The following is a 56,137-nucleotide window of genomic DNA, read 5'->3' as shown; positions in this document are numbered from 1 at the left end:
CACCAGCTGGCCGAAGGAGGCCGCCGAGAGGCTGCCCAGCAGGAAGAACATCACGGAGAAGACCTGGTGGGCGTCGCCGGTCAGGGTCAGGAAGCTGGTGACCGCACTGAGCAGCGAGCCCAGCGCCACCCCGGCGAGGATGAGCCGGGTTGGGACCACCACGCCGTCCTGCCGGGCGCAGAGGAACACGGCGCCGGTGGCCGCCAGAGCACCCACGAAGGCGGCCAGGGAGATCGACAGCCCGCCCAGAGCCGCCGAGCCGAAGGAGATGACGGCGACCGCACCCAGGCCCGCCCCGGAGGAGACTCCGAGCAGGTAGGGCTCGGCCAGCGGATTGCGCACCACCGCCTGCATGAGGGCACCTGCCAGCGCGAGGCCGGCGCCGCCGATCAGGGCCAGCAGGACTCGGGGGAGCCGGAAGTGCCAGACCGCCTGATCCTCCAAGCCGGTGTAGGTGCCGTCACTCATCCACGGCATGCCGGGGATCAGATGCCCGAGGATCAGGCGCCCGGCATCACTCATGCTCAGGCTGATGGGCCCGGTGGAGACCGAGAGCAGCACGATGGCGACGATGCCGCCCAGCAGCAGGGCCACGACCAGGCGCTGGAAGCGCAGCACCCAGCGGCGAGTGGCGGCCACCCGCCGGCCGGTGCTGCTGAGTGCGTGGTTCTCCACGTACTCCCCCGTGGCGGCCGCCGGGGCGACGGCGGAGGCGGCCTCGACGGAGGGAGCCTCGGCGGAGGGGGCGGGGCCGGCGTCGGCGGAGGGCACGGGGCCCCGGCGCAGATCGGCGGAGAGCATGGGAGGACGCTGGGTCACTCCGCCATAGTACGCTGTTGCGAATTATTCTCAACACTGCCGAGCCGGGCGCGGGCATCGAGCGAGACGCAGAACCTCAGTTCAGGAACGGGATGAGCACCGAGACCGTCAGCAGCACCAGGGCCCCGCCGATCCGCGAGCTCACCTGCAGGAAGGGCATGAGCTCGAGCCGGTTGGCCGCGGAGACGACGGCGACGTCCCCGGTGCCTCCCATGTCCGTCATGCCCATGCCGATCGCCACCGAGGTCTCGGCGAAGTACATCTTCACCAGCCAGCCGAGCGTGCCCGCTACGAGGATCGCGACGACGACGGCGAGCGCCACCAGCACCGGATAGCGCCAGTCGGAGAGCAGCGCGCCCAGCTCGTCGAACTCGAAGTAGGTGATGGAGATGCCCACCAGCAGCGCCGGGGTCAGCGTGGAGGAGACGAAGGCGAACCACGTGGAGACCGCATCCTCGAACGCCTCAGGCACCAGGCCGAAGATCTTGATCAGCGCCGCCAGCAGGATCGTCCAGGCATAGGCATGGATGCCCGGGACGAACTCGGCCACCAATGTGCCCAGCAGGAAGAGCGTGCAGGCCATGGTCAGGCCCACCAGGAGCACCGGGAAGGCCCCCATAGTCGCCTTCGGCTTGGTCGTGAACTGGTCCGTCCGGCCCTGCACGCGGACGATCTGCCCGTTGCCGTTGAAGCCGAGGAAGAACTGCTGGCCCTTATAGGTGATGCCGTTGAAGATGCCGGCGCAGAGGATGGTCAGCACGTTGGCGATGATCACCGCTGGGATCAGCTGTGCCACGTAGGAGCCGGCGTCGCCGCCCATCTGGTCCGCATAGATCCCGGACATCGGGACCACTCCGGCCCCGACGCCTCCGCCGATGATCGGCGCGGCGATGAACAGCACGGACTCCCGCAGGCCGAAGCCCAGGGCCGTGCCGACCAGCCCGATCACGGTGAACACCGCGATGATCGTACCCAGCAGCGGCACCGCGATGCGCGCACCGGCCTTGAGCAGCAGCGCCCGCGGCATCCCCAGGATCGAGCCGGCGATGAGGCTGGCGATGTAGAGATCGATGAACCCGATCTGACCGCCGTCGGTGAAGACCTCCATGGTCTCGGCGAAGGAGGTCGGGAACAGGCCCAGATGCAGCAGCACCGCCGGGGTCAGGATGCACAGCACCGTGGGCAGCCCGTAGTTGCGCAGCACCGGCACGCGGCCGCCGATCCAGTTCAGCAGCGCCCCGATGAGGATGACCACCGCGAAGCCGCCGAGCATCGTCGGCGGCAGCGCCCCCAGAGCGGCACAGGCGGCCACGACAGCGAAGAGCACGGCGAACCACCCGATGGGCAGCCCCATGATGCGAGTCCAGCTCTCCGGACGGGCGAACTCGGCGGCGAGCCGGTCCGCGGCGGTGCTCGCGGCCGCACCGGCGTCCCCACTCGCGGCGGTCTCGGCCGACTCGCGGCGCTGGTCGTCGGCACCTCCGACCTGAGCTTCATCGGAGGTCAGCGGTGTCGACTGCGGCGTCGACGGCCGTGTCGACTGCGGCGTCTGGTCCATGGATGTCTCCCCATCGTCATGCGCGCTCTCGCAGCCCGGCCCCACGGATGGATGGGCGTGCTCGCGCGCTCCTGTCATGCATCTCACACACTGTGACGGCCATGACACTAGTCTGCACTTTATAAAATATCAACACAGTGCGCGGAATCACCCTCAGAACGGGCATCCGGAGGCTCGATGCGCATCCAGGAGTCACTTTCCCCTGCACCTCATGGGCTGACGCGCGTCACCTGGAGGGAGATGTGCCGGAAAGTGACTCCTCAATGAGAGGACGTCACGTGAGGAGGAACAGGAGGGACCCACGGGAGAGCGCCACGGGAAGGAGCCCATGACACCGGCCGCCCCCGACCCCGGCGCTCAGTCCGCGTCGAGGTTCTTCAGGGCGGCCGCGCGGCCGTGATCGATGTGCAGGCGCATCGTCTCCGCGGCGTCGTCGAGCCGTCCCTCCGCCATCGCCTCCACGATGCGGTGATGCTCCTGGGAGGACTGGCTCACCCGGGACTGGGAGCCGTAGAGCCCCAACGAGGGGTAGGGCATGCCGGCCCAGAGCTGATCGATGAACCCCAGCAGCAGGGAGTCTCCGCTGAGCCGGTAGATGGCCAGGTGCAGATCCTCGTTGTTCTCCACCACCTCCAGCGGGGTGGTGGCCTCGTCGCAGGCGAGGACGAGCTCCCGCAGCCGGTCGATGTCGGCAGGCGTCGCCCGCTCTCCGGCCAGACGGACGGCCATCGGCTCCAGGACGCCGCGCAGCCGGTACACCTGCTCGATGCGTGCCGGCGTCAGTTCGGCGATGGAGGTCCCTCGGTGGGGGTCGTGGACCACGAACCCCTCGGACTCGAGCCGGCTCAGCGCTTCCCGCACCGGCGTCAGGCTCATCCCCAGATGCTCGGAGAGCCGCTTGAGGGTGACCCTCTCCCCAGGCTCCAGGTCGCCGACCCGGATGCTCTTGCGCAACGAGGCATAGGCCGCGGCCGCCTTGCTGACCGGTCGCACCGAGCCTGATCCGACTCCCAGGCCGGACCCGGAGCCGGGCGACCGCGTCTCCGACGACGCCACAGCTCACCTCACCCGGTCGACAGCAGAATGCGCATCACGCCGCAGCCGGCAGCCTCCCGGAGGGACCCGTGGTGCGGCGTGATCCGCCTGCCAGTCTACGGGCTCGCAGCCCCCGGCTCAGCGCGTCACTGATAGACGTGCGGGGCCAGGATGCCCACGCAGTCCAGGTTGCGATACTTCTCTGCGAAGTCCAGGCCGTAGCCGACGACGAACTTGTTGGGAATGTCCATGCCCACGTACTTGACGTCGATGTCCACCTTCACGGCCTCCGGCTTGCGCAGCAGGGTGCAGATCTCCACCGAGGCCGGCCCGCGGGACTCCAGGTTGGACTTCAGCCAGGACAGGGTGAGTCCGGAGTCGATGATGTCCTCGGCGATGAGCACATGACGTCCCATCAGGTCGGCATCGAGGTCCTTGAGGATGCGGACGACACCGGAGGACTTGGTGCCGGACCCGTAGGAGGACACCGCCATCCAGTCCATGGTGACGTGGCTGGTCAGGGCGCGCGACAGGTCGGCCATGACCATGCACGCCCCCTTCAGCACACCCACGAGCAAGATGTCCTTGCCCTCGTAGTCCCGATCGATCTGCGCGGCGAGCTCCTTGACGCGCGCGTCGATCTCTTCCTTGGTGTAGAGGACCTCGGTCAGGTCTGCAGTGACGTCCTGGGCGTCCATGAGTGCTGATGCGCTCCTCAGTCTGGGCAGGTGCCGGGCGATGCGCCCGGACGGCAGTAAGCTTCTCCGGCGCAGTGCCGGGCCCTCAGGACTCCGGCGCGGCGGCACCCCGAGGAACGAGGACCAGTTTTCCATAGTCGGGCGAATCATGCGTGCCCCGGTGGGCCGCGACGTGCCCCTCCAGCTGGATGGGCCCCGCCGACCCCTGCCGGGCCAGCAGCGACTCCACCGCCCTCAGCCTCTCGAAGGACGGCGCCGCCCCGCCGGCGGCCACCACGGCCAGCGCGATCACTCGCCGCCGCAGCGCCGCAGGGGCTTCCGCCAGCCGGTCCAGCGGCAGGCGCAGCCGGCCCACGTCGTCGGGGTCCTCCATCAGCTGGGAGAAGAGATCCTGGGCCTGGGCGTCCAGCAGGTCGGCGTCCTCGGCCGCGATCTGCGCCGTGCGTGCCAGGGCCTGGCGCACCCCGGGCGTCAGCCGTTCCTCCAGCAGCGGGAGGATCTCGGTGCGCACCCGGGAGCGCAGCAGCTGGGGGTCGCTGTTCGCGGGGTCCTGCCACGGGGTCAGCGAGGCCCACCGGCAGATCTCCTCGGTGTCCTCCCGGCCGAGCCCCAGCAACGGACGCCGAAAGGGGCCGCGCACCGCGGGCATGCCAGCCAACGAGCGGGTGCCCGAGCCGCGAGCCAGCCCCAGCAGCACCTGCTCGGCCTGGTCGTCACGGGTGTGCGCCAGCAACACCCGTGACGCGCCGGTCTGGGCCATCGACCGGGAGAAGGCCTCGTAGCGGGCCCGCCGGGCGGCGGCCTCCGGGCCCTGCGGAGAGTCCGGGTCGACGTCGACGGTCAGGCTCAGCACGGGCTCCAGGCCCAGCCCGCGCAGCTGGTCCACTGCGGCGGCGGTGACCGCCGCGCTGTCCGGGTGCAGCCGGTGGTCCACGACGACGGCGCCCACGGTCGCGTCCCCGCGACGGTGGGGGTGCGCCGCGGCCACGGCGAGCGCCAACGAGTCGGCCCCGCCGGAGCAGGCGACCAGGTTCGGCCGGTCGGGGTCCAGCATCTCTGCGACGGCGCGGCGGGCCGCACCGACCACCGGGGGCAGCGCGGCCATCTCAGCCCTCGGAGTCGGCGTCGAATCCCATGCGGGTGATCCAACGGTCGGGGTCGTGCAGCTCCTCCTCCGTGGGCAGGTGCTCGGCGCTGGTCCAGATCTGATTGAACCGGGCCATGCCGACAGCCTCCACCACGTGGCCGACGAAGCGCTGCCCGTCGGTGTACTGGCGGGCCTTCACGTCCAGCTGCAGCAGCCGACGCACCCAGCGCTCCAGGACGCTGCGGTGCTTGCCGCGCTCCTGGAACCGCCGACGGATGGTCTTCACCGAGGGCACGATGGAGGAGTCGACGGCGTCCATGACGTGGTTGGCGTGGCCTTCGAGCAGGCTCATCACGGCGGTGATCTGCGAGTACGCCTCGCGGGCCTCCTCGCTGCCGATGAGTTCGATGAGTCGGTTGCGCTGCGGTCCGGGGCCCTCGTCGTCGGAGTCCCCGTCAGCACCCGCACCGTCGTGTCCCGCACCGTCATCCTGCGTCCCGGCCGCGGCACGGCCGCGCCGCAGCTCCTCCTTCAGGTGGCGCAGCGCCTCGGCCAGCCGCTCGCCCATCGAGTCCGCCGCCCCCAGGGTGGAGCTGGAGAGCGTCCCGATCAGCCCGAGCAGATGCTCCGGCAGCCAGGGCGCGGCGGCGAACTGCACCCGGTGGGTCTGCTCGTGCAGGCACACCCACAGGCGGAAGTCCTCGGGCTCCAGGTTCAGCTCCTGCCGGATCATCACCACATTGGGGGCCACCAGCATGAGCCGGCCGCCGTCGGGGGCGAAGGGGTCGAACTGGCCCAGCACATTGGCGGAGAGGAAGCCCAGCACTGCCCCCAGCTCAGAGCCGGCCACACCGGAGCCGAGGACCTGGCTGGTGCTGCCGGGACGCAGCATCTCCGGCTTCGCCGCCACCGCCTCCTCCAGAGCGGGCGTGAGCAGTCGCCGGAACGAGGCGGCGTTGGCCTTGGCCCAGGTGGCGCGGTCCACGATGAACGTGTCCGAGTTGCCCGCTTCGGAGCCGGCGCCCAGGCCGGCCGCCGCCTCCAGCTCGGTGATCCGGTGGACGTGCTCCACGCTCTCCCATGCCGCTCGGCGCAGCGCGGCCACCTCGGCTGCCGCCTCACGGGCGCCCAGCCGCGGCCCAGGGGGCACCAGCCGTGCGGCGGACCGTTCGGCGACGTCCCAAGCGATGAGCAGGTCGGCGGGAGAGGACTCAGCGGCAGTGTGCTCCATGGATCCATCACACCACAGGTGGCTGGGCGTCGGCGGTGCCGCAGCTGCTCCCCCGCGCACGACGACGGCGCGCCGCCTGGGGCAGGCGACGCGCCGTCGTCGTGTGGACCGCCTCGGGAGGGCGGCGGATCAGCTCCGCTGAGCCGGGGTCAGTGCGCCGGGGTCACTTGCCGTAGCGCTCGATGGACCGCTGCAGCTCCGCCTCGGCGGCCTCGCGGCCCTCCCAGCCCTCGATCTTGACCCACTTGCCGGGCTCGAGGTCCTTGTAGCGGGTGAAGAAGTGCTCGATCTCCTCCTTGAGGAACTCGCCGAGGTCCTCCAGCTCCTGGATGTGGTCGAAGCGCTTGTCGTCGGGGACGCAGACCAGCTTGGCGTCGCCGCCGCCGTCGTCGGTCATGTTCAGCACCCCGATCGGGCGGGCCTCCACGACCACGCCGGGGATCAGGTCGACGCCGGGGATGTAGACCAGGGCGTCCAGCGGGTCGCCGTCCTCACCGAGGGTGTCGTCGAAGTAGCCGTAGTGGGTCGGGTACTGCATCGGAGTGAACAGCACGCGGTCGAGGCGGAGACGGTGGGTCTCGTGGTCGATCTCGTACTTCACCCGGGAGCCGGCGGGGATCTCGATGGTCACATCGCGGGTCAGCGACACAGGGGGCCTCCTTGGGAAAGACGTGGATTGCTCGAAGCCAGCGTACACAGATCACCGGGGCGGGGTGCGCGCACGACGACGCCGGCACCTGCAGCCCTCGCGCCGCCCGGCCGAAACGCACCCTCTCACCAGGATGGGGTCAGGAACTGATGATCAGGGAGACGGCGAGCACCACAGCCAGGATCACGCCGCCGAGCAGGATCGTCTTCGGGTCGGCGAACATGGGGCGTCCGCCATTGCCTCCCATGTCCGGCAGGCGGCGGTCTCTGTTTCGGTCGTCCATCACACGAGACTCCACTTTCCCCTCGACGTCGCTCAGGTCTCCTATGACCCTATCCCGTGAGACGCTCGGCTCACTCGGCGTGGACGGTCTCGAAGCTCTCTCCGCCGTCGGTGCTGTGCAGCACGGCCCCCTCGACGGCCACCCACAGCTCATCCGCGTCCACGCCATAGACCGCCTCCGGGTAGCCCTCCGGCAGCTCCGCGGACCCTGGAACCTCGTCCCAGGTGGCGCCGTCGTCGTCGCTGCGGTGCAGCCCCGCGACCGGGTCCAGGGCATAGAGGGTGCCGTCGGCGGCCCAGTCGGCGATCAGCAGCAGCGGAGCATCCTCCAGGGCCGTGACGCTCTGCCCGCCGTCGGTGCTGAGCATCGGCCCATCCGGGGTCGTGACCAGCAGGGTGTCCGGGTCGCGGGGGTCCACGGCGACGCCGGCCATCGCGGGAACGTCCGGGGACTCCCAAGTCTCGCCGCCGTCGTCGCTGACCATCAGCTGGCCGCCGCTGGTGGAGTCCACCCCGTAGACGCGCTCCCCCACGGCGTCGAGCCCATGGAAGTCCGCCTCCCCGCCGAGGGAGACCTCCTCCCAGGTGGCGCCGCCGTCGGTGGATTCGATGAGCCCCAGATTCGACGGCGCGTCCTGCCCCTGGCCCGGATGGCCGGAGGCCAGCAGCCGATCCTCGTCCACCACGGTGAAGCCCATAAAGTCCTGGACCTCGGAGACCCGCTCCGGGGCGGCGTCACCCATCCGGAAAAGGCCATAGTGGGTGGCGATCAGCAGCGCACCGTCTGACGGGTCGACCCCCAGGCCGTGGATGTGCTCCATCCGGGCCTCTGACGCCTCGTCGGCATCGGCCTCGTGCCCGGCCATGTCGCCGCCGGGAGCGGCGCCCTCGGGAGCGTCGTCTTCGGGTGCGTCATCGCCGCCACCCAGCACCGAGATCAGCGCGACGGCGAGGATCAGAGCGATCAGGATCCCCGCTCCAGCCCATCGCAGGGCGCGGGCGGAAGATCGTGCGGGCTGAGGCTGTGCGGGCATGGGTCCTCATTCGATGGGGTGCGACGACAACGGCATGGAATTTCTACGCAGTGTAGTAGATGTGATGCGCGCTACGCTGGAGTGGTGACACCCTCGGACCTGCCGACACTGCTGAGCACGCGACTGCGACTGCGCGCCGTGACGGAGGACGACGCCGCATTCGTCCAGGACCTGTACGCCCACCCGGAGGTGACCGAGTTCATCGGCACCACCGACTGGGTGGAGACCACCCAGGAGCAGGCCCTGGCCCGCATCCACCGGTACCGGGCCGCAGCCGGACGAGCGGCAGGGATCTGGCTGGTCGAGACGGTGGAAGGCCGACGGCCGCTCGGGTTCGCCCTGCTCAAGCCCATCCCCTGGTCCGTCCGCCTGGCCGACACCCGCGCCCAGGCAGGCCTCGCCCAGGACACCGAGATCGGCTGGCACCTGCACCCCGACGCCTGGGGCCACGGCTACGCCACCGAGGCGGCGCGCGCCCTGCTGGCCCACGCCCGGCGCCACGGGCTCACGGAGGTGGTCGCGGTGACCCATCCGCGAAATCTGGCCTCACAGCGGGTCGCCGCACGGATCGGGATGGTCCACCAGGGCACCACCGACCGCTACTACGACACCACCTGCGAGCTGTTCACGCTCACGCTCTGAGTCCTCACGCGCGGCGCCGTATGTGCCGCCGAATGGGTCCCAGACATCCACAACTCGGCTCGATCGACTCGAGTTTCCACAACGTCCGACCAACTCGGCCAGGGCGGAGAGCCCGGAGCCCCGTCCGGAGCCCCGCCTGAAGCCTCGGCCGCATCACCCACTAGGTATCACGAGTCCGGCATCACGAGTCAGGCATCACGAGTCAGGCATCACGAGTCCGGCATCACCAGCTCCGCGCCCAGCTGCCGAGCCAGCGTCTTCCCAGCGCCGCGGACCCGCGGCAGCAGGACCCGACGCGGCACGCCGGACTCCGGGAACGCCCCGTTGATGCGCAGCTCAGCGCCCACCCGCTGGATGTCCACCCGGCCGATCATCCTCCCGCCGGAGAGCACGCCCATCACATAGTGCCCGTACACCCGCTTCGCCCGCGGGACATAGGCCTCGAAGAGGTAGTCGAAGCCGAACACCCGGCGCGCCCGGCCACGGTCACGCAGCAGCGGGTCGAAGGGGCCTATGAGCCGCGCCTCCCGCGGTACGCCCCACTGCTGACGGGCCCCGCCCACGCCGTCGCCGACGTCGACGGCGGTGTGCGCGGCATGCGCGGCCGGTCCAGGCAGCACGCCCTGGGCCGTGGGGTCGGGCAGCTCACCGTCGAGAAGCTCCGGCAGGCAGTACGCCTCGTGCCGGGCATCCCACCCCTCGACCTCCAGGGGTACGAGCCCAGCGAGCGCGATGCCGGCCGCAGCGTCCTCGGCGGTGAGGTGGTAGTGGTGGGCGAAGTCCGCCCGGGTCATCACCGCCAGGTTGGCTGCGGTACGGCGGGCCAGAGCGGCACGCAGCTCGTCATCGGGCAGCTCCGCGGCCTCCCGCACCTGGGCGGGCAGAGCCCGCTCGGGGAGGTCGAACAGCCGGGTGGTGCCGTCCCGGGCGGTGATCACCAGCTCCCCGGTGCGGACCATCAGCTCGGCGACGACCTTGACCTGCGTCCAGTTCCAACCGGTGGTCCGCTCACCGTCGCCCACCTGCGACTCGATGGCGCCGATCTGCACGCCGCGCCCCGCCTCGGAGACGACCTGGCGGATCTGCTCCACCATCGCGACCGGCATCTCCCGACGATGCCCGGCGGCCTGACGCTCTCTCCGCAGCCGCAGCAACGGCCAGTCCTCGATCGGAAAGACGCAGGCCACCTTGGTGAAGGACTCGAAGGCAGCCACACGTCCCTGTGGCCACAGGGAGTCGTCGACGTCGTCGGCCCGGTGCGTGCGGGGCAGACGGGTCAGGCAGGTGAGCCGCTGGGCGGTGGAGACCCGCATCAGTGGGTCGAGTTGGATCAGGCCGATGTCCCGCAGCACGTCGGCGGCATCGGTGGCGAAGCCGCTGTCCCGCAGGCCGGCGTCGGCGCCGTCGGCAGGAGGGATCCGCTGCGCGGCCACGACGGCGCGACGCACCCAGTCCTGGGTGACGCTCACCGGGCGGCCCGACGTCGTGGGCCCCCTCGAGGGCCGCAGAGAGGGGGACGTCCGGACGGAAGAGCCAGTGGAAGTCTGCACATCCTCATCCTGCCGCATCCCTCTGCCACAGATCGTCTCCCGGTGAGAGATCGTCGCCCAATCCGGGGACGATCTCTCACCGAGAGACGATCGCCGGGGCGGTCCGGGTAGTCCAGGCGGTCGGGGGCGCCGGGTGTCTCGGTCGGACGTCAGCCGTCGAAGAACGCCCGCAGCCGGTCCGACCCCTGGACCTGGACCTTCCAGTCCGGGCGCACCAGATCGGCGGCCGGCAGCCGGTAGTCGTCATGCCACTGCGCCTGCTCCGCGTGGGCGTCCGGCACGCGGCTGCGTCCCACCACCTGGTAGCCGAGCCCGAGCGACACCCGCCGCGAGCGCTCGTTCCACTCATAGGCCCCGGAGGCCGCGTACTCGGCCCCGAAGTGGTCGAACGCCCAGAGCAGCATGCCGGCGCGCATCTCCCGGCCGTAGCCGTTCCCCTGCGCATCGGCGCGCAGCCAGCTGCCGGACGTGACGGTCCGCAGCACCGGCCAGTGCTCAGCGCCGCAGTCCTGCATGCCGATCAGCCGCTCCCCGTCACGCACGACGCCGGCGGCACCGTCAGCGGCAGGGGCGCCGTCAGCGCCGTCGTCAGCGGCGGCCTCGGGCTTGAGGAACACGCCCAGCATCAGCAGCCAGGACGTCGGCCCGATCTTCTCCCGACTGGACCACAGCCAGGGCAGCGACGCACGCACCAGCCCCTCGGGCGACTTCTCGTTCCAGGCATGCGCGAAGGGATTCCGTTCAGTCCGCGTCACACCGGAGGTCGCGGCGGCCACGTAGTCCGGGAAGTCGGTCTCCCGGATCACGCGCAGGGCGAGCCGCGGGGTGTCGATGCGGAGCCCGAACGGGGGCCAGATCTCCTCCAGGGACTGGGCGGAGTCATCGGAGCGGATGCTGAAGCGAGACATCCCCCCATCCTGCCTCACCGCTCAGCCTCACCGTCCAGCATCACCGCTCAGAGAGCCGGAACCTCAGTCGATAGGGGTCCAGCAGGGACGGCATCTCCTTCTCCCGCCCCAGGCTGTGCGAGAGCAGGTCCACTTCGCGGCTCTCCAGCACCCGGGCCAGCAGGCTGGAGGTCACCAGCAGCACCAGCTGCCGCCCCGGACAGATGCCCGTCCCCAGGCTGAACGGCATCAGCGGCCAGGCCTCCCCGTCGGCGTCCCGCTGCGGGTCTCCCTGCGCGTCCCGACGCAGCCCCTCCTCCCAGACCTCCGGGGCGAAGCGGTGGGCGAAGTCCAGATTCCGCTCGTCACGGTGGAAGTAGGGCGCGAAGATCAGCACCGAGACGCCGGCGGGCATGATCCCGTGCTCGAACTCCACCTCCATGGTGGTCTCGCGCAGGATCAGCGGGGTGGTGGGCCACAGGCGCAGAGCCTCCAGCACCGTGGCGCGGAGCAGCTCCAGTCGGGCCACTCCCCCGCCGGATTCGTCCTCGGCCTGCAGGCGCGCGCTGCGCAGCCGCGCCGGATGCGAGGCCAGCAGCGCCAGCGCCCGGAACGTGGCCATGCCGGCGGGGTCGAAGGCGAAGAGCCACTGCGGCACCTGGTGCTCCGGTCGGCCGCCGTCGGCATCCAGGGCCCCGTCCGCGTCCTGCTCCTGGGCCTGCGCCATGACGGCGGCCAGGCTGCCGGGCTCGGCACGGTCCAACGCGTCGCGGATCCGGTCCAGGAAGTCTTCCCGAGCCTCGTCGTCCACCGGGCGCAGGAAGGCGAGGTTCCCGCGCTCACGCAGCTCGTCCAGCAGCGTGGTCAGTTCCTCGTCGTCGCGGGCGAAGTCACCGAGCACCAGCCGCCGCACGATCCGGAACCACGCGCTGCTGAACCGCTCCCAGTCGAGGGCGCCGCCGTCGTCGTCGGCCTCGGCGAGCATCTGGTCGGCCTCTTGGTGGACCACAGGAAGGAAGGACTCCGCCATCCGATGCACCGGATGCTCCGGTTCGAGGACCGCTTCGTTGAGCCGACGCCGCACCGCCCGGTCCCCGCCGTGGGAGATCAGTGAGACCCCCGGCTGGAAGTGCTGCAAGGCATGGCGCTTGAGGGTCTCCGCGGCGGCGAGCGGCTCCGGGGTGCGGTCCAGGATCCGGTGCACATGCTCCGGGTCCAGCACCAGCGCCAGCGGCCGGCCGGGCAGCGGCACCAGCAGAGGTCCTCGGCCGTACTTCTCCGCCAGCGCCTGCACCCGGCGCACCGCACGGCCCTCCAGGTCGAGCCGTTCGACGGCGGCCACGACGCCGGGCCGTCGCGTGATCGGCCCCTTCGCCGCCATGGGGGTGAGCACCTCGGCGAGGATCTGCAGCGTCTCGGCCGGCGTCGCGCGCGGCAGCGGGTTCTGCACCGAGCTGGGGGGTCGGCGGGGTCCCGATGGTTCGAGGCCCCGGGGTATGAGCCTCGGACGACCGCTTCTCGGGGACAGGGGGATGCTGGGTCATGTCAGGCACCTCTCACAGGGGTGTCTCGGGGTCGGTCTCCGGCATGCGGCGCCGCGCTCCAGGCGTTCGGCGCCTCCTCGCCCCGGCGGGGCCGGGGCGGCGTCCCTCCTCCTCAGCCAGGGTAGATCGAGTCAGCGCCTCAGGACAGGCCCTGCGGCCTGAGGTCACCGTGACGGGGGTCTCACGCGAGTAGCATGTCAGGCATCACTGGCATCGTGTCCCGGGGGGCTCAGTGTGGAGCCTGCCCGAGAGAGAGTAGGGAGATCATGGACGGGCCCAATGCACTCATCCTGGCCGTCATCGGTGTGACGATGATGCTGGCCGGGTACTTCCTGTACTCCAGGTTCCTGGCCAAGAAGGTCTACAAGCTCAATGCGGAGTTCAAGACGCCGTCGCATGAGTTCCGCGACGGCGTGGACTTCCTCCCCACCAACAGGTATGTCCTGTGGGGCCACCACTTCACCTCCGTGGCCGGAGCGGCACCCATCGTGGGTCCGGCGGTCGCGGTGATCTGGGGCTGGCTGCCCGCCTTCCTGTGGGTGACCATCGGCACCGTGTTCATCGCCGGCATGCACGACTTCGGCGCCCTGTGGGCCTCGGCCCGCAACAAGGGCCGCTCCATGGGGGCGCTGTCCGGCACCTACATCGGCAACCGGGGGCGCAACCTGTTCCTGGTGGTCATCTTCCTGCTGCTGCTGATGGTCATCGCCGCGTTCGCCGTGGTGATCTCCGGCCTGCTGGTCTCCCAGCCCACGGCAGTGATCCCCACCTGGGGCGCGCTCATCGTCGCCCTGCTGGTGGGGCAGGCGATCTACCGGCTGCGCTGGAACCTCGTGGCGATCAGCTCGGTGGGCGTCGTCGCGCTCTACGGGCTGATCCTCGTCGGGGACCGCTACCCGGTGGAGCTGCCCGAACAGTTCATGGGCCTGGCCCCGGAGGGCCAGTGGATCGTGCTGCTGTTCGTCTACGCGGCCATCGCCTCGCTGCTGCCCGTGTGGGTGCTGCTGCAGCCGCGGGACTTCATCAACGGCATCCAGCTGTTCATCGGCCTGGGCATCATCTACGGCGCCGTGCTGCTGGCCACCCCCACGGTGGTCGCCCCGGCCTACAACCAGCATGTCCCTGAGGGGACGCCGGGCATCGTGCCGCTGCTGTTCGTCACCATCGCCTGCGGGGCGATCTCCGGGTTCCATGGGATCGTCTCCTCCGGCACCAGCGCCAAGCAGCTGGACCGCGAGACCGACGCCCGGTTCGTGGGCTACTTCGGCGCGGTCGGCGAGGGTCTGCTGGCCCTGGGGGCGATCATCGCCACCACGGCGGGCTTCCAGACCATCGCTCAGTGGGAGGAGGTCTACGAGTCCTTCGGCGCCGGCGGCGTTCCCGCCTTCGTGGAGGGTGGGGCCTCCATCATCAACTCCGGACTGGGCCTGCCGGCCGGTCTGTCCGCCACCATCCTGGCCACGATGACGGTGCTCTTCGCCGCCACCACCTTGGACACCGGGGTGCGCCTGAAGCGATTCGTGGTGCAGGAGATCGGGCAGATCGCCGGAGTGCGGATCGGCACGGGCCCGGCGACGGCGATCGTCATCGTCATCTGCGCGGCGCTGACGTTCTCCCAGGGCGCGGACGGCGCGGGCGGCCTGACCATCTGGCCGCTGTTCGGCACCACCAACCAGCTGCTCGCCGGCCTGACGCTGACCATCCTGACCGTGATCCTGATCCGGAAGGGCCGCCCGTTCCTGCCGGTGCTGGTCCCGGCGGTCTTCGTGCTGGCCATGACGATCTACGCGGCGCTGGTGCAGCTGTTCGACCTCTTCGCCGACGGCGAGTGGCTGCTGTTCACCCTGGACGTGGTGATCATCGTGGCGGCCCTGTGGGTGCTGGTCGAGGCCGTCATCGCCATGGGGCAGGCACGCCGCGGGGAGAGGGAGCCGGAGGACGACGTCGCTCTCTCCCCCGAGCAGCGGCTGCCGCTGGACCGGTGACGCTCCTGGCGGGGCTGCGGGCCCGGCTGCGCGGGGTCGAAGCGGGGCTGCGGGAGTTCTACGTGGCCCCGTACCGGCGCACGTTCGCGCGCGCCCAGCGCGACGAGGAGGACCTGTTCATGATGCTGGTCCTCTCCGAGGCGCTGGGCGTGCCCAACCCTGCCTCCGGCACCACGTTGGAGCTGCTGCCGGAGATGCTGGACCGGATGCACCAGTGGCATCTGCGGATGGGAATGGACCGCTCCCCGTTCGAGGAGCAGCTGGCCTGCTGCTGATCGGACCGCGGCTCGCCCTGCACCCCTGACCGCACAGCCCTGACCGCACAGCCCTGACCACTGGAAGGACGCCTCGGATGTTGCTCGACCTCGCCCGGGATCGCCGCGTGCTGTTCATCGGCGGCAAGGGCGGGGTCGGGAAGACGGCGGTGGCCTCCGCGACGGCGCTGCACAGGGCCCAGCACAGCGCCCCGCAGGGTGCAGCGCGACAGGGCACCCAGCAGGGCGCCCGTGTCCTGGTGGTCTCCACGGACCCGGCGCATAATCTCGGGCACCTGTGGGAGCGGGAGGTCGGCGATGAGGTCGTCACGCTCTGGGAGGACCGCGGCGCCCCTCCGGGAGTCCGTCCGGCTCGCCTGGACGGCGTGGAGATCGACCCGGAGGCCACCACGGCCGCGCATCTGGCCGACGTGGGAGAGACGCTGCGGAGCATGATGCCGGCGCATCTGCACGGAGAGGTGGACAAGCATCTGCGGCTCGCCGCCCGCTCTCCGGGCACCCATGAGGCCGCCATCCTGGAGCGGATCGCGGCCCTGCTGCAGGATCACGGCGAGGACCACGACCTCATCGTCTTCGACACCGCGCCCTCCGGCCACACCGCCCGGCTGATGGCTCTGCCGGAGATCATGACCGCCTGGACCGAGGGGCTGCTGGATCGGCGCACCAGGGCTGAGCGGTTCGGCGCCGCGGTGCGCGCCCTGGACGGCGACGACGCCCCGGACGGGTCCTCGCCGGCGGCGCGCGACCGCCGGATCCGTCAGGTGCTCACCCGCCGTCGGAACCGCTTCGAGGCGATGCGGCAGGTCCTGTCCGACGCCTCCCGGTGCAGCTTCGTGATCGTGCTGACCGCCGAGCGGCTGCCGGTGCTGGAGTCCGTGGAGCTGCACGCCCAGCTGACCGAGACCGGGGTCGACGTCGGGGGCTTCGTGGTGAATCGGCTCGCGCCCCGTGACGCCGGCGACTTCCTGGCCGCACGTCGGGACCAGGAGCAGCGGCACCTCGACGAGCTGGGACGTCGGGTGCCCGGCGCCGTCGTCGACACCCTGCCGCTGCTGCGCGGCGACCTGGTCGGCGTCGCGGCCCTGGAGCGCCTCGGCGAGCACCTGCGCTGACGCCCCACGGCACCCCCGTTCCACCTCGCCCGCCCCACCACATCGGCTCCGGTGCCGTGGGCGGAATACGGGCACTCACGCGAGGTTCAGCGACAAGATCTCCGAGCTCGACGCAGCAGGGAGGATCAGTCCTCCAGGATGCTGGTGAGCACGTCCACCAGGCCGTCCTCGTCCACATGGCCGGTGACCTCGTCCGCGACGGCCTTGACCTCCTCGGGGGCCTGGCCCATCGCCACCCCGCGGGCGGCCCAGGCGAGCATCTCGATGTCATTGCGGCCGTCCCCGCAGGCCACCGTGGCCTCCAGAGGTGCGTCGAGCTTGCCGCGCAGCCATTCCAGCGAAGAGGCCTTGGTGACGCCGGCGGCGGCGATGTCCAACCAGGCGGACCAGCCCACCGAATAGGTCACACCCTGCAGCCCGATCCCCTCCACCGCGGCGGCGAACTCGTCGGCGGTGGAGTCGTCGGAGTTGACCACCAGGCGCACCGCCTCGGCCCGGCGCATCTGCCGCAGGCTGGTGCCCTGGGCCTGCAGGCCGAAGGACATGTCCTGGAACCGCTCGGTGGACAGGAACGTGCCCTCCGAGGTCTCGATGGCGTACTTCGCATTGGGCAGCCGCTCCTGCAGAGCGTCCAGGGCGGGTGCGGGGTCGAAGATCCGGCGGTCGATGACCTCGTAGCCCTCGGACTGTTCCAGATCGATCCTGACCGTCACGCCCCCGTTGCTGCACACCGCATAGCCGTGCGTGACGCCGAGCATCTCGACGATCGGCAGCGTGGCCGGCAGCGACCTCCCGGTGGACACCACCACGGTGTGGCCGTCGGCGACGACGGCGCGTCCCGCCTGCCGAACGGCCTCGGACATGTGACCATCATGATTGACCAATGTGCCGTCGACGTCGAGGCAGACCATCGCCCGGCCCTGCTGGTGGACGAACGTCCCACCCAGGCCCGCCGCGGGGATGGAGAAGTCGGTGGTGTCATCGGTTCGGATGCTTGAGTTCATATCGCTGCCTGTAATGTCTCGAGTGTGGTCCGTCTCCTGGTGTGGCATGGTTCAGCTCACAGGGGAATGGTCCATTATGCCGGATCGTGCCAGGACAGGCAGAATGACGGATGAACGGAAGAGGGACGTCGCACGACGTTCCGCCGCGGATGGCCGGGCCAGCACCGGCTGGGGACCACGGGAGGACACATGGACGAGTCGCTGAGCAGCGTGACGATCACCGGCGGCGGGTACGCCGCGGAGATCGGCCTGCGGGGTGGGCAGCTGCTGAGCCTGCGCCACGAGCAGGACGAGATCGTGGTGCCGGCAGCGCAGGCTGAGGGCTCCTTCGCCGGAGCGGTGCTGGCTCCGTGGCCGAACCGGGTCTCGGGTGCCACCTACGTCCATGACGAGACCCTCTACGAGCTGCCCGTCACCGAGGAGGAGACCGGCGCGGCGCTGCACGGCCTCCTGCTGGACGCCCCCTTCGAGGTGGTCAAGCAGGAGGAGTCCGGCGTCGAGCTGCGCACCGTCCTGGAGGCCAGCGAAGGCTACCCGTTCACGCTGGAGTTCGTGCTGTTCTACCGTGTGTCCTCCGACGTCGGCCTCGCCGCCACCCTGATGGCCCGCCAGCCGGTGGCCCCGGGTGGGGACGACGACGCCGACTCCTTCGAGGCCGCGAACGCCGCGCCCGCGCTCTACGGAGCCGGCTTCCACCCCTATCTGCGGGCAGGATCCGCCCCGCTGGACGAGTGCCGGCTGAAGCTGCCCGCCCACACGGTGGTCTCCCTGGACCCCGCGGGCAAGGTCGCCTCCCGGGAGACCGTCTCAGGTGACCTGGACCTCACCGGCGGACCGCTGCTGGTGGGCCGCTCCATCGACCACGCCTACACGGGCTTCCCGGAGGAGGGATGGACCGCGGAGCTGGTGCACGGGCCCACGGGCTTCGTGGTCCGGATGATCGCTGACACCCCCTGGGCGCAGATCTACACCGGGGAGCGGATGGACCGGGCCGGCGTCGCCGTGGAGCCCATGACCTGCCCGCCGGATGCGTTCAACTCCGGCGAGGACGTCGTGTATCTGGCGCCGGGCCAGTGGCACCGGGTGGGCTACAGCATCGAGGTCATGCACCGCGACTGAGCCGCCGGACCCCGACGACGGAGCCCCTGCCGCTCGGCGCACCAGTCCACTCCAGGGCGCGGCTGGCCCTCAGGTGGCCTGGGGCACCCAGCGGAGCGGCTCGTCCACCACGGCGCGCAGCGCACGCAGCGCCCCGCCGGTGGTGGCCGGTGAGAGGCGGATGGAGGTCTCCCGCACCCGGAACCGGCTCCATCGGGCGGCGAGCACGCGCTGGCGCAGCTCCTGCTCGATGCGCGGCCGCAGCAGGTCAGCCAGCGGCCCGAACTCTCCGCCGAGGACGATGTCGTCCACGTCCAGCAGGTTCACGGCCCCGGAGAGCGCGACGCCGAGCGCCCAGCCGGCACGGTCGATGGCCTGGCGGGCCCGTTCGCCGGGCTCGTCCTCCCATTCGGTGAGCGCCACGAGCGTCTCGGCGTCGGCATCGGGCTCCAGGCCCGCCGCCTCCAGCAGCGCGCGCTTGCCGGCAAACACCTCCAGACAGCCGGAGGATCCGCAGCCGCACTGCGGGCCGCCGGGCTCGACGGCGACGTGGCCGATCTCCCCGGCCCAGCCGCGGGGGCCGGCGTCGACGATCCCGTCGATGACCACGGCAGCGCCGATGCCCATCTGAGCGGAGACGTAGAAGAAGGTCTGCTCCTCCTGCTCGCGGGCGCTGAACTCCTGAGCCACGGCCAGCGCGGCGAGCTTGGCCTCGTTGGCGATCACGAAGAAGTCTCCGAACTCGGCGAGCCGGGGGCTGCCCTCAGGCAGCTGGGACAGCCGCTCCGGGCCGCCCAGGGACCGGCACATCAGGCGGGGTACGTCGACGTCGCGCCACCCGAGGTTCGGCGCCAGCATCAGGTGGTCCTCCTCGGCGGTCACCAGGCCGGGCAGCGCCATGACGGTGCCCACCACACGGGCACCGGCCTCGGCGGCCTGCCGGGCCACACGCAGCGCCATCTCGCCGATCTGCGGGATGACCTCCTGAGGGTCGGAGGCGGAGAAGTCGCCTTCGATGAGCTCCTCCGCCAACGCGGTGCCGGTGAGGTCCAGGACGCGGGCGGCCATGAAGTCCACGTTGATCTCCACGCCCAGGCCGGCGAGGGTGCCGCGCGCCGGGTGCAGCGGGACGGCGGGGCGCCCGCGGGTGCCCCCGACGATCGGCGAGCCCTCGCGCACGATGCCCGCGGCGAGCAGGTCGTCCACCAGGCGGGAGACCGTGGAGCGGGTCATGCCGGTGCGGATGGACAGGTCGGCGCGCGACGGCGGCTCCGCGGCGGAGAAGATCTCCTCGGTGATGAGCAGCAGGTTGGACTCGCGCAGGGTCTCCTGGCGAGCTCCGGGGCGCTGCGCACGGTGATGAGGGGGTCTCTCGCGACGGCCGGAGCCGGCGTCGAGATCCTCCTGAGGAGCGCCGTTGCCGGTGAGGCCGCGGCTGATGCCGCGCCGTCCCAGGCGGGCGACAGGGCCAGGGCCGAAGCCGCCCAGGCGGCCGGTGGGGCCCGCGCCCGAGACGTGGCCAGGCCCTGGGGGCGGGGTGGGGCTGCGTGTCGGATCCGTCACGGACTTGATCTTAGCCTCCATAGGATTTATGTTTTATCTAGATACAAAATGAGTGCCGGGTCACAAGTCTGCACCCACCCTACGTGCTCACCCACTCCCTTTCCCTCAGGAGGACCTCATGACCACCCCTCAGGACCACAAATTCTCCTTCGGCCTCTGGACCGTGGGCTGGACCGCCCAGGACCAGTTCGGCTCCGCCTCCCGCCCGGCCTTCGAGCCGTGGGAGTACCTGCCGAAGCTCAAGGAGGCCGGCGCCTCCGGCGTCACCTTCCATGACGACGACGTCGCCCCCTTCGGCACCGACGAGGCCGAGCGGGAGAAGTGGTTCACCCGCTTCAAGGACGTCGCCGACGAGGTGGGCCTGAAGGTCGAGATGGTCACCACCAACACCTTCGGCCACCCGGTGTTCAAGGACGGCGGCCTGACCTCCAACGACCGCTCCATCCGCCGCTTCGGCCTGCGCAAGCTGCTGCGCAACGTGGACCGGGCCGCCGAGTTCGGCGCCGAGACCTTCGTCATGTGGGGCGGCCGCGAGGGCTCCGAGTATGACAACGCCAAGGACCTCCACGCCGCGCACGCGCGCTACGCCGAGGGCATCGACACCATCGCCGGCTACATCAAGGAGAAGGGCTACGACCTGCGCATCGCGCTGGAGCCCAAGCCCAACGAGCCCCGCGGCGACATCTTCCTTCCCACCATCGGCCACGCCCTGGGCCTGATCGCCCAGCTGGACAACGGAGACATCGTCGGCCTGAACCCGGAGACCGGCCACGAGCAGATGGCCGGGCTGAACTTCACCCACGGCATCGCCCAGGCGCTGTGGGCCGGCAAGCTGTTCCACATCGACCTCAACGGCCAGCGCTCCATCAAGTACGACCAGGACCTGGTCTTCGGCCACGGCGACCTCATCAGCGCCTTCTTCACCGTGGACCTGCTGGTCAACGGCTTCCCCAACGGCGGGCCACGCTACGACGGCTGGCTGCACTTCGACTACAAGCCTTCCCGCACCGACTACGTGGACGGCATCTGGGACTCCGCGAAGGCCAACGTCGAGATGGTCACCCTGCTCGCCGAGAAGGCGAAGGCCTACCGCGAGGACCCGGAGGTCCAGGAGGCCTTCCGGACCGCCGGCGTCTTCGAGCTGGGCGAGTCCACCCTGGCCGAGGGCGAGACCGTGGCCGACCTGCTGGCCGACCGGTCCACCTATGAGGACTTCGACCCGGAGGCCGCCGCGCAGCGGAACTTCGGCTTCGTGAAGCTCAACCAGCTGGCGCTGCGTCACCTCATCGACTGACGCACCGCCCGCGTCACCCGCCTCCCGGCGGCGAGCATGAGTCCGGAGGATCCGCCCGGCGTCGCGCAGCAGCCCGACGCCAGGTGGGTCCTCCGGACTCATCTGTCCGGTGACCTGACTCACCAGCCTCACTACACTGGCCCCGACGCCATTCCGCCCCCATCACCTGACGAAGGAGACCCCGGTGCCCACTCTCGTGGCCGGAATCGATTCCTCGACCCAGTCCTGCAAGGTCATCATCCGCGACGCCGAGACCGGCGCCGAAGTCCGCAGCGGCTCCGCCAAGCACCCGGAGGGCACCGAAGTGGCCCCCTCCGCCTGGTGGGAGGCGCTGCTGGAGGCGCTCGAGCAGGCCGGCGGGCTCGCCGACGTCGCCGCCGCCGCGGTGGGCGGCCAGCAGCACGGCCTGGTGGCCCTCGACGCCGACGGGCAGGTCATCCGAGACGCGCTGCTGTGGAACGACACCCGCAGCGCCGATGCCGCAGCGACCCTGATCGAGGAGCTCGGCGGAGGGACCGACGGCGCCGCCGCCTGGACGGCGGCCACCGGCTCGGTGCCTGTGGCGTCGCTGACGGTGACCAAGCTGCGCTGGCTGGCCGACGCGGAGCCCGAGAACGCCCGGCGCGTGGCCGCCGTCGCCCTCCCCCACGACTGGCTGACCTGGCGGCTCTCCGGCTCCTCCGACATCCGCGACCTGACCACCGACCGCTCCGACGCCTCCGGCACCGGGTACTACGACCCGGCGGCCGGCCAGTACCGCTATGACCTGCTGGCCCGCGCCCTGCGGATCTCCGAGGATCAGGCCCGCAGCATCGTGCTGCCGCGGGTGGTGACGGCGAATGAGCAGGCCGCCACGGGCGACGCCTCCCGGGGATGGGGCCACCTGGTGCTCGGCCCGGGCGCCGGGGACAACGCCGCCGCCGCCCTGGGACTGGGCATGCGGCCCGGGGACGTGGCGATCAGCATCGGCACCTCCGGGGTGGTCTCCGCGATCTCGCCGGGGCCCATCCAGGACCCCACCGGGATGGTCACCGGCTTCGCCGACGCCACCGGCCAGTTCCTGCCCTTGGCGGTCACCCTCAACGGCTCCCGCGTGCTGGACGGCGCGGCCCGGATGCTGGGCGTGGACCACGCCGGGCTGGCCGAGCTGGCGCTGGCCGCGGAGCCGGGCGCGAACGGCCTCACCCTGGTCCCCTACCTGGAGGGTGAGCGGACCCCGAACCTGCCCCGGGCCACCGGCTCGTTCATCGGGCTGTCCCTGGCCTCGATGAACCCCCAGAACGTGGCCCGCGCCGCCGTGGAGGGCCTGCTGTGCGGGCTGGCGGACGGACTGGAGGCCATGACGGCCCTGGGCGTCCCGGTGGAGTCGGTGAAGCTGATCGGCGGGGCTGCCCGTTCGGCGGCCGTGCAGCAGATCGCTCCGGCGGTGCTGGGCCGGCAGGTGCAGGTACCCGAGCCCGGCGAGTATGTGGCCGACGGCGCGGCCCGCCAGGCCGCCTGGGTGCTCTCCGGGGCCCAGGAGCCGCCGTCGTGGACCACCTCGGCGGTCCACACCTTCACCGCGGAGCCGACCCCCCAGGTGCGCGAGGCCTACGCCTCGCGGCAGGGGCTCATCGCCCAGCGGGACTGAAGCCCGCCCCCGGAGGGCCGGCAAGGCTCAGGACCCGCAAGGCTTAGGAACCGGCGCGCTCCAGGTGGGAACGGATGAACCACTGGAACAGCTCCAGCTCCTTGACCTGGCCGATGAGCATGTCCTCGGTGATGGGGTCGACCTGCCCGGCCTTGGCGAGGACGTCACGGTGGTCCTCGATGACGCCGGTGTAGACGGTGTCCAGCTCCGCCAGGTGGGCCATGGAGTCGGCTTTGCCGAGCGGGTAGTCCTCCCAGTGGCGGCGGGCCACGAGCTCACCGGTGCGGCCGCTGGGACTGCCGCCCAGGGTCGCGATGCGCTCGGCGGTCTCGTCCACGAAGCCACGGACGACGTCGACCTGGGGGTCGAGCATCTCGTGGACGGCGATGAAGTGCGGCCCGGTCACGTTCCAGTGGACATGCTTGAGGGCCAGCTGCAGATCGTTCAGAGCGTGGAGCCGGACCTGGAGCAGGCCGGCGATCTCATGTCCGTTCTCGCGGGCCAGACCCGGCACGGTGTAGTCGGAATACTGGTCTTCTGCCATCGGGAACTCCTTTCGCGGCGGGCACGGGTGCCCGCAGTCGACTGCTCGTGCCCGCATCCTAAGCCCGACGCGGGGCCACGGTCATCCGATGGGGTTCCGCAGACGCTATGACGCGAGGCGGCCCGGTCAGCTCACGCGGGCCGGGGTTGTCAGCACCCGTCCCTCGCCGACCTCGCGGATCTCACCGGTCAGCCGCACGGAGGCCTCCAGGGGCAGATCCCCGGCGGAGGGTCCGGACCACAGGTCGATGCGTCCCGGCTCCACGATCCGGCGCAGCTGCACACCGGTGAAGGAGAACCTGTCGGCATGGAGGGTGAAGGTCACCTCGCGGGTCTCCCCGGGCTGCAGGGCGGCCCGCGCATAGCCGACCAGCTGCCGGACCGGGCGGGCCACCTGGGCCACCGGGTCGCCCACGTAGAGCTGCACGACCTCATCCACCGGACGCTCCCCGGTGTTGGCGACGGTGACGGTGGCCTCCACCGTGCCGTCGACGGCGATCTCCTCCGCGGACAGGCGCAGGTCCCGGTACTCCACAGTGGAGTAGCTCAGCCCGTGGCCGAAGGGATACAGCGGTGTCGGGTCCAGGTTGGACACCCCCTGGCTGTTCTGGCCCAGCGGGGCGGCGATGTAGCCCGCCGGCTGGCCGCCCGGATGCGCGGGCACGCCGATCGGCAGTCGCCCGCTGGGCTCCACTGAGCCGGTGAGCAGCCCGGCCAGGGCGGGGGCGCCCTCCTCACCGGGGAAGAAGGCCTGCACGATCGCCGAGCACCGCTGGGCCAGGCCGCCCAGCGCGTAGGGGCGTCCGGAGACCACCACCAGCACCACAGGAGTCCCGGATGCCTCAGCGGCGTCCAGCACGGCCTCCACCAGCTCGTGCTGGGCGCCGGGCAGCCGCAGGTCCTCCACATCGCAGCCCTCACCCGAGGTGCCCGCGCCGAACATGCCGGCGATGTCGCCCACCGTCACCACGGCCAGGTCGGACTCCGCCGCGGCCCGTGCGGCCGCGGCGATGCCGGAGGTGTCATGCTCCACGATCGGGGCGCCGGCGGCATAGGTGATCTCGGCGCCGTCGTAGGCCTCGCGCAGCGCGGCGAGGATGGTGGGCATCGGCACGCCGATCCCCTGGTGTGGGAAGGTCCCGGCGGGGTACTTGGCCAGCACATGGTTGGGGAACGAGTAGCAGCCCATCATGGTGCGCGGCTCGTCCGCGGAGGGCCCGACGACGGCGATCCGCCTGCCGGCCAGGGACTGCGGCTGAGCCGGCAGGACGCCGTCGTTGGCCAGCAGCACCAGCGAACGCTCGGCGACCTTCCGCGCCAGGGCACGGTTGGCCGGGGAGTCCAGGTCGATGCTCTCGTCCACGGCAGGCTCATAGGCCTCACCCTCGGCGGCGTCGAGCAGGCCGAGCTCGATCTTCTGGCGCAGCACCCGGCGCACGGAGCGGTCGAGGACGGCCTCGTCGAGCTTCCCGTCGCGCACCTGCTGGGCCAGAGTGCGGTAGCCGCCGGTGTGCGGCAGCTCCACGTCGAGCCCGGCGCTCACGGCCAGGCGCGCCGCCTCCGCCTGGTCTTCGGCCACACGGTGCATCTTCTCGAGGAAGGCCACGGACCAGTAGTCGGCGACCACGGTGCCCTCGAAGCCCCACCGATCGCGCAGCACCTCGGTGAGCAGCCGCGTGGAGGCGGCGGGGGCCTCTCCATCGATGTCGGCGTAGGAGTTCATCACCGAACCGACCTGCCCCTCACGGACCGCCATCTCGAAGGGCACCAGGATCAGGTCCTCCAGCTCACGGGGGCCGATGTGCACCGGGGCGTGGTTCCGCGCCGCGCGGGAGGCGGCGTAGCCGGCGAAGTGCTTCAGCGTGGCGATGATCCCTGCCCGCTGCAGCCCCTTCACATAGGCGGTGCCCAGGGTCCCGATCACATACGGGTCCTCACCGATGGTCTCCTCCACCCGGCCCCATCGGGCGTCCCGGACGACGTCGAGCACCGGCGAGAGCCCCTGGTGGACGCCGACGGCGGCCATGTCCCGCCCGATGGCGGCGGCCATCTCCTCGATGAGCTCGGGGTCGAAGGTCGCGCCCCAGGCCAGAGAGGTGGGGTAGACGGTCGCCTGGTAGGCGGTGAAACCGGTGAGGCATTCCTCATGGGCGATCGCGGGGATGCCGAAACGGTTGGCGGCCACCACGGCGGCCTGCCGTTCGCGCAGGTCCTTCGCCCCCTCGGGGACGGTCAGCGCCACGGTGCCGTAGGTGCGGGTCAGGTGGCCCTCGCCGTCGACGATCTCCTGCGCGAAGGGCAGCTTCCCGGCGGACATGGCGTCCTCCATGGGGGCGACCTCCCCCTGGGCCTCCTCGTCCTCGCGCATCTCCCAGTGGGAGCCCAGCTGAGAGACCTTCTCCTCCAGGGTCATCTGCGCCAGCAGCGCCTCGACCCGCTCCGCGACCGGCAGCGAGGGGTCGTTCCACGGGCCGGTGATCCGGTCCACGGCAGGGGCGTTCTGGGTGGTCACGTCGCTCATGGGAGCTCCTTCGGGAAGATCGTCGGGGTCGAGGGCGCGGGAGGTCAGATCACTTGCCGAAGCCGGCGGTCAGGCCGGCGACGATGTACCGGCGACCCAGGATGTAGGCCACCAGCAGCGGCACCGCCGAGAGCACGACGGCGGCCAGAGTGGCGGGCACGTCGATGGCGAACTGGCCCTGGTACTCCCACAGGGACAGCGGCAGCACGCGCACGTCACGGGACTGGGTGAGGATCAGCGGGAACAGGAACCCGTTCCACACCTGCAGCGCCTGGTAGATGCCCACGGTCATCAGCGCGGGGATCGACATCGGCACCACCAGGTTCCACAGGATCTTCCACTCCCCGGCGCCGTCCATCCGCATGGACTCGAACAGCTCCGCCGGGATGTCCCGGACGAAGTTGACGATGATCAGCACGCTCAGCGGGATCGCGAAGGCGATCTGCGGCAGGATCAGCGCCCACAGGGTGTCATACAGACCCAGCTGCCGGATCAGGTAGTACACCGGGATGATCGTGGCCTGCACCGGGATCGCGATGCCCAGCAGGATCACGCTGAACAGCCGCTGCCCGCCGGCGCTGACCGAGCGCACGATGTAGTAGGAGGCCATCAGCGAGACGGCCAGCACCACGGCGACGGTGGCCAGGGTGACGATCACCGAGTTGAGGAAGAAGTGGAAGAAGTCGTTCTCGATGACCCGGACGAAGTTGCCCAGCGTCGGCTCCGTCGACGGCACCAGCGGGTTCGACTGTGCCAGGTCAGAACGGTCACGGAATGCCGTGATGACGATGAAGTAGATCGGCAGGATGATCACGGCCAGCCAGAGCCAGCCGGAGATCCCCGCCAGCACGTTGGGACGCTCGGTGGGCTTGCGCGCTTTGCGGCGGTTCGGCGTCGGGCGCCCTGCGGGGGTGACGACCTTCTCGGCGGCGCGTTCGGGGGTCTTCACGGTCTCGGTGCTCATCCCATACCTGCCTTGTCACTCTCCATACGGCTGGATCCGGAGATCTTGTTCAGCGCCAGGGAGAGGGTCAGTCCGACGGCGACCAGGATCACGGCGATCACCGAGGCGCCGCCCATGTCGAAGTTGCGGAAGCCGGTGATGTACATGTCCAGCGGCAGGATCCTGGTGGCGCTGCCGGGGCCGCCCTGGGTCAGCACGAACACCAGGTCGAAGTAGGTCAGCGAGCCCACCAGCATCAGCGTGGAGGAGGTGATCGCGGTATAGCGCAGCTGGGGCAGCGTGATGGAGAAGAACTGCCGCACCCGCCCGGCGCCGTCGATGGTGGCCGCCTCGTACAGGGAGGCGGGGATCTGACGGACGCCGGCCTGATAGAGCAGCGAGTGGAAGGGGACGAAGCACCATCCCACCACGAAGATCACCACGTAGAGGGCGATGTCCGGGTTCCCGAGCCATTGAGCCGGCAGCCAGTCGAAGGGCAGGGCCGTACTGATCCCGTAGTTCGGGCTGAACAGCGCCTGGAACGTCAGGCCGACCGCCACCGAGGAGAACAGCAGCGGCAGGAAGAACAGCACCGACAGGAAGGCTCGGTACTTCTGCGCGCCGGCCATGAAGACACCCAGCAGCAGCGCCACCGGTGCCTGGAAGATGAACGAGACGGTCACGAAGACGAAGGTCAGCCACAGAGCGTTGTGCGTGTGGTCGCGCTCCAGGATCCGGAACCAGTTGTCCAGTCCGACGAAGCTGGGAGAACCGAGGCCGTCCCAGCTCATGAAGGACAGGACCACCACGCCGGCCAGCGGGATGAGGGCGAAGACGCCGAAGAACAGGACCGCGGGCAGCGCCATGAGGAACGAAGGTCCCTTCTGGCGCCGCCCGGTGGTCCCGCCACGGCGGACGGGGGAAGCGGTCTGAGTCATGATGCTGGTGGACTCAGTCCTGGTAGGCGTTCATGTTCTCGGCGAACTCTTCCGGGGTGATGGTCCCCAGGAGGATGTTCTCCAGGTTCTCCATCAGCGGCTGGGCCACTTCAGGCGCCACCGCCTGGTCCCAGGAGAGCTGGAAGTGGTTCGCCCCGGCGACGATCTCGTCGGCGAACTGCAGGAAGTCGGCGTCCTCGGTCTCGGCGATGACGTCGTCGATGTCGTTCAGCGGGGGCAGACCGCCGCCTTCGACCATGGTCTGGACGGTGTCCTCGTTGTAAAGGTGCTCGGTGATGTAGTCCAGGGCGACCTGCTGCTCCTCCTCGGAGGCGTCGGCGGAGACCGACCAGAAGTTGGCCGGGTTGCCCACGATGTTGCTGGGGTCCCCAGCGCCGTCCTCCAGGACGGGGAACTCGGCGAAGCCGAAGTTCCCGGACTCCGCGAAGTCGGGGAAGTCCGAGTGCACGGTCGCATAGACCCACGAGCCCTGCAGCAGCATGGCGGCCTCGCCGTCGGCGAGCAGGCGCGCGTCCTCGTTCTGGCCGGCGTCGACTCCGGTGAAGGTGTCGGCGTCGAAGCCGCCCTCGGTGGCCAGCTCCTGGATGGTCTCCAGCGCGAACAGGATGGACTCGTCGCTCCAGGCCTCCGCCTCGCCGTCGACCACGGCCTGGAAGACCTCCTCGCCGCCGTGGCGGTCGGTGAGGTACTGCAGCCACATCAGCGCCGGCCAGACGGAGCCGCCGGCCAGCGAGAACGGGGTGACGTCGTGCTCGTTGAAGACCTCGATGGCCTCCTCGACCTCGGACCAGGTCTGCGGGACCTCGAGTCCGACCTCGTCGAAGAGCTCCTGGTTGTAGTACATGACCACCGGCTGGACGTCGTTCATCGGCACCGCATACTGGGCGCCGTCGACCTCGCCGTTCTGCCAGACGGACTCGTGCACGCGGGACTCGAGGTCGCCGACCTGCTCGGTGAGGTCCACCACGCGGTCCTGGGCGACGTACTCGTTCAGCGCGCCCCCGGTCCAGGACATGATCAGCGTGGGTGCCTCGCCGGAGCCGACCACGGTGCGGATGCGTTCCTTGTAGGCGTCGTTCTCGAACTCCTCCACGGAGATCTGTTCGCCGTCCTCGGCCTGCTCGTTCCAGCGGTCGAAGTCCTCGGCGATCGTGGGCCAGCCGCCGCCGGTGAGGATCCAGGCGTCGGCGCCGTCTCCGCCGCTCCCTCCGCCGCAGGCGGAGAGGGCGAGCAGAGAGGTGGCCGCGACGCCTGCGGTGGCGATGCGGAGCGGTGTTCTGCGGCTCATGAGGGGTCCTTTCCCTTCGGTGCGAGGTGGTGGACGCCGGCGCCTCCGAGCACGCCGACGACGGTGCGGTCGGCGGAGTGCTCGGCGCGGCGGCGGGAGCGTCGTCGCCGGTGCCGCGACGGATGCCCCGGGGGTGCCACCGGAGTGTGATCCATATTTCGTCTTTCCGCAAGACTAAATACCGCGCACGAGGGTGTCAAGCGCCACAGGTCACAGGCGGACACGGGGGGCGGCGTCGAGGGTGATGTGCACAGCGACAGGGATGGTCACGCTCTCACAGAGTGCACGGGAGGCTCGGGCGCCCGCACAGCACGGAAGATCGTCTCTCCATGAGAGATCGCCCCTCAATACAGGGACGATCTCTCACCGGGAGACGATTTCTTGCTCAGGCGCACGCCCTCAGGCTCTCCCACCGCGGCAGCCACACACCTACCCCGCGGCGATACTCCTCGAACTCCGCCCCGAACCGGGCTGCGAGATCCTCCTCCTCGAGCGGTCGGACCAGGGTGTTCCAGATCAGCGAGCCGGCCACCGCATAGAGGACCACCAGCCAGGAGCCGACCAGCAGGCTCGCCCCGAGAAGGACCACAGCACCCACCACGACGACGGCGCCCGGCAGCTCGATCCCCACACCCCACCGGCGCTCGCACCACAGGATGACCCCGGGCAGCAGCACCAGGAACAGCAACCAGAAGACGGCCAGCTGAGCGAACGTCTGCCCCACCAGCCGGCCGCGGCTCGAAGCCCGGGCGGCCCGGAAACGGAAAGGCCCGCGCAGCAGCATCTCAGCGGGAAGCCGACCGAGGTGCAGCACCACCCCGGCTCCCAGCGAGCCGCCGGCGGCCGCGAACATGATCAGCGCACCCCAGCCCGCCTGACCGGTGATCGAGGCATACCCGACCATCGCGGCGGTCACCAGCACCGTCCAGGGGACAGCCACCCAGATCAGCGGCCGCAGTCCGGCGGCCACCAGCGCTGAGGCGATCACGAACAGCGGCACGTCCAGGATCCCGACGATCACGGGGTCCAGTCCACCGAGCGTGGACCCACGCACCCCCGGGACCGTGAAGACACCCGCCCACCAGAGCGCTCCGCCGAGGGCTTGGAGCGCGAAGTACAGCCGCCCCCACCGCACGGCGACGACGTCGTCGGCGAGGATCCGGGGCAACGCTGGCGGCATGGGCTCAGCCTACCGAGCCGCCCCACCAGGACTCCCCGCACAGCACCTGCCACCCGCGACGCACCCGACCCGCGCGGGCGTCCGTCAGAATGCCGTCGACGTCGCGGGGTATGCGCCGTCCGCTGGCGCGGTGACCACCTGGAGTGGTCCAGGCGACCCAACGACGGCGACCCCCTCCGCCGCTGACATGCACCGCCCCGCCGACCACCGTGAGGATCTCCTGATCGACGGCCGCCAGCAGATCTGCGGAGCCGGAGTCGCAGGCGTCGCAGCCGCGGTCCGGCTCCCAGCCCAGAAGCACCGGTTCAGAGCCTCCTCGGGCGTCGCCCATCCCGACGGCGACGACGGTCTCCCCCACGCCCTCCAGCGCGCCGGTGACCAGGACCAGCGGCTGGGCGTCCGAGCGCCGGGGCACGATGAGACGCACCTGCGGCTGCTCCGGCCGGAAAGTCCAGGACGCCGGCACCGCGGTCAGCACTGCCGTCGGAACGGTGGCCGGCGCTGTGGTTGGCGCTATGGTCGGCACGGCGTCGCCGAGACCCAGACGCTCCAGCGCACGCTCCCAGGCCCGGGCTCGTGCGCCCACGATCCTGTACCTCTCTGGCTCGCTGACCCGGGAATACGCGTCCTCGGGCGGCTCCGAGCCTCCGCCGGGCAGGAGGCGCTGCGGATACTGGTCGTCCCAGGAGATCTCACTCAGCGGGTCGGCTCGGTATTCCGCCTCGACGGCGGCCCGGACGTCGTCGCGGGTGAGGCCGGGGCCGCTCACGCGGCGAACCGCCGATTCCGCACCTGGCGGTTGTGGCGCCTAGAGATCAGCAGGACGGAGCAGAGCATGACGATGAACAGCGCCGGAATCACCAGCGAATCCGTGGCGGAGGCGAGGCTGCTGACGCCCAGGACCAGCAGAGCGGCGCCCAGCGCGGTCAGCACCGCCACCCACGGCGGCGTGGTGGAGGGATAGCCGAACCACGGCAGACGCTCGTCAGGGTTGGCACGCGCCAGGCCGCATCGCGGACGGTGACCCGCTGGTGGTACAGCCCCGTGGTGGCGGTGATGTAGAGGTCGAGCCCGTCCGGGCCGCCGAAGCACAGGTTCGACACCACCTCCGGCACCGGCAGGTGCCCCAGATGCTCGCCGGACGGCGAGTACAGGTGCACCCCGTCCCCGGCGGAGCTCCAGATGCGCCCGTCCACGTCCACCCGGATGCCGTCCGGCACGCCCTCGGCGATCTCGAACAGCGTCCAGCCCTCCCCGCAGCGCACCGCCCGACCGGTCCGGGCGGCCTCTCCATCACGGATCACCGGGTAGGCGCGCACATGGTGCGGGTTCCCCTCTCCCGGCTTCCGGGCGGCGAGGGTGTCGCTGACGTAGAGCACCGACTCGTCGGGGGAGAGCGCCAACCCGTTGGGGTCTCCCATCTCCGTGACCATCGGCTGGGCCTCCCCGGTGTGCGGGTCCACGCGGAACACGTAGCAGCCGCCGTACTCCATCTCCCCAGGGTGACCCTCCTCCGGGTTGACGATGCCGTACGGCGGATCGGTGAACCAGACCGCCCCGTCGGAGGCCACAACGACGTCGTTGGGCGAGTTGAACCGCCCGCCGGCCCAGCGCTCCACCACCGGAGTGACCCCCGGACCCTGCTGCCCCGAGGCCTCCACCTCCACCCGGCGGAGCCCGTGGGAGCACTGCACCACCGCGCCGTCGGGGCGCAGGGTCCGCCCGTTGGTGAACTCGACCTCGTCACGATGCACGGAGGCCTTCCCCGTGGCGGGGTCGTACTGCAGGATGCGGTTCCCGGGGATGTCAGACCAGCGCACGACGCCGGCGTCCGGCACCCAGCAGGGCCCCTCCGTCCACGTGGCGCCGTCGGCGACCTTGCGCAGCGTGGATCCGGGCTCGAGCAGTTCATCCAGCGTCATGGAGCTCATCCGTCCAGCCTGCCACGATGGGCCCGCCCATGGGAGGCCCCGATCTCCAGCAGCTCCAGGTACCCGTCCAACCCCCAGGCCGAGCGGCCGACGAACAGTCCGTCCACCCCGGGGATCCCCAGCAGCTCAGCCGCATTGTCCTGGTTCACCGAGCCGCCGTAGAGCACCGCCTCCACCTGGGCGCCATAGGCACGGTCCAGGGCGGCGAAGGGTGCGGAGAGCTCCTGCACCGTGGCGGGCCTGCCGTGCTCGCCGATGGCCCAGATGGGCTCATAAGCCACCAGCACCCGCGCCAGCTGGGCGGAGTCCAGTCCGGCGAGCGCCCCGCGCACCTGGGCGAGGATGAACTCCTCGGCGTCACCGACGTCCCGGACCGCAGCGGGCTCGCCGACGCACAGCAGGGGCCGCAGCCCGTGGCGCAGCGCGGCGCGGACCTTCAGCGCGGTGGTCTCCACCGTCTCGCCGAAGTGCTCGCGCCGCTCGGAGTGTCCGATCTCGATCAGCCGGGCCCCGGCGTCGGCGGCCTGCGGCACGGAGATCTCCCCGGTCCAGGCGCCGGCGTCCTCCCAGTGGGCATTCTGGGCACCCAGCAGCACCTGGGCCTGGACGTGCTGCAGCTGCCGGTCCACCTCGGCCAGCGCGGTGTGCGGCGGGATGACGAATGCCTGCACAGCGTCGGTCAGCTCCGGGCGGACCTGGAGAGTCTCGGCGAGTCCGGCCGTGTAATGGCGCGCCTCGGCGAGGGTCTTGGTCATCTTCCAGCTGGTGCCGATCCAGCACGACGACGTCGCGGCCAGTCCCATCAGCGGGCCTCGAGCCAGGAGGCGACGTCGGCGGCGAGCATGCCGAAGGAGACCGCCCCGGGGTCAGGGGTGCCGCGGGACTTCTCGCCCAGCACCCGGGAGCGGCCGAGCCGGGCGGTGAGCTCTGCGGTGGCCTCCGCGGCCTGCTGGGCGGTGCGAGCGGCCTGCCGTGCGGCGGCGGCCAGATCCCCGTCGGCGTGGAACGTCGCGGCCAGGCTCCGGGCGTAGGGCGCGGCGGCGTCCATCATGGTCTTGTCCCCGGGCTGGGCCCCGCCGAGCCGAGCGACGGCGTCCACGGCGGCGCCCAGCGCGGCGGCGATGTCGGCGTCGGTGGGGGCCGCATCGTCGCTCAGCGCGCCGCCGGCGGCTGTCAGGGCGGCGCCCCACAGGGCTCCGGAGGTGCCGCCGGCGGATTCGGCCCAGGCGGAGCCGGCCCGCACCAGCAGCGTGCGCACCCCGGAGCCGCCGTCGAGGGCTTCCTGGGCGGCGGCCACGGCACCCCGGGTGCCCAGGCGCATGCCCTGACCGTGGTCGCCGTCTCCGGCGATCGCGTCGATGCGGCCCAGCTCCTCCTCGTGCGCCGCGCAGGTGGCCTCGAAGCGCTCCACCAGCCGCAGCACCTGGGCGGCGCAGGCCCGGGAGGCCTCGGCGGCCTCCGGAATCGCCTCGGCGCCGGGAGCGTAGATCTCATCGCGGGCAGGGGCCTCAGCACTGGGTCCGACGACGGCGCCGCCGCGCCGGAGCGCGGGTGTGTCCACGGGGGCGAGCCAGTGGCGCTCCAGCTCCTCGTCGAGGACCACGAGGGTCAGCGAGAGACCGGCCATGTCGAGGCTGGTGACGAACTCACCGACCTCGGGACGCACCACGGTGAGCCCGGCGTCGGCAAGACGTTCCGCCACCCGCCGGTGGACCACGAAGAGCTCCTCGTATTTGACCGTGCCCAGCCCGTTGAGCAGCATCGCCACCCGGCCGGAGTGTCCGGCGGGAGCGACCGCGGCCTGCACGGCGGGGAGCTCGGCGAGCAGGCCGTCCACCAGCAGGTCCGCGACCTCGTCGGCGGTGCCGAGGGCACGGTCCTCCACTCCCGGTTCGCCGTGGATGCCCAGGCCGACCCCCATGGTGCCGGGTTCCACGTGGAACAGGGGCTCCTGGGCCCCGGGCAGGGTGCAGCCGTCGAAGGCCACGCCCAGGGAGATCGTCGCGCTGTCGGCCCGGCGGGCGATCCGCTCGGCCTCGTCCAGGTCGGCGCCCGCCTCGATGGCCGCACCGGTGATCTTGAAGACCGGCAGGTCCCCGGCGATGCCGCGCCGGGTGCGCCGCTGGTCGGCGGGCCCGGAGGCGACGTCGTCGGTGACGGCCACGATACGGGTATCGATGCCCTCGGCGCGCAGCTTCTCGGCGGCCGCCCCGAAGTGGAGCACATCGCCGGCGTAGTTGCCGAAGCCGAGGATGACCCCTCCCCCGTTGTCGGCGTTGCGGGCCACCGCATGCACCTGGGAGGCCGAGGGGGAGGCGAAGATGTTGCCGCAGGGGGCGCCGTGGCCCATCCCTGGGCCGACCCAGCCGGCGAAGGCCGGGTAGTGGCCGGAGCCGCCGCCGATCACCAGGGCGGGCTGGCCGGGCGGGGTCTGCCGCGCCCGGACCACCCCTCCGTGGACGGCGGTCACGTGCTCAGGGTGGGCGGCGACGAAGCCGGCCACCGCCTCGGCGGCGAAGTCGGAGGAGTCGTTGATCAGGTAGGTCATCAGGTGTCCTCGGTTCTGTTCTCTCAGACGACCAGCGCGTAGGCCGCCCAGCTCAGCAGGAAGGCCATGACGCCGATCGCGGTGCCGATGACGCTCCAGGTCTTCAGCGTGGTCATGGTGTCGAAGCCGCAGAAGCGGCCCACCAGCCAGAAGCCGGAGTCGTTGAAGTGGGAGCAGGTGATGGAGCCCGCCACGATGGCCACCACCACGGTGGCCAGCGCGAAGCCGTCCAGGCCGAGCCCGGCCACAGCGGGGGCCATGATGGAGCCGGCCGTGGTGGCCGCGACGGTGGCCGAGCCCTGGGCGACGCGGATGACCACCGCCACCAGGAACCCGGCGAGGATGACCGGCAGCCCCATGGCGTCGAGGCCGTCGGCGATGGACTCCCCGATGCCGGTGGCGGTCAGCACGGCGCCGAAGGCACCGCCGGCTCCGGTGATCAGGATGATCGAGCAGACCGGGGCCAGGGCGTTGTCGGTGAGGTCGGACAGCGCCGAGCCCACCGTGGCGCCGCGGGCCCGGCGGGGGCGGATGTACAGCAGGTACATGGCTACCAGAGAGGAGATCAGCAGCGCCACCGGGGTGGGGCCGATCAGCTGGGACAGCGCGTAGACGGGACTCTCGGTGGGCAGCGTGCCGTCGGCCTCCAGCGTGGAGGACAGCGTGTTGAAGAAGATCAGCACCAGCGGAAGCACCAGGCAGCCGATCACCGTGCCGAAAGCCGGCAGCTCGTCCTCCTCCTTGACTTCGGGTTCACCGAACAGCGTCGGCACCGGGTAGCCGGGGTATCGCCTGGCCAGCACGAGGCCGAGTCGGTAGCCGGCCAGGTACCAGGTGGGCAGACCCACCAGCAGGGCCACCAGCAGCACGGTGCCGACGTCGGCGCCCATCACGGTGGCCGCCGCCGTCGGGCCCGGATGCGGCGGGGTGAGCGCATGCATCATCAGGAACGCCCCGATGGAGGGCAGCACGTAGAGCATGAAGCTGCCGCCCAGTCGGCGGGCCACCGTGTAGATCATCGGCAGCATCACGATGAACCCGGCGTCCAGGAAGATCGGGAAGGCGTAGAACAGGGAGGCCACGGCGAGCGCGAGCGGCGCCTTGCGCTCGCCGAAGGTGCGCAGCATGCGGTCCGCCAGCACCTGGGCGCCGCCGGAGGCCTCCACGAGGCGGCCCAGCACCGCGCCGAAGCCGATGAGCAGCGCCACGTTGCCCACGGTGGTGGAGAATCCGCTCACGACGACGTCGAGGACGTCGCCGATGCCGATCCCGGCGACCAGTGCGGTGAGCAGGGAGACGATGATCAGGGCGAAGAAGGCGTGGAGCTTGACCTTGACGATGAGCACCAGCAGGGCCGCGATGGCGGCGACCGCGATGAGCATGAGCGCCCAGGTGGGGTGCTCCACGGCGAGGGTGATGCCGTCCATGGGACTCAGTCCGTCCCCTCGGGGCGGGTGCCCGTCGGCGCCGGGCCGAGCTCGCGCAGCAGGTCACCCATCCGGGCGTAGGCCTTGTTGCGGTAGGCGATGAGCTCGGCGGCGGTCTGCTCGTCGAAGTCGCCGGTCCAGCCCTTGCCGTTCTTCACCCCGTGACGGCCGGACTCCACCTGGTCGAGCAGCATCTGCGGGGTGGCCATACGCTCTCCGAAGGCCTCTTCGACGATGCGGAAGCACTTGGCGTAGACGTCCAGGCCGGCCTGGTCGGCGATGGCGAAGGGCCCGAAGAAGCCCAGCCGGAAGCCGAAGGTGGTGCGGACGATGATGTCCACCGCCTCCGGGGTGGCCACGCCCTCCTCCACGACGGTGACGGCCTCTTTGAGCAGAGCGTACTGGAGGCGGTTGAGCACCATGCCGGGCACGTCGGCGACCTCAGCGCCCTCCTTGCCGATCCGCGGCAGCAGCTCTTTGACCGCCTCGACGGCCCAGGCCTCGGTGGCCTCTCCGGAGACGAGTTCGACGCCCGGGATGAAGGGGGCGGGGTTGGAGAAGTGGACCGTGAGGAACTGCCCGGGGTTGGTCACATGCGGGGCGAGCACGTGGACGGGAATGGTGGAGGTGTTGGTCCCGATGATGGCGTCCTCACGGGCGTGCTCGGAGATGCGCCCGAGGACCTCCTGCTTGACCTCGGGGGACTCGAAGACGGCCTCCTCGATGAGATCGGCCCGGGCGACGGCGGCCTCGAAGCTGGTGCCGGCGCTCAGGTGGGTGCGGATGGTCTCCGTGGAGCCGGCCGGGTAGAGGCCCTGGTCTTCGAACTGCTGGGCCTCGGCGAGCAGGCGCTCCAGGCCGCGGGCGGTGGTCTCGGAGTCGACGTCGACGATCTGGACGTCCAGGCCGGCCAGGGCCATGGACTGGGCGATGCCGCCGCCCATGTAGCCGGCGCCGACGACGGTGACGGTGCTGATGGTGGTCATGCGGGTGTTCTCCTTGGGTCAGGGACGGGATCAGCCGGTGGGCAGCGCGGAGCGGAGCACCTGGCGAATGTAGTCACGGTTCTCGGCGCAGACGCCGATGGAGTCGGAGCCGTAGTGCTCGCAGCAGAACGGCCCGGTGAAGCCGAGCTCCAGGGCCCGGCGGATGATGCGCCGGTAGTTGATGTAGCCGTGCTTCAGCGGCAGCGGCGCGGTGGCATAGGCCCCGGTGGCGGGGTCGAAGTCCCTCGAGTAGTTCTTGATGTGCCAGAAGTTGGTGTGCGGCAGGACCTTCTCGAACATCGCGTCGGGGTCCTCCACGGGGCGGTGGAGCCGCACCAGGTTGCCGAGGTCGGGGTTGAGCCCGACGGCCGGGTGGTCGACGTCGCGGAGGAAGGCCACGGCCTCATCCGGAGTGCCGACGAACGTGTCCTCGTACATCTCCAGACTCAGTTCGACGCCGTTGGCCTGCGCGTGGTCGCCGAGCTCGCGGATGCGCTCGATCGCCAGGGGCCGCAGGGCAGGGTCGTCCACGTGGCCGTCGGCCAGCCAGAACCACAGGGCGTCGGCCTGAGCGGGGGTGAAGGCCTGCATGAATCCGGTGTTGACGATGGTGGCGCCGAACTCCGGAGCCAGGTCGAGGAGCCGGTGGGCGTCGGCGAGGTTCCGTTCCCCGTGCTGGACGTCCACCACGGAGTTCCGCGTCATGGAGATCGAGGGGATCTGCAGGCCGTGGTCGGCCAGGACCGCTTTGAACTCGGCGATCCGGGCGTCGCTGAGCCGGTGCAGCGGCAGCCAGGCGTCGGTGGGGTCGATGTGGGTGAAGCCGAGGTCGCGCATCTGGGCCAGGCAGTCGGCCCAGGCGGAGGCGGGCTCGTCCCACCAGGGGCGCCCGCTGGGGCCAGTGGGGCCGAAGGCGAGCATGTTGCCGGCGATGGGCCAGGTCTCCGCCGCGTGCGGGACAGGTCTCGGGGTCTGGACGGGCATGGGCGGGTCCTCTCTGCCGGGGCATCGGACGACCATCCCCGGAATGTGACGCAGGTCCTGTGGCTCGGACCACATGCTCGCATATCCTATAGGAAATAGGAAGATGCAGGACCGTGTCGCCGTCGACCCGCTAGGATCACCAGACGATGAACCGCTCGCTCAGCCCTCGCTCCGGCCGCCGCTCCGACCTCCGCGCCGGCGACTCCGATGCCACCGACCCCGGCGCCCGGGTGGCCCGGCGCGCGTTGCGCGATGAGGTCTACTCCGCCCTGTTCGACCGCATCCTGGACGGCTCGGCGCCTGCGGGCAGCTCGATGAGCATCGACGCCCTGGCCCGGGAGCTGGACGTCTCCCCCACTCCGGTGCGGGAGGCTCTGGTGCAGCTGGAGCACACCGGGCTGGTGACCCGGGTGGCGCTGAAGGGATACCGGGTGGCGCCCCAACTGAGCGGCCAGCAGCTGCGCGAACTGTTCGAGATGCGCATGATCGTGGAGATGGCCGCCGTGGAGCGCGCCGCCGAGCGGGCCGCCGCCCTGACCCCCGTGCTGCGTGCCGCCCACGAGCGGCACGTCCGCGCCGCCCAACGGGTGCGCGCCCTGCGGACCCAGGAGGACCACGCCGAGAGCCACACGGCAGGCGACGCCGCCCCGCAGGACTTCGAGGACCTGCGGGAGTACTTCGAGGCTGACCGTGACTTCCACCGGGTCATCCTCGAGGCGGCCGGGAACCGCTATCTGCTGCAGACCAGTGAGTCACTCAGCGCCCATGTGCAGCGCCTCCGCCAGACGGTGGACCACGGGGAGCTGGATCTGGACGAAGCCCTGGCCGAGCATGAAGCGGTGCTGGAGGCCTTCGAGTCCGGAGACCCGGAGCTGATGCGTCGTACGCTGCGCACGCACCTGCAGGCCGTGGCCTCCCGCGTGCGCAGCGACGACTGATCACTGACTCCGGCCCTCACTCCGGCTGAGTGGCATTCATGTTCTCGGCGAACTCCTCCGGGGTGATCTGCCCCAGGAAGACGCTCTCCAGGTTCTCCAGCAGCGGCTGCTCCTGGCTCGGGTCCACCGCCTGGTCCCAGGACAGCTGGAAGCTCGGGGCGTCCCGCACCATGTCATAGGCGAAGCCCAGGAACTCCTCGTCCTCCGTGTCGGCGATCTTCTCCTCGAGCCCTTCCAGCGGCGGGATGTTGCCCGTCTCCAGCATGGCGTCCACGGACTCGTCGTTGAACAGGTGCTCGCTGAGGTAGTCGATCCCCGCCTGCTGGTCCTCCTCGGAGGCGTCCGCGGACACGGACCAGAAGTTCGCCGGGTTGCCCACGATGTTGGCCGGGTCCCCCGCCCCGCCCGGGATCTCCGGGAAAGTGGTGAACGCCAGGTCCCCGGAGGCGGCGAAGTCGGGGACGTCCTCGAGCATGCGCGAGTACACCCAGGATCCCTGCAGCACCATGGCGGCCCGCCCGTCGGCGAGCATCTGGGCATCCTCGTTCTGGTCGGCCACCACGGAGGAGAAGTTCGGGTCGAAGGCCTCGGCGTCGAGCAGCTCCTGGACCCGCTCGAGCGCCTCGAGGATCGCCGGATGGGACCAGGCGTCGGGCTCGCCGGCGACGACGGCGTCGAAGGCCTCCGGACCGCCGATCCTGTCGGTCAGGTACGAGGCCCACATCAGCATCGGCCATCGGGAGCCGCCCGCGAGTGCGAAGGGGACGATGTCGGCGTCGTTGAAGGCCTCCACGGCCTCGAGCATCTCGTCCCAGTCGGCGGGGACGTCGACGCCGACCTCGTCGAAGACGGCCTGGTTGACGTACATGACCACCGGCTGGACGTTGTTCATCGGCACCGCGTAGGTGCTGCCGTCCACCTCCCCGTTGGCGACCACGGAGTCGATGAGCCGCTCGCGCAGGTCTTCGGTGGACTCGGTGAGGTCGACGACGTAATCGTGCTCCACATACTCCAGCAGTGTGCCGCCGGTCCAGCCGACGATCAGCGTGGGCGCCTCGCCCGAGCCGACGGCGGTGCGGATGCGCTCCTTGTAGACGTCATTGGCGAAGGAGTCCACGGTGATCGCCTGATCCGGATTCTCCTCGTTCCAGGCCTCGAAGTCCTCCTCGACGACGGGCCAGACCCCTCCGTTGAGCACCCAGGCATTGGCCTCCCCTCCCCCGCCGCCCCCGCCGCAGGCCGTGAGGCCGAGCAGCAGAGTCGTCGTCGTGGCGCCGATGGTGGTGATCCGTGATGCCTGCATGGCGATGCCTTCCCTGGGTGATGTGACTCACAGGGATTATGGCCTCTTCGAGAGACAAAAGAAAGGGCCCCGTCTGGACGGCCCTGCGACGCGCCGATGGTCAGTCCAGCAGCGCCCGCTCCCTGACGACGTCGACCGCCCGCGAAACGGCACCGCGCAGGATCACGTCACCGCCGGCAGTGGAGGCCACGAGCTCCGGGCAGCGGAAGACGACCGAGGCCTCCAGGATCTCCCGGGTGCGACTGAGCAGCGGTTCGGCCGAAGCGGCGAAGGGGCCGGCCAGCACAACGCGATCCAGGTCCAACAGGCCGGTGAGCAGCGTGACCACGGGCGCCAGGCGTCGCGCCAGACGGTCCACGATCTCCAGGGCGACGGGATCGCCCCGCGTCGCCGCCTCGAGCAGCGCCTCCGCGCCCCAGTCCTCCGGCGGAAGGTCCGCCAGCTCGCCGGCCAGCAGGCCGGCGTCGGCCATCCGCTGGATCTCCCATCGCGTGCGGCGCCCCAGGCCGTGCGGCGCATCGACGCCGGAGACCATATCCAGCACGCGCAGCTCGCCCACGCGGCCGCGCGTGCCGCGCAGCAGCGCGCCGTCGACCACGATGCCGGCGCCGAACCGCTCGGCCGCCAGCAGCACGGCGAAGGAGCGCGCCCCCACCCCCGCCCCGTCGGCGGCCTCGTAGAGCGCTCCGAGGTTGGCGTCGTTGTCCAGTCGGACCATCCAGCCCCGGTCCTGGAACATGTCGGCGTAGCCGGGGTTAGCGATGCTCCAGTAGTGGGCGTCGTCGTCGGGCGGGGGCGAGGCGCCCTGCAGGTCCACCGGTGCGGGCACACCGATGACGACGGCGGCCACGCGCTCCCCGGCCACACCCGCCGCCGCGAGCGCGGCATCGACGAGCGCCTCGAGCTCCTCCCTCCGCAGACCAGGATCCCGGAGGGCGCGCACCTCCCGGCGGACGCGCGACAATTCCTCTCCGTGCAGATCCGCGACGACGGCGGTGAAGACGTCCTCATCGGCGTCGCAGCCGACCACATAGGCGGCCTCCGGGCAGAAGGCATGCCGCAGCGCCGGCCGCCCCTTCACATACCGGCCCGCAGCACGGGCGTCGGCCACCTTCCGCAACCATCCGGCCTCGACCAGGTCACGGCACAACGAAAGCACGGTGGCGCGCGTCAGTCCCGTGCCCTCCATGAGCTCGGTGGCCGTCATCGGCTCGCCCGACCACGCGTACTCGAGCAGACGTCGGCCGTTGAGCACGCGCTGGGACACACCGTTCACGGCCAGTCCGCCCGTCTGCCTCGATCCCTGATCATCCACGCCGCCATCATAGACAGCCTTAAATATAGATGCTAAATTTACGCACCACAGGATGTGGCGGAGATCACCAGGGCTTCTCCCGCATGGATTCCCTGCTCGCACCACAGGTTCGATTCGCACCTCAGGAGGACAAGCATGGGCGCACCCCCACCGTCGGTGTCCCGGCGGAGTCTCATCGCCGGAGCGGCAGGCCTCGCCGCACTCTCCCTGGCCGGCTGCGGCGGCGGCCGCAGCGACGCCACGGAGCTCCGCTTCTACCAGACCAAGCGTGAGGTCATCCCCTACATCCGCGACCTCCTCGGCGACTTCCGCGAGGAGTTCCCCGGGGTCCGCCCCATCCATGACACCGCCGAAGGCACGCTCAATGGCATGTTCGTCCGCAACTCGCCGCCGGACATCGCGCTGCAGCTCTACAACTTCGAGATGGCCCGCTTCGTGGAGCGCGGCGAGCTCAGCGACCTCTCCGACCTGCCCGAGACCCAGGCCATCGCCGCACCGGTGATGGAGCAGGTCCAGCTCTATCCGCAGTACGAGGACCACGTCTCCGTGCTGCCGTATTCGATGATGGCCGCCTCGGTCATCTACAACCGCGAGATCTTCGCCGAGCACGGCGTCGAGGTCCCCACCACCTACAGCGAGTTCATCGCCGCCTGCGAGACCTTCCAGGACGCCGGCGTCACTCCCGTCTACGGCACTTACTCCGACGCCTGGACCGTGAAGCAGGGCCTGGTGGACTACGCGGTGGGCGGGATGGTCGACGTCATCGACTTCTTCCAGCAGCTCCGCGCCCAGGGCCCCGACGTCACGCCCGACTCCCCGGTCTCCTTCAGCCAGGTGCTGCACGAGCCGCTGGAGAAGATGCTGGAGATCTCCGAGTACACCCAGCATGATGCGCTGAGCCGCAACTACGGCGACGGCAACAACGCCTTCGCCAACGGCGAGGCGGCCATGTACTTCCAGGGCCCCTGGGCGCTCATCGAGATCGGACAGATCAACCCGGACCTGGAGGTCGGCACCTTCCCGCTGCCCATGACCGAGGACCCGGCGGACAACAAGGTCCGAGTCAACCTGGACCTCGCCCTGTGGATCCCCGAGGGAGCCCGGCACCCCCAGGAGGCCCGCCAGCTGCTGCAGTATCTGGCCCGCCCGGAGATCCAGGACGCCTACAACGAACACGCCCTGGGGTTCGGAGTCCGCGAGGACGCCCCGGACGTCACCGACGAACGCATCGCCGAGATGCAGCCCTACGTGGACAGCGGCGCCATCTACCAAGGCGTCTCCCAGGGCATCCCGCTGACCATCCCCTTCGAGAGCTACTGCCAGGACCTCGTCTTCGGAGCCGACCTCGAGCAGATGCTGCGCACGCTCGACGCCGACTGGGCACGCCTGGCCCAGCGCACCTGACCGGCCGCTCGACCAAGGAGCATCATGTCTCACAGCACCGCTGACACTCGGACACCCGCAGACACCCCCGCCCCGGCCTCGGGATCCTCCGGCACCCGCCGAGCGCCCCAGCCCTCCACGTCGGGGCCCCGGCGGGGCCCGGACCTCACCCATTGGCTGTTCCTTCTGCCCACGCTCATCGCCTTCACCCTGGCCATCGCCCTGCCGGCGGTGATGGGCATCTTCTTCAGCTTCACGAACTCGGTGGGCTACGGCGACTGGGACTTCGTGGGTCTGGCCAACTACCGGCTCATGCTGACCGACCCGGCCATCCTGTGGTCCTTCGGCTTCACGCTGGGCTTCGCCGCGGTGACCGTGGTGGTCACCAACATCATCGCTTTCCTCCTGGCGGTGGGGCTGACGTCCCAGATCCGCGCCCGCATCACCATGCGGACCATCTTCGTCATCCCCATGGTCGTCTCGCCGATCATCATCGCCTTCGTCTTCCAGTTCCTGTTCGCCCGCTCCCTGCCGGCGGCCGCCCAGACCGTCGGGTTCGGTCCGCTGGAGTCGAGCATCCTGGCCGACGCGGACCTGGCCTGGGTCTCGATCGTGATCGTCACCGCCTGGCAGGCCATCCCCGGCACCATGCTCATCTACATCGCCGGACTCGTGGCCATCCCCGACGACGTCTACGAGGCCTCCGCCCTCGACGGCGCCAGCCCGTGGAAGCAGCTGCTGAAGATCACCGTGCCGCTGATGAGCGGGTACATCCTCATCAACGTCATCCTCACCTTCAAGAACTTCCTCAACGCCTACGACATCATCGTGGGCCTCACCGACGGAGGACCCGGCACGGCCACCCGCTCGGTCGCGATGACCATCTTCTCCGGGTTCACCGACGGCGACTACGCCTACCAGATGGCCACCGCCACCATCTTCTTCCTCATCACCCTCGCCATCGCCCTCATCCAGCTGCGCCTGATGCGCCGAAAGGAGAAGTGATCATGTCCACCCAGGAGATCACCTCGATCAAGGCGTCACGCACCAGGCGCCGGTACAACCTCCCGCTGACCGTCGTTCTGGCCCTGTGCACGCTGACGGTGCTGGTCCCGCTGTTCGTGACGGTGTCCATGGCGTTCAAATCCGGGGCCCAGGCCGTCCAGGGTGAGGCGTTCACCCTGCCCAACCCGCTGAGCATCGAAGGCTTCATCGAGGCTTGGCGGCTGACGGACTTCCCGGTCAGCTTCGGCATCTCGGTGTTCGTCTCCGCGATCGCCGTGGCCGGTGCGGTGCTGATCAGCAGCATGGCCGCCTACGCGATCCACGCCAACTGGGAGCGACGGTTCTTCAAGTTCGCGTTCTTCTACATCCTGGCCGCCATGTTCCTGCCCTTCCCGGTGCTCGCCCTCTCGCAGATCAAGCTCACCGGGATGGTCGGGCTGGACACCCCACTGGGTGTGGGCATCCTGCACATCATGTTCCATCTGGGATTCAACGTGCTGCTGCTGACCACCTTCCTGCGCAACATGCCCCATGAGCTGGAGGAGGCGGCCAGGATCGACGGCGCGAGCACCTGGCAGACGTTCTGGCGGGTCATCTTCCCCGTGCTGGCCCCGATGAGCGCCACGGTGGGCATCTTCGCCTTCCTGTTCTCCTGGAACGACTTCATGATGCCCTCGATGATCATCTCCGACCCGTCCCTGCAGACGCTGCCCGTGGTGAACCAGCTCTTCCAGAGCCAGTTCAGCAGCAACTACCACGTCTCCTTCGCCTCCTACCTGATGGCGCTGGCCCCCTCGATCCTGGTCTTCGTCTTCACGCAGCGCTGGGTGCTCTCCGGAGTCACCCAGGGCGCGGTGAAGTCCTGAGGCCCCCGCAGTCCGTATCGTGACCATCTGACACCCACATCTGACACCCACATCTGACACCCGCTGAGAAAGGAACCCGCCCTGTGACTTCCACCCCGCAGACCGACGTCGTCGGTTCGCCGCAGCACCTTGCCGCCGAGGACCCCACCTGGTGGCGGCAGGCCGCTGTGTATCAGATCTACCCGCGCAGCTTCGCCGATGCCAACGGCGACGGCATCGGCGACCTGCAGGGCATCATCTCCCGCGTCCCCTACCTCTCAGGGCTGGGGATCGACGCGGTCTGGCTGAGCCCGTTCTACCCCTCCGCCCTGGCCGACGGCGGGTACGACGTCGCCGACTATCGCGACGTCGACCCCCGGATCGGCACGCTCGAGGAGTTCGACCAGATGGTGGCCGCCCTGCACGCCGAGGGCATCAAGGTGGTGGTGGACATCGTCCCCAACCACTCCTCGGACGATCACGTGTGGTTCCGCCAGGCACTGGCCGCCGGGCCGGGCAGCCCGGAGCGGGAGCGCTACATCTTCCGCGACGGCGCCGGAGACGACGGCTCGGAGCCGCCCACCGACTGGACCAGCATCTTCGGCGGCCCCGCCTGGACCCGAGTCACCGAGCCGGACGGCACGCCGGGCCAGTGGTACCTGCACCTCTTCGCCCCGGAGCAGCCCGACTTCAACTGGGCCAACCCGGAGGTGCGGGCAGACTTCCTGAAGACTCTGCGCTTCTGGTCCGACCGCGGCGTCGACGGCTTCCGCATCGACGTCGCCCACGCGCTGACCAAGGACCTCACCGACCCGCTGCCCTCAGAAGCGGAGCTGGACGCGATCCCGCGCGGCGAGGGCCAGCACCCGATCTGGGACCGCGACGAGGTCCACGAGATCTACGCGGAGTGGCGCAAGGTCTTCGACTCCTACGACCCGCCGCGCACCGCCGTGGCCGAGGCCTGGGTGGAGCGCCACCGGCGCCCGCGCTACGCCAGCGCCGAGGGCCTGGGGCAGGCCTTCGAGTTCGACCTGCTCACCCAGGAGTTCGACGCCGCCGCGTTCAAGGAGGTCGTCGTCGACAGCCTCACCCTCGCCGCGGAGTCCGGCTCCTCCTCCACCTGGGTGCTCTCCAATCACGACGTGGTCCGGCACGCCACCCGCTACGGGCTGCCCCCGCTGGCCGACCAGGTCGGCAGCACGGAGCAGGACCAGAAGCAGGGCGCCGCCTGGGTGCTCGCCGGCGGGCCGGAGGATCAGCTGGACCGGGAGCAGGGTGAGCGGCGTGCGCGTGCCGCGACGCTCTTCGAGCTCGCCCTGCCCGGGTCGGCCTACCTGTACCAGGGTGAGGAGCTGGGCCTGCACGAAGTCGGCGACATCGCCGACGACGCCCGGCAGGACCCGACGTTCTTCCGGAACCCGGGCGTGGACAAGGGCCGTGACGGCTGCCGCGTCCCGCTGCCGTGGGCCCGTACGGGCTCCTCCTTCGGCTTCGGCCCCGGCCCGGCCCACCTGCCGCAGCCGCAGTGGTTCGCCGAGTACTCCGTGGAGGCCCAGGACGGTCAGCAGGACTCTACTCTGGAGCTCTACCGGTCCGCGCTGCGGCTGCGCCGCCAGCTGCAGACCGCGGAGACTCTCGAGTGGGTCGACACCGGGCGCGACGACGTCCTCGCCTTCCGCCGTCCGGGCGGCTGGGTGACCGTCACGAACTTCGGCACCGCCGAGACTCCGCTGCCGGCAGGCGAGGTGCTGCTGGCCAGCGCCCCGCTGCGGGACGGCCAGCTGCCCGGCGAGGCCACCGCCTGGATCCGCCAGTAGCTCCCTTCTACGCAGTGACACATCGCTGACGCAGCAGACGGCGGCGGACCCTGACCGGGTCCGCCGCCGTCTGCTGTGCTGCGATGTGCTGCGGTGCGGGGCGCTCCACTGTGCGGGGCGCTCCGCCCGGTCAGCCGACCGGCTCGAGCACCTCCAGGCCGCCCAGGTAGGGACGCAGCGCCTCGGGCACGCGCACCGAGCCGTCGGCCTGCTGGTGGTTCTCCAGGATGGCGACCAGCCACCGAGTGGTGGCCAGCGTGCCGTTCAGGGTGGCCACCGGGCGGGTGGGCCCCTTGGAGCCGTCCGGCGTGACGGTGCGCTCCCGGATGTTCAGCCGCCGTGCCTGGAAGGTGGTGCAGTCCGAGGTGGAGGTCAGCTCGCGGTAGGTGCCCTGGGTGGGGACCCAGGCCTCGCAGTCGAACTTCCGGGCCGCGGAGAGGCCGAGGTCCCCGGCGGCGATGTCCACCACCCGGTAGGGCAGCTCGAGCGCGGAGAGCATCTCCTCCTCCCAGCCGAGCATGCGGCGGTGCTCGGCCGCCGCGTCCTCCTGGGAGCAGTAGATGAACATCTCCAGCTTGTTGAACTGGTGCACGCGCAGGATCCCGCGGGTGTCCTTGCCGTGCGAGCCGGCCTCCCGGCGGTAGCAGGAGGACCATCCGGCGTAGCGGATCGGGCCGCCGGTGAGGTCAATGATCTCGTCGGCGTGGTACCCGGCGATCGCCACCTCAGAGGTGCCCACCAGGTAGAGGTCGTCCCGCTCGAGCCGGTAGATCTCCTCGTCGTGCTCGACGTCGAAACCGGTGCCCTGCATGGTCTCCGGACGCACCAGGGTGGGGGTGATCATCGGAGTGAAGCCTGCGCCGAGCGCCTTGTCCAGGCCCATCTGCATGATGGCCAGCTCCAGGCGGGCTCCGAAGCCCTTGAGGAAGTAGAACCGCGCACCGGAGACCTTCGCCCCGCGCTCCATGTCGACGGCATCCAGCCCTTCTGCCAGGGCCAGGTGGTCCTTCGGCTCGAAGCCCTCGCCGGCGAAGTCCCGCGGCGTGCCTTCCTCGCGCAGGACCACGAAGTCCTCCTCCCCGCCGGCGGGGACGCCGTCGTGGATGAGGTTCGGAACCCGGCGCTGCAGGTCGCGCAGCTGATCCTCGGCCTCCCCGGAGGCCGCCTCAGCGGCCTTCACCTGGGCGGCCAGGTCCTTCACCTCGGCGAGCAGCCGCTGCTTCTCCTCGCCCTGGGCCTGAGCCACCTTCTTGCCGAAGGCCTTCTGCTCCGCGCGCAGGGACTCGAACCGGGAGATCGCCTCGTTCCGGGCCTGCTGCGCGGAGATCAGCTGATCCACCACGGACTCGTCGGCCTGCCGCGCGCGCTGGCTGGCCCTGTAGGCGTCGGGGTTCTCGATGAGGTCCTTGATGTCGATCACGGGCCCCAGCCTATCGGGTCACGCCGGTTTCAGGCGCTCCCCAGGTCAGCCTGGATAGACTGGCCCGGTGAGCCTGGAGCTGCTGACCACCCTGCTGATCGTCTCCGCCGTCGTGCACGTCATCGCGCTGGCGGTGATCGTCCGCGCCCTGGTCACCACCCGGCGCCTGCAGGTGGAGATCGCGGAGATCGGTCGCCTCCGTGATCAGCAGGAGGCCGCACCGACCGCCCCGGCCCGTGCCGGCCGCCAGGTGGCCCTGGTGGTCAACCCCACCAAGGCAGAAGCCGACGAGGTCGTCCGGCTGGTGCACTCGGCATGCTCCCGGGCCGGAATGCCCGCCCCGCTGCTGCTGGCCACCACCGCGGAGGACCCCGGCCAGCGGATGGCCGCCGAGGCCCTGGAGAAGGGCGCCGACATCGTCGTCGCCGCCGGCGGCGACGGCACCGTCCGGGCGGTGGCCAAGGAGCTGACCGGCACCGACGCCGCTCTGGGCATCATCCCCATGGGCACCGGGAACCTCTTCGCCCGCAACATCGGGCTCCCCCACCATGACCTGTCCGCCTGCGTGGACGAGGCCCTGCACGGGCTCGCCCACCGTGTGGACACCCTCGACCTGGCCCTGCATCGCGAGGACGGCTCCACGGAGAAGGAGAACTCGCTGGTGATCGCTGGCGGCGGGCTCGACGCCGAAGTCATGAGCGACACCCGCGAGGCGCTGAAGGCCCGGGCGGGGTGGCTCGCCTACGGCGAGGCCGGCATGCGACACGTGATGGGGCGCCGTCGTGCCATCACCATGGCCGTGGACGACGCCGAGCCGGAGACCCACCGGGTCCGTTCGGTGCTGCTGGCCAACTGCGGGATGCTCCAGGCCGGGATGGTGCTGGTCCCCTCGGCCCGCTTCGACGACGGCATGCTCGACGCGGTGCTGTTCACCCCGCGGCACGCCTGGGACTGGGCGAAGATCATCGCCAAGACCGTCACCCGGTTCTCCGCCGAGATCCCGGTCATGACCGTGCGTCAGGCCCGGGTGAGCACCTTGACCATGGCCGAGCCGCTGCCCTTCCAGATCGACGGCGACGCCGTCGGGGAGGTGGTCGCGGTCGAGGCCAGGGTGCGGCCGGCGTCGTTGACCGTCAACGGGGTGGCGGCGGTGCCGTGGCTGGAGTCCGGACGTTTCACCGTGGACCCCGCCGAGGACTGGGAGCCCACGCACGAGACGCGCGCCTGATCACCGCGAGCGACTGATCACCGGCGGCGCAGCGCCTCGATCCAGGTGCGCGCCGCGGAGAAGGCGGCTTCGCTGACGTCGGCGGTCACCTGCTGGGGACGCTGATCCGCCCGGGGATAGGAGCCCAGGAACCGGATCTTCGGCGAGATCCGGTGGACCCCGGCGAGCGCGTCAGCCACCCGGGCCTCGTCGATGTGACCCTCTAGGTCTATGGAGAAGAAGTACTTCCCCAAGCCGTCTCCGGTGGGGCGGGACTCGATGCGGCACAGGTTCACCCCGCGGGTGGAGAAATGCTCCAGCAGCTCCATCAGCGCGCCGGCGCGGTCCTCCGGCAGCGGGATCATGATCGTGGTCTTGTCGGCCCCGGTGGCCTCCGGCACGGGTCCGGGCTTGGAGACCAGCACGAAGCGGGTGACCGCCCCGGCGACGTCCTCCACACCGTGGGCGACGACGTGCAGCCCGAGCTGCTCCGCCACCAAGGGAGCACAGATGGCCGCGTCGGCGGCGTGGTCCTCCTGGAGCAGGGCCCGCGCCCCCGCCGCGGTGGAGGAGGCCGGGATGAACTCGGCATGCGGCACGGACACCTCGGCCCAGCGGCGCACCTGCGCCCACGCGTGGGTGTGGGTGGTCAACGAGCGGATGCGGCTCAGTGTGGTGGGCTCGCGGGAGGCGACCACGAAGGTGATGGGCACCAGCGCCTCGGCGACGATGTGCAGCTGGTGCGCCACCGAGACGGCGTCGAGGGTGGCGGTCACCCCGCCCTCGACCGAGTTCTCGATCGGCACCATGGCGGCGTCGACGGTGCCGTCCTCCACCATGGTCAGCGCGGAGAGCACCGAGGCGGCGGGGACCCGTTCGGCCTCGTGCGCTCCGGGCATCTGCAGCAGGGCGGCCTCGGTGAAGGTCCCGGCGGGCCCCAGGTAGGAGTAGCGGGCGAAGGGCAGGTTCTCAGGCGGCTGGCTCACAGGACCCGGGGCTCCTCTCCGCCGTCGGTCTCCAAGGGCCGGCCGGCCTCCACCCAGCCGTCCATGCCGTCGGCCACGAAGACCGCCGAATACCCCTGGGCGGTGAGCCACTGGGTGATCTGCACCGACCGCCCCCCGGTGCGGCAGATGACGTGGTAGTCCTCATCCGGGTCCAGCTCCGCGTCAAAACGCGCCGGGATCTGGTCCACGGGGATGTGCAGCGCGCCCGGCGCATGGCCGGCGGCGAACTCGTAGTCCTCACGGACGTCCAGCAGGTGGGCGCCCGCGGGCACATCAGCGGCGCGCACGGTCTCGAAGTCCGACATGACTGCCTCCCTGGTGACGGGGACGGGGTCCCGGCATGTGACGATCTGCTCCGCGACGAGACTACCGGCTCCGCCTGTGCGAGCGTGGGCGCGACGCCGTCGGCCCAGCATCCGAGACGGGTGCCGCCCCTGCCGTTTCGGGGCCCGTGGTGCATAGGGTGGCGTCATGAGCCATCGCCCCGATCCGCCCGCCCCTGATCAGGCCCACACCACGGACACCTCCATGACGGACTTCCGCGCCGCGACGGCCGCCCACTGGCGGGCGGCGTTCCTGGCCGGAGACGTGACGGCGGTGGAGCTGGCGACCACCGCACTCACCGCTGCGGCGGCCGGCTCCCGGCTGGGCGCGTTCCTCCACGTGGACGCTGAGGCGGCGCTGGCCCGCGCCGCTGAGATCGATGCGGTGCGCGGCCTCGTGCTGGGCACCGGTCGGGACAGGACGGCGCGGCTGAGCGAGCTCTCCGCCCATCATCCGTTGCTGGGGCTGCCCACGGCCTTCAAGGATCTGGTGGACGTCGCCGGAATGCCCACCACGATGGGCACCACGGCGCTGCCTCCCCGAGTGCCGGGCCGGGACGACCCGCTGGCCCGCCGGGTCCACTTCGCCGGCGCGGTCTCCGTGGGCAAGACCCAGGTGCCGGAGTTCGGCCTGCCCTGCTATTCGGAGAACGCCCTGGCCGCCCCGTCTCGGAACCCGCTGGACCCAGCCCGGATCTCGGGCGGCTCCACCGGCGGTGGGGCCGCCGCAGTGGCGGCCGGAATGCTGCCGCTGGCCCCGGGCAGCGACGGCGGCGGTTCGGTGAGGATCCCTGCGGCGGCCTGCGGGCTGGTGGGGCTGAAGCCGGGGCGGGGTCGCCTCCCCGATGACGCCGCCTCCACCCGGGTGGAGGACCTGGTGGTCTCCGGACCGATCGCCGAGACCGCCGAGGACGCGGCGCTGCTCTTCGACGTCATGGCCGGGCACCGCTTCGAGGTTCCGGACCGGCCGCGCGGTCGGCGGGCCCGACGGCGCGAGGCAGAGGCCGGCGTCGTGCTGGCGCAGGGGCCGGCGATGCGCGCAGTGCGACAGGCCCTGGACTCGGGGCTGAGCCCCCTGCGGGTGGGCGTCACCACGGAGTCGCCGTTCAGCCCGGACCTGGACATCGTCCTCGACGAGGATGCGGTGCGAGCCCTGGAGGTGGGGCTCGGACGACTCGAGGCTCTCGGGCACGCACTGCAGGGTCGTTCGCGAGGGGGTCAGGCCGGCGGCCTCACGGGCGACCTCCGGGACCGCCTCTGGCCTGCCGACTATCACCGACATTTCCAGGCGCTGTGGACCTCCCGCCTGGGGCAGGCCGGGTTCACCGGAGACCAGCTGGAGCAGCTCGCTCCGCTGACCCGGCATTTCGTGGAGCTCTCCGCCGAGCGTCCGGAGGAGGAGACGGCGCAGGCCAGGGCCGCGCTGCAGCAGGCCTCCTACCACGCGGAGGATGTTCTGGGCGACTGGGATGTGCTGGTCACCCCGATGCTCGCCTTCCGGGCACCGCCGGTGGGCTGGTTCGCCTCCCTCGACCCCGCCGAGGACTACATCCAGCAGTGCCGGTTCACCCCGTACTCCTCTGTGGTGAACGTGCTGGGCCTGCCGGCGGTCAACGTCCCGGTGCACACCGACGCGGACGGAATGAGCTGGTCGGTGCAGATCATCGGCCGGCACGGGCAGGAGGAGCGGCTGCTCGCCCTGGCGGCGACGATGCAGGCCGGCTGAGCGCTGCGCGGTCTGGAGCATGGCCGGTCTGGAGCATGGCCGGTCAGGAACGCGACGACGCCGGGCCGCCCGGTGGGGCGACCCGGCGTGCCGGATGGTGAGGCATCACAGATGCGGTCAGAACTGGCGGGGGAACGTGAGCACGCGCAGGGCGGCCTGCTCACGGCGCTCCTCGGCCTCCTGGCGCACCATGCGACGACGGTGGACCTCCTGCGGACTCAGCCGCGGGACGCGGCGCACCTGCTCACGCTGGGTGCGCGTCGCCCACTCCACCATGGCGGAACCCACGGAGTGGGCGGCCCGGCGCAGAAGAGACTGATGGAAAGAACTGCTGTGCACGACAGACACTGATGAACTCCAGAGAAGAAAAAGGGCATGAGTAGGCCCAGAAAAAGATGTGTGAGAAGAAAAACTGATCCGGACAGGCGGAATTCAGCTCAAAGTGAGTGAAGACGGCCTGGGCGATGAGGCGTGGAAGTCTCCGCGCACTGCTGCGGAAGAGGACCAAGGACCACGGGGATCAGACGAGCGCAGTCCGTGGAAGCACGGACTTCGCGGGACCGACCGACCGCAGAGGATCTGCGGGAGCCTCAGGCTGGCCGTCCCCGCACACGGGGCCGAACGCGGACGCCGGGGCGCCACGATTCGTGCCGGTGCTGCGGGAAGGCGGCGAGCGTCAGCTCTGCCGTCGCGCGAGAATCACGCGGTGCATCCCTGATAGATGCCGCCGAGGACTCCGCGGGGGTGGGCGATCGCTCGATCGGTCCCGACATCACGCCCGGTCATGCCGGTCGCGCCGGTGCTGTGAGCCAGCTTCTGTGTGATCTTCATGGTGATCGCCCCCTCCTCTCGTCGGATCCTGCGGCACAGGAATGATGCGCTCAACAATAACAGCCCATTCGGCGGTTGTGAACATCTTCGCCGATATTTCCTGGAAGTTCTTCGGAAGATTCTTGTGGGTCGCGCGGAAACCTTCCGGACATGACGACGCCGGGACCGCATCTGCGATCCCGGCGCCGCTCAGAGTTCGAGGTTCACACCCCGAAGGACGGACTCACTTCTTGAAGTTGTCGGTGAAGCCCTTGGCGGCATCCTTGAGGTCGCCCGCCGTGTCCTTGACGTTCTCGGCGGTCTCCTTGACCTTGCCCTGGAGGTCCTGGGCCTTGCCTTCGCCTTCGGTGCGCTTGTCACCGGTGGCCTTGCCCGCCGCCTCCTTGGCCTGGCCTGACACCTGGTCCTTCGCGGCGTCGAACTTGTCTCCGAGTCCCATAGTGAACTCCTCTCCGTCGGTGACATGTGGACACGCGTCACGTTACCGGTCAGAAGTTTCGGCGTCATCAGGTGCCGGCAGATTCACAGGAAACGCGCAGACAGCTCCCGACGGCGGCGGAGCCGTGACGCACACGTTCCGGGCACAGGGCGGCCGCGACCCCTCGCCGCCCGGGTCGAGGCGTCAGTACACTCGTCGCACCGCCGCAGACCTCAGGAGCGCCATGAGCCTTCCCGCCGCCCCCGCCGCGCGCCACCGCCGCGTCGCCGAGGACTTCACACGAGTGAGTGCTGCCGTCACGGACTGGGACGCGCCCACTCCTGTGCCCGAGTGGCGAGCGCGGGACGTCCCGCGCCACCTGGTGGAGTGGTCCAGTGAGTTCCTTCGGTCCGTGGACGTCATCCTGACCGCCGGCCCCTCCCCGCTCCATGATCCGCACGGCGCCTGGCGCCACCACCGGGAGCAGATCCAGAGCCTAGTGGACGCCGAGGACGCCGACCGGGATGTCACCCACCCGCAGCTGGGCACGCTGCCGCTGCAGGACATGGTGGATCGCTTCTACACCGCCGACGTCTTCATGCACACCTGGGATCTCGCCGTCGCCACAGGCCAGGACCCGGCCCTGGACGAGGAGCACGCCGAGGCCCTGCTGCAGGGGATGCGCCCGATGGAAGAGGCGATGCGCTCCTCGGGACAGTTCGGCCCGCCGGTCCCCGTCGACGACGACGCCCCCGCCTCCGCGCAGCTCATGGGGTTCATCGGACGTGACCCCCACTGGAGGCCCTGACGACGTCCCGCGGCGCCCCCACCAGATTCTCGATCCTCACCGATCTTCGCGGGGTTCGAGAATCTCGGAGGGGCAGCACGCGACGGGGGCGCCGGGGGCGCCGGAGCATCATCAGGGCTGGAGCGACGTCGGTCGGCCCATGACGATGCGGGGCCACCTGCCCAGCCCGTGCTCCGCTTCTGCGCGCACCCGCGCGGCCAGCTCGGCACCCCAGCGCTCGGGGCTCAGCTCCCGGAATCCGAGCCGCCGATAGTAGGGAGCGTTCCAGGGCACATGGACAAACGTGGTCAGCGTCAGGGCGTCCAACCCTTGCTCTGCGGCCCAGGCCGACGCACGGTCCAGCAGCGCGGCCCCGATCCGGCGCCCGGACCATGCCGGGTCCACGGAGACCTGCTCCACGTGGCCGGCGTCGTCGAGCCGTTCGGCCAGCAGATACCCGACGACGATTCCCTCGCAGACATGCACCCAGGCGGCGCCGGTCGCGACGACGGCGGCGAACTCCTCCGCGGTGACGGCCTCGTCGTCGGCGATGTCCTCCATCGGAGTGCCCACGAAGAGCAGCCCGGCACGATGCTCGATCTGCACCACGGCCGGGTGGTCACCGAGCGTGGCCTCTCTGATGCTGCTGTCCATCTCTCCTCCTCAGCGCCTCTTCCACAGGAGCCTCCGCTGTGCCATGCTCGCCCCATGATCACAGAGCACGCCATCCTTCCGGTCTCCCCCGGCCGCGAGTCCGAGTTCGAGGCGGCGTTCGCCCAGGCGCGACCGCTGATCAGCTCGATGCCGGGCTTCCTGGGCCTGGAGCTGCTGCGCTCCCAGGAGACGCCGGAGGAGTATCTGCTGCTCGTGAGGTGGGAGACGGTGGAGCACCACACCGAGGGGTTCCGCGACTCCCCCGAGTATCAGCGCTGGAAGGCGCTGCTGCACCACTTCTATGACCCGTTCCCCCGCGTCGAGCACTTCACCGAGGTGAGATCATGACCGAGCCCCTGCACGTCGTCGCGCTGCTGTTCCCCCACGTCACCCAGCTGGACTTCACCGGCCCGGCTCAGGTCTTCGCGAAGATGCCCGGGGCCGAGCTGCACGTCGCCGCCGATTCCCTGGACCCGGTGCCCACCGATGCCGGGTTCAGCATTCTGCCCACCACCACGCTGGAGGCGGCCCCGCAGGCCGATGTGCTGTTCGTCCCGGGCGGCCGCGGCACCTTCGAACTGCTGGAGGACGAGCCGACGCTGGCGTTCCTCCGCCGCCAGGCCGCCGAGGCCCAATGGGTGACCAGCGTGTGCACCGGCTCATTCCTGCTGGGCGCGGCCGGGCTGCTGCGCGGGCGGCGGGCCACCAGCCACTGGGGCTCCCTGCATCTGCTGGAGCGTCTGGGGGCGATCCCCACCGCGGAGCGGGTGGTCCGCGACGGCCCGGTGATCACGGCTGCAGGCGTCTCGGCCGGCATCGACTTCGCCCTGCGGCTGACCGCGGAGATCCACGGCGACGACGTCGCCAAGCG

55 protein-coding genes (2 of these 55 running past the window's edge) are annotated in these 56,137 nt (G+C 70.6%); 17 read left to right on the top strand and 38 right to left on the bottom strand.

Going from position 1 to position 56,137, the window contains the following annotated elements:
- The 9 genes from SD455_RS02865 to SD455_RS02825 all read right to left on the bottom strand — a co-directional run.
- Positions 1-819, bottom strand: the 5' portion of a protein-coding gene (locus tag SD455_RS02865) for a FecCD family ABC transporter permease (RefSeq protein ID WP_445507184.1). 456 nt of this gene lie to the left of the window's left edge; 819 of the gene's 1,275 nt are visible here — the first part of the coding sequence; it begins with the start codon at positions 817-819; its stop codon lies beyond the left edge, outside the window.
- A gap of 76 nt (positions 820-895) precedes the next feature.
- Positions 896-2,377: a 2-hydroxycarboxylate transporter family protein gene (locus SD455_RS02860; protein WP_445507183.1), complete on the bottom strand. Its 1,482-nt coding sequence runs from the start codon at positions 2,375-2,377 to the stop codon at positions 896-898.
- 357 nt (positions 2,378-2,734) lie between these two features.
- Positions 2,735-3,370, bottom strand: a complete 636-nt coding sequence (locus tag SD455_RS02855) for a GntR family transcriptional regulator (RefSeq protein ID WP_170922670.1) — start codon at positions 3,368-3,370, stop codon at positions 2,735-2,737.
- A 188-nt stretch (positions 3,371-3,558) separates the two neighbouring features.
- A complete protein-coding gene (gene hpt, locus SD455_RS02850) occupies positions 3,559-4,110 on the bottom strand; it encodes a hypoxanthine phosphoribosyltransferase (RefSeq protein ID WP_070159109.1) in 552 nt (183 codons plus the stop codon).
- Between the two features lie 85 nt (positions 4,111-4,195).
- Positions 4,196-5,215 (bottom strand): tRNA lysidine(34) synthetase TilS, encoded by a 1,020-nt coding sequence (gene tilS / locus SD455_RS02845; RefSeq protein ID WP_445507182.1) that lies wholly within the window; start codon positions 5,213-5,215, stop codon positions 4,196-4,198.
- 1 nt (position 5,216) lies between these two features.
- On the bottom strand, positions 5,217-6,428 hold the full coding sequence (locus SD455_RS02840) for a zinc-dependent metalloprotease (RefSeq protein ID WP_445507181.1): 1,212 nt from the start codon (positions 6,426-6,428) through the stop codon (positions 5,217-5,219).
- Between the two features lie 163 nt (positions 6,429-6,591).
- Positions 6,592-7,071 (bottom strand): inorganic diphosphatase, encoded by a 480-nt coding sequence (ppa, locus tag SD455_RS02835; RefSeq protein WP_070162589.1) that lies wholly within the window; start codon positions 7,069-7,071, stop codon positions 6,592-6,594.
- Positions 7,072-7,216: 145 nt separating this feature from the next.
- Positions 7,217-7,360: a hypothetical protein gene (locus tag SD455_RS02830; protein ID WP_170922671.1), complete on the bottom strand. Its 144-nt coding sequence runs from the start codon at positions 7,358-7,360 to the stop codon at positions 7,217-7,219.
- A gap of 70 nt (positions 7,361-7,430) precedes the next feature.
- On the bottom strand, positions 7,431-8,393 hold the full coding sequence (locus SD455_RS02825; protein ID WP_445507180.1) for a F510_1955 family glycosylhydrolase: 963 nt from the start codon (positions 8,391-8,393) through the stop codon (positions 7,431-7,433).
- Between the two features lie 84 nt (positions 8,394-8,477).
- On the opposite strand from SD455_RS02825, the gene SD455_RS02820 reads away from it, so the two are divergent.
- The gene (locus SD455_RS02820) at positions 8,478-9,035 is read left to right on the top strand and encodes a GNAT family N-acetyltransferase (RefSeq protein WP_445507179.1); all 558 of its coding nucleotides are present in this window, start codon (positions 8,478-8,480) and stop codon (positions 9,033-9,035) included.
- A gap of 209 nt (positions 9,036-9,244) precedes the next feature.
- Here SD455_RS02820 and SD455_RS02815 read toward each other — a convergent pair whose 3' ends face one another.
- The 3 genes from SD455_RS02815 to SD455_RS02805 form a co-directional block, all read right to left on the bottom strand.
- Entirely contained in the window at positions 9,245-10,504 is a 1,260-nt protein-coding gene (locus tag SD455_RS02815; protein WP_445507178.1) for a DNA glycosylase AlkZ-like family protein, read from the bottom strand.
- Between the two features lie 230 nt (positions 10,505-10,734).
- Complete coding sequence (locus SD455_RS02810) at positions 10,735-11,493, bottom strand: GNAT family N-acetyltransferase (RefSeq protein WP_445507177.1); 759 nt, start codon at positions 11,491-11,493, stop codon at positions 10,735-10,737.
- A 40-nt stretch (positions 11,494-11,533) separates the two neighbouring features.
- On the bottom strand, positions 11,534-12,922 hold the full coding sequence (locus tag SD455_RS02805) for a cytochrome P450 (protein ID WP_445507176.1): 1,389 nt from the start codon (positions 12,920-12,922) through the stop codon (positions 11,534-11,536).
- A 360-nt stretch (positions 12,923-13,282) separates the two neighbouring features.
- Between SD455_RS02805 and SD455_RS02800 the strand changes: the two genes are divergently transcribed.
- The 3 genes from SD455_RS02800 (at position 13,283) to SD455_RS02790 (ending at position 16,388) form a co-directional block, all read left to right on the top strand.
- Complete coding sequence (locus SD455_RS02800) at positions 13,283-15,001, top strand: carbon starvation CstA family protein (RefSeq protein WP_445507175.1); 1,719 nt, start codon at positions 13,283-13,285, stop codon at positions 14,999-15,001.
- Positions 14,998-15,276 carry a cory-CC-star protein gene (locus SD455_RS02795; protein WP_237090110.1) on the top strand — a complete coding sequence of 93 codons (279 nt, stop codon included), beginning with the start codon at positions 14,998-15,000 and terminating at the stop codon, positions 15,274-15,276. Before SD455_RS02800 ends, SD455_RS02795 begins: the two co-directional genes overlap by 4 nt.
- Positions 15,277-15,353: 77 nt before the next feature.
- A complete protein-coding gene (locus tag SD455_RS02790) occupies positions 15,354-16,388 on the top strand; it encodes an ArsA family ATPase (RefSeq protein WP_311025493.1) in 1,035 nt (344 codons plus the stop codon).
- 125 nt (positions 16,389-16,513) lie between these two features.
- On the opposite strand, the gene SD455_RS02785 is transcribed toward SD455_RS02790, so the two are convergent.
- Complete coding sequence (locus SD455_RS02785; protein WP_083277802.1) at positions 16,514-17,392, bottom strand: HAD family hydrolase; 879 nt, start codon at positions 17,390-17,392, stop codon at positions 16,514-16,516.
- A 189-nt stretch (positions 17,393-17,581) separates the two neighbouring features.
- Between SD455_RS02785 and SD455_RS02780 the strand changes: the two genes are divergently transcribed.
- Positions 17,582-18,511, top strand: coding sequence for an aldose epimerase family protein (locus tag SD455_RS02780; RefSeq protein ID WP_445507174.1), 930 nt, complete (start codon positions 17,582-17,584; stop codon positions 18,509-18,511).
- 69 nt (positions 18,512-18,580) lie between these two features.
- Here the strand turns inward: SD455_RS02780 and SD455_RS02775 are convergent, their stop codons facing one another.
- Entirely contained in the window at positions 18,581-20,053 is a 1,473-nt protein-coding gene (locus SD455_RS02775) for an ROK family transcriptional regulator (RefSeq protein ID WP_445507173.1), read from the bottom strand.
- 118 nt (positions 20,054-20,171) lie between these two features.
- Between SD455_RS02775 and xylA the strand changes: the two genes are divergently transcribed.
- Both xylA and xylB read left to right on the top strand, forming a co-directional pair.
- The gene (xylA, locus tag SD455_RS02770) at positions 20,172-21,347 is read left to right on the top strand and encodes a xylose isomerase (protein WP_445507172.1); all 1,176 of its coding nucleotides are present in this window, start codon (positions 20,172-20,174) and stop codon (positions 21,345-21,347) included.
- Between the two features lie 184 nt (positions 21,348-21,531).
- A complete protein-coding gene (gene xylB, locus SD455_RS02765; protein WP_445507171.1) occupies positions 21,532-22,977 on the top strand; it encodes a xylulokinase in 1,446 nt (481 codons plus the stop codon).
- 43 nt (positions 22,978-23,020) lie between these two features.
- On the opposite strand, the gene SD455_RS02760 is transcribed toward xylB, so the two are convergent.
- From SD455_RS02760 to SD455_RS02690, 15 genes are all read right to left on the bottom strand, one after another.
- Positions 23,021-23,521: a Dps family protein gene (locus SD455_RS02760; RefSeq protein WP_083277216.1), complete on the bottom strand. Its 501-nt coding sequence runs from the start codon at positions 23,519-23,521 to the stop codon at positions 23,021-23,023.
- A 126-nt stretch (positions 23,522-23,647) separates the two neighbouring features.
- Complete coding sequence (locus SD455_RS02755) at positions 23,648-26,041, bottom strand: glycoside hydrolase family 3 N-terminal domain-containing protein (RefSeq protein ID WP_445507170.1); 2,394 nt, start codon at positions 26,039-26,041, stop codon at positions 23,648-23,650.
- A gap of 49 nt (positions 26,042-26,090) precedes the next feature.
- On the bottom strand, positions 26,091-27,005 hold the full coding sequence (locus SD455_RS02750; protein WP_083277215.1) for a carbohydrate ABC transporter permease: 915 nt from the start codon (positions 27,003-27,005) through the stop codon (positions 26,091-26,093).
- Complete coding sequence (locus SD455_RS02745; protein ID WP_070158495.1) at positions 27,002-27,922, bottom strand: carbohydrate ABC transporter permease; 921 nt, start codon at positions 27,920-27,922, stop codon at positions 27,002-27,004. The genes SD455_RS02750 and SD455_RS02745 overlap by 4 nt, the downstream gene beginning before the upstream one ends.
- A 13-nt stretch (positions 27,923-27,935) precedes the next feature.
- Positions 27,936-29,231, bottom strand: a complete 1,296-nt coding sequence (locus SD455_RS02740; RefSeq protein ID WP_445507169.1) for an extracellular solute-binding protein — start codon at positions 29,229-29,231, stop codon at positions 27,936-27,938.
- Complete coding sequence (locus SD455_RS02735) at positions 29,228-29,386, bottom strand: hypothetical protein (protein WP_311025501.1); 159 nt, start codon at positions 29,384-29,386, stop codon at positions 29,228-29,230. Before SD455_RS02735 ends, SD455_RS02740 begins: the two co-directional genes overlap by 4 nt.
- A gap of 230 nt (positions 29,387-29,616) precedes the next feature.
- Entirely contained in the window at positions 29,617-30,411 is a 795-nt protein-coding gene (locus SD455_RS02730) for a hypothetical protein (RefSeq protein ID WP_070158494.1), read from the bottom strand.
- A 4-nt stretch (positions 30,412-30,415) separates the two neighbouring features.
- Positions 30,416-31,180, bottom strand: coding sequence for a DUF6226 family protein (locus SD455_RS02725; protein WP_070158493.1), 765 nt, complete (start codon positions 31,178-31,180; stop codon positions 30,416-30,418).
- A complete protein-coding gene (locus SD455_RS02720; protein WP_170922673.1) occupies positions 31,177-31,350 on the bottom strand; it encodes a hypothetical protein in 174 nt (57 codons plus the stop codon). Before SD455_RS02720 ends, SD455_RS02725 begins: the two co-directional genes overlap by 4 nt.
- Complete coding sequence (locus tag SD455_RS02715) at positions 31,338-32,333, bottom strand: SMP-30/gluconolactonase/LRE family protein (RefSeq protein ID WP_445507168.1); 996 nt, start codon at positions 32,331-32,333, stop codon at positions 31,338-31,340. The genes SD455_RS02720 and SD455_RS02715 overlap by 13 nt, the downstream gene beginning before the upstream one ends.
- 5 nt (positions 32,334-32,338) lie before the next feature.
- Positions 32,339-33,145 (bottom strand): triose-phosphate isomerase, encoded by an 807-nt coding sequence (locus SD455_RS02710; protein WP_445507167.1) that lies wholly within the window; start codon positions 33,143-33,145, stop codon positions 32,339-32,341.
- The gene (locus tag SD455_RS02705; RefSeq protein ID WP_445507166.1) at positions 33,145-34,890 is read right to left on the bottom strand and encodes a dihydroxyacetone kinase family protein; all 1,746 of its coding nucleotides are present in this window, start codon (positions 34,888-34,890) and stop codon (positions 33,145-33,147) included. The genes SD455_RS02710 and SD455_RS02705 overlap by 1 nt, the downstream gene beginning before the upstream one ends.
- 23 nt (positions 34,891-34,913) lie before the next feature.
- Positions 34,914-36,317, bottom strand: a complete 1,404-nt coding sequence (locus SD455_RS02700; RefSeq protein ID WP_445507165.1) for a GntP family permease — start codon at positions 36,315-36,317, stop codon at positions 34,914-34,916.
- A gap of 5 nt (positions 36,318-36,322) precedes the next feature.
- Positions 36,323-37,303, bottom strand: coding sequence for a 3-hydroxyacyl-CoA dehydrogenase family protein (locus SD455_RS02695; RefSeq protein WP_445507164.1), 981 nt, complete (start codon positions 37,301-37,303; stop codon positions 36,323-36,325).
- Between the two features lie 30 nt (positions 37,304-37,333).
- Complete coding sequence (locus tag SD455_RS02690; RefSeq protein ID WP_070158802.1) at positions 37,334-38,287, bottom strand: sugar phosphate isomerase/epimerase family protein; 954 nt, start codon at positions 38,285-38,287, stop codon at positions 37,334-37,336.
- Between the two features lie 146 nt (positions 38,288-38,433).
- On the opposite strand from SD455_RS02690, the gene SD455_RS02685 reads away from it, so the two are divergent.
- Positions 38,434-39,225: an FCD domain-containing protein gene (locus SD455_RS02685; protein WP_083277280.1), complete on the top strand. Its 792-nt coding sequence runs from the start codon at positions 38,434-38,436 to the stop codon at positions 39,223-39,225.
- Positions 39,226-39,241: 16 nt separating this feature from the next.
- Here the strand turns inward: SD455_RS02685 and SD455_RS02680 are convergent, their stop codons facing one another.
- Together SD455_RS02680 and SD455_RS02675 are read right to left on the bottom strand one after the other, a co-directional pair.
- Positions 39,242-40,528 (bottom strand): extracellular solute-binding protein, encoded by a 1,287-nt coding sequence (locus tag SD455_RS02680; RefSeq protein WP_445507163.1) that lies wholly within the window; start codon positions 40,526-40,528, stop codon positions 39,242-39,244.
- A 100-nt stretch (positions 40,529-40,628) separates the two neighbouring features.
- A complete protein-coding gene (locus SD455_RS02675) occupies positions 40,629-41,843 on the bottom strand; it encodes an ROK family transcriptional regulator (protein WP_445507162.1) in 1,215 nt (404 codons plus the stop codon).
- Between the two features lie 135 nt (positions 41,844-41,978).
- Here SD455_RS02675 and SD455_RS02670 point away from each other — a divergent pair, with 135 nt between their 5' ends.
- The 4 genes from SD455_RS02670 to SD455_RS02655 all read left to right on the top strand — a co-directional run bounded on the left by SD455_RS02670 (position 41,979) and on the right by SD455_RS02655 (position 46,893).
- Positions 41,979-43,247 carry an ABC transporter substrate-binding protein gene (locus tag SD455_RS02670; protein ID WP_445507161.1) on the top strand — a complete coding sequence of 423 codons (1,269 nt, stop codon included), beginning with the start codon at positions 41,979-41,981 and terminating at the stop codon, positions 43,245-43,247.
- A gap of 24 nt (positions 43,248-43,271) precedes the next feature.
- Positions 43,272-44,231, top strand: coding sequence for a carbohydrate ABC transporter permease (locus tag SD455_RS02665; RefSeq protein ID WP_445507160.1), 960 nt, complete (start codon positions 43,272-43,274; stop codon positions 44,229-44,231).
- A gap of 2 nt (positions 44,232-44,233) precedes the next feature.
- A complete protein-coding gene (locus SD455_RS02660) occupies positions 44,234-45,097 on the top strand; it encodes a carbohydrate ABC transporter permease (protein ID WP_070159734.1) in 864 nt (287 codons plus the stop codon).
- 83 nt (positions 45,098-45,180) lie between these two features.
- Positions 45,181-46,893: a glycoside hydrolase family 13 protein gene (locus tag SD455_RS02655; protein ID WP_445507159.1), complete on the top strand. Its 1,713-nt coding sequence runs from the start codon at positions 45,181-45,183 to the stop codon at positions 46,891-46,893.
- 130 nt (positions 46,894-47,023) lie between these two features.
- Here SD455_RS02655 and serS read toward each other — a convergent pair whose 3' ends face one another.
- The gene (gene serS / locus SD455_RS02650) at positions 47,024-48,313 is read right to left on the bottom strand and encodes a serine--tRNA ligase (RefSeq protein WP_445507158.1); all 1,290 of its coding nucleotides are present in this window, start codon (positions 48,311-48,313) and stop codon (positions 47,024-47,026) included.
- A gap of 67 nt (positions 48,314-48,380) precedes the next feature.
- On the opposite strand from serS, the gene SD455_RS02645 reads away from it, so the two are divergent.
- Entirely contained in the window at positions 48,381-49,541 is a 1,161-nt protein-coding gene (locus SD455_RS02645; protein ID WP_445507157.1) for a diacylglycerol/lipid kinase family protein, read from the top strand.
- A gap of 17 nt (positions 49,542-49,558) precedes the next feature.
- On the opposite strand, the gene pheA is transcribed toward SD455_RS02645, so the two are convergent.
- Both pheA and SD455_RS02635 read right to left on the bottom strand, forming a co-directional pair.
- Complete coding sequence (pheA, locus tag SD455_RS02640; protein ID WP_272896834.1) at positions 49,559-50,506, bottom strand: prephenate dehydratase; 948 nt, start codon at positions 50,504-50,506, stop codon at positions 49,559-49,561.
- Positions 50,503-50,832, bottom strand: coding sequence for a rhodanese-like domain-containing protein (locus SD455_RS02635; protein WP_070159728.1), 330 nt, complete (start codon positions 50,830-50,832; stop codon positions 50,503-50,505). The genes pheA and SD455_RS02635 overlap by 4 nt, the downstream gene beginning before the upstream one ends.
- Positions 50,833-50,998: 166 nt before the next feature.
- Between SD455_RS02635 and SD455_RS02630 the strand changes: the two genes are divergently transcribed.
- Positions 50,999-52,576, top strand: coding sequence for an amidase (locus SD455_RS02630; protein WP_445507156.1), 1,578 nt, complete (start codon positions 50,999-51,001; stop codon positions 52,574-52,576).
- A 117-nt stretch (positions 52,577-52,693) separates the two neighbouring features.
- Here SD455_RS02630 and SD455_RS02625 read toward each other — a convergent pair whose 3' ends face one another.
- The 3 genes from SD455_RS02625 to SD455_RS02615 all read right to left on the bottom strand — a co-directional run bounded on the left by SD455_RS02625 (position 52,694) and on the right by SD455_RS02615 (position 53,846).
- On the bottom strand, positions 52,694-52,915 hold the full coding sequence (locus SD455_RS02625) for a hypothetical protein (RefSeq protein ID WP_170922657.1): 222 nt from the start codon (positions 52,913-52,915) through the stop codon (positions 52,694-52,696).
- Between the two features lie 360 nt (positions 52,916-53,275).
- A complete protein-coding gene (locus SD455_RS02620) occupies positions 53,276-53,407 on the bottom strand; it encodes a hypothetical protein (RefSeq protein WP_272896835.1) in 132 nt (43 codons plus the stop codon).
- Positions 53,408-53,630: 223 nt separating this feature from the next.
- A complete protein-coding gene (locus SD455_RS02615; protein WP_070159724.1) occupies positions 53,631-53,846 on the bottom strand; it encodes a CsbD family protein in 216 nt (71 codons plus the stop codon).
- Between the two features lie 223 nt (positions 53,847-54,069).
- Between SD455_RS02615 and SD455_RS02610 the strand changes: the two genes are divergently transcribed.
- Positions 54,070-54,633 (top strand): TIGR03086 family metal-binding protein, encoded by a 564-nt coding sequence (locus SD455_RS02610; protein WP_070159722.1) that lies wholly within the window; start codon positions 54,070-54,072, stop codon positions 54,631-54,633.
- A gap of 111 nt (positions 54,634-54,744) precedes the next feature.
- On the opposite strand, the gene SD455_RS02605 is transcribed toward SD455_RS02610, so the two are convergent.
- Positions 54,745-55,266, bottom strand: a complete 522-nt coding sequence (locus SD455_RS02605) for a GNAT family N-acetyltransferase (RefSeq protein ID WP_070159720.1) — start codon at positions 55,264-55,266, stop codon at positions 54,745-54,747.
- A 54-nt stretch (positions 55,267-55,320) separates the two neighbouring features.
- Between SD455_RS02605 and SD455_RS02600 the strand changes: the two genes are divergently transcribed.
- A complete protein-coding gene (locus SD455_RS02600) occupies positions 55,321-55,614 on the top strand; it encodes an antibiotic biosynthesis monooxygenase family protein (RefSeq protein WP_070159718.1) in 294 nt (97 codons plus the stop codon).
- Positions 55,611-56,137 carry the 5' portion of a DJ-1/PfpI family protein gene (locus SD455_RS02595; protein ID WP_070159717.1) on the top strand. Its footprint extends 163 nt past the window's final position, so the window shows 527 of its 690 coding nt (coding positions 1-527); it begins with the start codon at positions 55,611-55,613; its stop codon lies beyond the right edge, outside the window. The genes SD455_RS02600 and SD455_RS02595 overlap by 4 nt, the downstream gene beginning before the upstream one ends.

The sequence above is a fragment of the Nesterenkonia sp. K-15-9-6 genome (assembly GCF_052656005.1).
The sequence above is the reverse complement of the archived record's forward strand: the minus strand, read 5'-3'. Positions and strand labels throughout refer to the sequence as shown.

Bases quoted from the DNA above. Each gene is read 5' to 3' on its own strand.
- SD455_RS02860 (WP_445507183.1), bottom strand. From the start codon at position 2,377: ATGGACCAGACGCCGCAGTCGACACGGCCGTCGACGCCGCAGTCGACA.
- hpt (WP_070159109.1), bottom strand. From the start codon at position 4,110: ATGGACGCCCAGGACGTCACTGCAGACCTGACCGAGGTCCTCTACACC.
- tilS (WP_445507182.1), bottom strand. From the start codon at position 5,215: ATGGCCGCGCTGCCCCCGGTGGTCGGTGCGGCCCGCCGCGCCGTCGCA.
- SD455_RS02840 (WP_445507181.1), bottom strand. From the start codon at position 6,428: ATGGAGCACACTGCCGCTGAGTCCTCTCCCGCCGACCTGCTCATCGCT.
- SD455_RS02830 (WP_170922671.1), bottom strand. From the start codon at position 7,360: ATGGACGACCGAAACAGAGACCGCCGCCTGCCGGACATGGGAGGCAAT.
- SD455_RS02825 (WP_445507180.1), bottom strand. From the start codon at position 8,393: ATGCCCGCACAGCCTCAGCCCGCACGATCTTCCGCCCGCGCCCTGCGA.
- SD455_RS02810 (WP_445507177.1), bottom strand. From the start codon at position 11,493: ATGTCTCGCTTCAGCATCCGCTCCGATGACTCCGCCCAGTCCCTGGAG.
- SD455_RS02800 (WP_445507175.1), top strand. From the start codon at position 13,283: ATGGACGGGCCCAATGCACTCATCCTGGCCGTCATCGGTGTGACGATG.
- SD455_RS02790 (WP_311025493.1), top strand. From the start codon at position 15,354: ATGTTGCTCGACCTCGCCCGGGATCGCCGCGTGCTGTTCATCGGCGGC.
- SD455_RS02785 (WP_083277802.1), bottom strand. From the start codon at position 17,392: ATGAACTCAAGCATCCGAACCGATGACACCACCGACTTCTCCATCCCC.
- SD455_RS02780 (WP_445507174.1), top strand. From the start codon at position 17,582: ATGGACGAGTCGCTGAGCAGCGTGACGATCACCGGCGGCGGGTACGCC.
- xylA (WP_445507172.1), top strand. From the start codon at position 20,172: ATGACCACCCCTCAGGACCACAAATTCTCCTTCGGCCTCTGGACCGTG.
- SD455_RS02760 (WP_083277216.1), bottom strand. From the start codon at position 23,521: ATGGCAGAAGACCAGTATTCCGACTACACCGTGCCGGGTCTGGCCCGC.
- SD455_RS02755 (WP_445507170.1), bottom strand. From the start codon at position 26,041: ATGAGCGACGTGACCACCCAGAACGCCCCTGCCGTGGACCGGATCACC.
- SD455_RS02750 (WP_083277215.1), bottom strand. From the start codon at position 27,005: ATGAGCACCGAGACCGTGAAGACCCCCGAACGCGCCGCCGAGAAGGTC.
- SD455_RS02745 (WP_070158495.1), bottom strand. From the start codon at position 27,922: ATGACTCAGACCGCTTCCCCCGTCCGCCGTGGCGGGACCACCGGGCGG.
- SD455_RS02740 (WP_445507169.1), bottom strand. From the start codon at position 29,231: ATGAGCCGCAGAACACCGCTCCGCATCGCCACCGCAGGCGTCGCGGCC.
- SD455_RS02735 (WP_311025501.1), bottom strand. From the start codon at position 29,386: ATGGATCACACTCCGGTGGCACCCCCGGGGCATCCGTCGCGGCACCGG.
- SD455_RS02730 (WP_070158494.1), bottom strand. From the start codon at position 30,411: ATGCCGCCAGCGTTGCCCCGGATCCTCGCCGACGACGTCGTCGCCGTG.
- SD455_RS02715 (WP_445507168.1), bottom strand. From the start codon at position 32,333: ATGACGCTGGATGAACTGCTCGAGCCCGGATCCACGCTGCGCAAGGTC.
- SD455_RS02710 (WP_445507167.1), bottom strand. From the start codon at position 33,145: ATGGGACTGGCCGCGACGTCGTCGTGCTGGATCGGCACCAGCTGGAAG.
- SD455_RS02705 (WP_445507166.1), bottom strand. From the start codon at position 34,890: ATGACCTACCTGATCAACGACTCCTCCGACTTCGCCGCCGAGGCGGTG.
- SD455_RS02700 (WP_445507165.1), bottom strand. From the start codon at position 36,317: ATGGACGGCATCACCCTCGCCGTGGAGCACCCCACCTGGGCGCTCATG.
- SD455_RS02695 (WP_445507164.1), bottom strand. From the start codon at position 37,303: ATGACCACCATCAGCACCGTCACCGTCGTCGGCGCCGGCTACATGGGC.
- SD455_RS02690 (WP_070158802.1), bottom strand. From the start codon at position 38,287: ATGCCCGTCCAGACCCCGAGACCTGTCCCGCACGCGGCGGAGACCTGG.
- SD455_RS02685 (WP_083277280.1), top strand. From the start codon at position 38,434: ATGAACCGCTCGCTCAGCCCTCGCTCCGGCCGCCGCTCCGACCTCCGC.
- SD455_RS02680 (WP_445507163.1), bottom strand. From the start codon at position 40,528: ATGCAGGCATCACGGATCACCACCATCGGCGCCACGACGACGACTCTG.
- SD455_RS02670 (WP_445507161.1), top strand. From the start codon at position 41,979: ATGGGCGCACCCCCACCGTCGGTGTCCCGGCGGAGTCTCATCGCCGGA.
- SD455_RS02665 (WP_445507160.1), top strand. From the start codon at position 43,272: ATGTCTCACAGCACCGCTGACACTCGGACACCCGCAGACACCCCCGCC.
- SD455_RS02660 (WP_070159734.1), top strand. From the start codon at position 44,234: ATGTCCACCCAGGAGATCACCTCGATCAAGGCGTCACGCACCAGGCGC.
- SD455_RS02635 (WP_070159728.1), bottom strand. From the start codon at position 50,832: ATGTCGGACTTCGAGACCGTGCGCGCCGCTGATGTGCCCGCGGGCGCC.
- SD455_RS02630 (WP_445507156.1), top strand. From the start codon at position 50,999: ATGAGCCATCGCCCCGATCCGCCCGCCCCTGATCAGGCCCACACCACG.
- SD455_RS02620 (WP_272896835.1), bottom strand. From the start codon at position 53,407: ATGAAGATCACACAGAAGCTGGCTCACAGCACCGGCGCGACCGGCATG.
- SD455_RS02615 (WP_070159724.1), bottom strand. From the start codon at position 53,846: ATGGGACTCGGAGACAAGTTCGACGCCGCGAAGGACCAGGTGTCAGGC.
- SD455_RS02610 (WP_070159722.1), top strand. From the start codon at position 54,070: ATGAGCCTTCCCGCCGCCCCCGCCGCGCGCCACCGCCGCGTCGCCGAG.
- SD455_RS02605 (WP_070159720.1), bottom strand. From the start codon at position 55,266: ATGGACAGCAGCATCAGAGAGGCCACGCTCGGTGACCACCCGGCCGTG.
- SD455_RS02600 (WP_070159718.1), top strand. From the start codon at position 55,321: ATGATCACAGAGCACGCCATCCTTCCGGTCTCCCCCGGCCGCGAGTCC.